Source organism: Actinomadura sp. KC06, from assembly GCF_004348735.1.
Lineage (GTDB): Bacteria > Actinomycetota > Actinomycetes > Streptosporangiales > Streptosporangiaceae > Spirillospora.
Map to the genome: position 1 here is coordinate 1 of NZ_SMKT01000025.1, position 57,671 is coordinate 57,671.

A 57,671-nucleotide genomic window follows, 5' to 3' on the forward strand; every position below is an offset into this window, starting at 1 on the left:
GCAGCAGGGCCGCCGACATGCCGAGCTGGCCGAGGAGGGTGGCGAACTCGGGCCGGGGGGCGAGCAGCCCCAGCGCCGCGATCGACACGGCCATCGGGACGGCCGTGTCCGTCCCGGCGATCCCGGCCAGCGGCGCTGCGGCCCCGCCCAGCGCGAACTGCGACACGCCGAGCAGCGCCGAGGCGCTCCCGGCGACGTGCGGCGCGCGTCCCGACAGGGCCAGCGCGGTCGCGTTCGGCCCGATGAGACCCTCCCCGCAGGCGAGCAGGAACAGCCCCGCCAGCACCCCGTGCAGGCCCCCGCCGGCGAGCACCGCGACGACCAGCACGATCCCGCCGGCGACGACGATGGCGAGCCCGGCCGCGAGCAGCCTGCGCAGCGCGACCCGTCCGGCGAGCATGCCGCTGACCTGCCCGGCGGCCACGATCCCGATGGAGTTCACGCCGAACACGAGGCTGAACGCCTGCGGCGACAGGTCGTAGACGCCCTGCAGCACGAACGGCGACCCGGAGATGTAGGTGAACAGGGCGGCGAACCCCAGGCCGCTCGCCAGCCCGTATCCGACGAACGACCGGTCGGCCGCGAGCGTGCGGAACGTCGCCGCCGTGGCCCGCAGGCCGCCCGTCTCGCGGCGCCCTGGCGGCAGCGTCTCCTTGAGCCCGAGCAGCGAGCCGAGGAACAGCGCCACGCCGATCCCCGCGAGGACGGCGAACACCCCCGGCCACGGCACGAGCCGCAGCAGCTGCCCGCCGAAGACGGGCGCGAGGATCGGCGCCGCCCCGTTCACCAGCATCAGCAGCGCGAAGAACTTGGCGGCGGCGACGCCGTCGTAGAGGTCCTGGACGATCGCGCGGGCGATCACGATCCCGGCGGCCCCGGCGGCGCCCTGCACCAGCCGCAGCGCGATGAGCGCCTCCACGGTGGGCGCGGCCGCGCACAGCAGGGACGCGACGGCGTACGCGGCGAGCCCGATCAGGAGCGGGCGGCGGCGTCCGAACGCGTCGCTGAGCGGCCCCGCGACGGCCTGCCCCACGGCGAGCCCGACGATGCAGGCCGTCAGCGTGAGCTGCGTCTGCATCGCCTCGGTCGACAGGTCCTCGGCGAGCGTCGGCAGGGCCGGCAGGTACATGTCGATCGACAGCGGCGCGAGGGCGGTCAGCGCCCCGAGCACCATGATCAGCCAGAGCCGCCGGTCGGCCGGACGGGCCTGCGTGGTCTCGGCTGCCGATCCGGCCGTCTGCGTCATGGGGGCTCCGTACGTGGGGGTACCGATCCCTTAAATCAGATGACGGTCCGTTATCTTCCGCGTCAGGAAGTGGGGTATGTCACATTCGGTCCGGACGCCCGGAAACGGCTAGAACGGGAAGCGTTCGGCGGCGGCCACGACCGCGCCCGTCAAGGTGCCAGCGGTGAGGACGGAGAGGCCGCACAGGACCGCCCAGCGCCCCACCGTGTAGCCGACGGGGACGCGGGTCGAGCCGCGTCCGCGCACGGGCCACGGGGCGCGGAGCGGCGCCGTTCCGGGAAGCTCCGGCGACGGGTCGCCGGGTGCGGCTTCGGCGGGCGGGTGGTCGCCGTTGGACGAGGCGGCCAGCCCGGTCACCCAGCCGAGCAGCTCGGCGACGTCCGCGGGCTCGGTCGCGAGCCCGGACGCGAAGTACCGCACCTGCCCGGCGACCTGGTCGAGCGTCCGGACGGTGTTGCCGAGCCCGACGCGCCCGAGCCAGTCGCGCAGGTCGGCGTCCCCGGCGAGGCAGCGGCCGATCTCCGTGCGGGCCAGCAGGTCGGTCTTGGTGACGACGACCGCGACGCGCTTCTGCCGCCCCTGGTCGGGGCGCGAGCGCAGCTCGTTCAGCACCCGCTGCAGGGTGTCGGCGGGATCCTCCTCCGACGACACGGCGGCGTCGTCGACGAACTCCCGCTCGTCCCCGGTCAGGGCCCGGCGGAGCTGGGGGAGGGCGAACGGGTCGACCACGAACAGCAGCGCCTCGCTGTGGTCGAGGTAGCGCAGCGACTCGACCTCGGTGGCGCCCGTGTAGTGCTCGCCGGCGGGGTCGAACAGGTAGAGGATGCGGCGCGCGCGTCCGGGCAGCTCGATGTCCACCATCGTGGCCAGGGGCAGCTCCGGGCCGGTCTTGGCGAGGCGTCCGCCGCGCTGGAACTCGTGGATCGCGCCCGCGTACGCCTGCGCGTGCCGCTGCTCGACGAACGCGAGCCGCCCGTGGACGGCACGCGCGCGGGCGTGCAGGGCCCGGATGCCGAGCACCATGAACGTCGTCTTGCCCGCGGCCGGGCCGCCGACGAACGGCAGCGGTTCGACGCGGACGCGTCCGATCCGCTCGGGCAGGCGTCCGCCGCAGTGCGGGCAGTACGCGGCCAGGCGGAACCGTCCGAGCGGCACCGTCGTGGGCAGCCGCGCCCCGCAGCGGCACACGTGCCGGAACGCTCCGCCCGAGCCCGGCGCGAGATGCCGGTGCCGCGCGCCGCATCCCGGGCACTCGTACTCGGGCAGGCCGATCCGCTCGTAGCAGAACGGGTGCGGGCAGGTCTGCAGGATCCGCCCGTACGTCATGAACACGCGTTCCACGGCGGCGAGGACGAGCACGCACACCAGCCAGACCGCGAGCCCGGCCGCGGCGACGACCCCGTACAGGACGGTCAGCGCGAGCACGAACCCCGACGCCGGAACGGCCGCGGCGACGATGCCCGTGCACAGCGCCAGCCAGACGGGGAAGACGAAGAACCCCCAGAGCCCGCCGAGCAGGACGCGGGTGAGCCGGACGATGGTGCCCCTGGCCGTCCGGTACACCTGCGGGACGACGGTCCGGCTGATCGTCCACCAGTCGCGCCACACCTGGCCGAGCAGGTAGTGCCGGTAGGACACCTTCGGCTCGGCGACCGGCGACGGCCCTTCGAGGGTGGACGGCGCGAGCGTCCGGCACGCGTGCAGGTAGTACAGGCCGAGAGCGGCGACCCCGGCGACGACGAGCGTCCCGGCGAACAGCACGGGGAACACGTACATGAACCCGAGCCACATCGCGGCCCCCCACACGGCGATCAGCAGCAGCACGAGAATGGGATGCACGGGTTCACCTCCCTCTGCGGACGGATGCGTCCTCGGCGAGGAGGTCCCGCAGGACGGGCCGGAGCTCGGGGCTGCGCGCCAGGTGCGAGTCGAGCTGCTTGGCCGCGAGCCAGCGCCCGGCGGCGGCCCGCGCCCACGCCTCCAGAGCCGGTTCGGCCCGCCCCCGCGCCCTCAGCCGCAGGACGACCTCGACCAGCTCGTTGCGCTGCTCGATCTCGGCGCCGCGCAGCGGGGCGCGCCCGGCGCGGGCGCGTGCGGGCAGCCCGGCGGTCCACTGCGCGCCGAGCCGGGCGCGGGCGGCGGCGGGCAGCTCGGCCAGCAGCTCCGCCCGGAACGCCGGCGGGCGCCGGGCCAGCCGCCGCGCCGCCCCGACGAACGCCTCCCCGGCGAGCTGCGACGTCGCCCCCTCCGCGGCCGTGATCTCGTGCAGCGCCCGCGCGGCGCGTGCCGGGCCCGCGGTGATCGCCTTCCCGTACGCCTGGACGAGCGCCGCGTCGCGCCCGGACCGCCCGTCCGGCATGAGCTCGCGGACCCGGTCCGCGAGCCGCAGCGCCGCCGGTTCGGCCAGGCGCTCGCCGCCGGGGAACGCGAGCCGCGTGAACGTCCGGGACGGCAGCCCGGCCAGCGCGGGACGCTCCGCCACCGCCTTCCCGTGCGCGTCCAGCAGATCGGTGCATTCGCCGGTGGACGGAGGCGTGCCCCAGACCTCGCGCAGCGCCGCGTCGACGTCGGCGGGCGCCGCGTCGGCGTCGGCGTCGGCGTCGCCGGGCTCGTCGCCGTCGAGGCGGAGCAGCTCGCCGGTGACCGCGATGCGGCGTCCGGGGCTTCTCCGCCCGACCGATGCCAGCACGGCGCACGCGACGGCGGGCGCGGCGCGCAGCCGCTCTGCATGCCTGTAGAGGAGATCGCAGTTCCCGGACGTGAGGGCCGCCGCCCTTTCCGGTTCACCGGCATCGGCCAGGCCGGAGACGACGCCGTCCAGCAGAGCGCCGCGGAGCGCGGCGGGGCAGTCGGAGAGCGCCTTGCCCAGGTCAACGGCCCCGCCCCGCACGCAGCGCGCCGCGGACGCCTTGATCTCGGCGGGATCGAGCGGCGCCCCGGCGCGCTCGGCCATCCCGGCCGCCGCCACCACCGCCGCCAGGCCGGACGCCTCCGCCAGCGCGTCCAGGACCCGGCCCGTGACGCGGAGCGAGCACTGCCGCGCGACCTCGTCCGCGCCCGCCGCACGCGCCCGCTCGTGGACGGCGAGCGCCAGGTCCAGCCCCATGGACGGCACGCCGGGCACCAGGTCGCGCCACACCCACTCGGGAATCCGGGAGCCGTGCCGCGACATCAGCTCCGCCGCCGCGGCCTCCTCGTCCGCCGTGACCGTCGCGTCCCCCCGGCACAGGGCGAGCAGGGCGGCGGCGCCCTCCTGCGCGGGGTCGTTCAGCGGGGCCAGCTCGCCGAGCGCGTCCAGGCCGCCGAAGTCGGAGTCGCGCCAGCAGCCCGCGACCGTCCGCGCGAACCGGCTCGCCGTCCCCTCGGGGACGCCGTCGCGGAGGTCGAACGCGGACGCGTGCGAGGCGTGGTGCTGCGCGGCGGCCCAGATCGCGGGGGTCGTGCCGACCAGGCGCTGGGCCGCGCCGTCCGGGTCGGCGGTGTAGGTGACGAACGAGAGCCGCGCCGCCGCCGCGACCGGCAGCGAGTACGACACGACCGCGATCCAGCGCGCGATCAGCTCCACGTCGTCGGCGACCAGGACGACACGGCCGTGGCCCCGGCCCAGGACGTCCGCGACGGCGTCGACCAGATGGCCGAGCAGCGCGTACGGGTCGGCGGGGCCGGACACCGCGAGCCACGCGGCGAGCGCCTCGGGGTCGAGCGCCGCGCCGGGGGTCAGCTCGTCCAGCCGGTCGAGGACGGTCTCCGGCGCGGGATCGTGCGTCCAGTGCGGGGCGTGCCACAGTTCGGCGGGGCGCAGGCCCTCCAGCTCGTCCGGCTCGGCCACGACGGCGTGCGCGAAGAAGTTGCCGTAGCGGCCCGAGTAGTCGCGGCCGAGGTAGCGGCAGCGCAGCAGCAGCGGCCGCCCGTCCACCTGGTCGTACAGCAGCGACACGGGGAACCCGCCCAGCTCGGCGTCGTCCGGCGACAGCGGCGCGTCGGGCGGCGGACGGTACGACAGGTACGGCGTCACGCCCGCCCGCACCCCGTGCGGCAGGCCGGGCGTCTCCGCGACGAACTGGAACCCGGCGCGGCCGGTGGGCCCGCGCCGCGCGGAGGTGTAGTGCAACTGCCAGGCCACGCCTAACCACCTCCGGGGCGGACGCCTTCGAGCATCCCGAACCGGTACAGCAGCCACAGCAGCGGATCCTCGGCCCGGTACGGCCGGACCCCTCCCGCGCCGACCCGGCCCTCGTCGGGGACGCCGCCGAGCGCCGACAGCCCGAACAGCGCGTGATCGGCGTACTGCTGCCCGAGGTAGGTGTCGAGCTGCCCCGCCTGCCAGTCGTGCAGCAGGGCCCTGACCTGCTCGTTCACCGCGTCCCTGTCGTCCAGGTCGAGGACGCCCGACCCCGACCGGGACCGGTGCAGCGCCGACTGCCGCAGCAGCCCCGGCCGCAGCACGTCGATCTTGGTGAGCGCGACCGCGACCGGGACGGGCAGCGGCTCACCCGGACGGGTGCCGTGCCGCTGCCGCAGCGTGTCGGTGACGCGGGCGATGACGTTCAGGGGCTCGCTGTCGGGATCGTCCCCCGCGCCGCGCGGCGGCGCCACGGCGTCGCGCACGCCCGTCCGCGCGCCGGGCAGCTCCAGCGGGTCGACCAGGAAGACGATCGCGTCCGCCGCCTCCAGGTACCGCAGGTGCAGGTCGGTGACCTCGCGGCTGCGCAGGTCCTCGCCCGCGGTATCGAACAGCACGAGCGCGAGCGAGTCGTTGCGGGGCCGCGCGAAACGCCCCCGGCGCGTCCGGGTGAGCAGGTACACGAGCGGTTCGCGGGGACCGGTCGCCGCGCTGGCCGTCGTCGGCAGCAGCCGCCGCTCCTCCAGCAGCGGGCGCGCGAAGTCGCGCTTGTACCGCTCGATCGTGCGGTCGTCGCAGGCCACGAGCGACGCGTCCAGCTCCGTCCCGACCCGGTTCATCAGCTCGTGCAGCAGGACGGCGATGTAGGTGCTCTTGCCCGCGTTCTTCGCGCCGACCAGCGCGACGATCCGGCCGGGGGAGTCGCAGTACGCGGACGGCAGCGGGTTGTGACACTCCGGGCAGGCCCGGTTGCCGGTCGCGAGGCCGCACTCGGGGCAATCGGCGCGCCCTTTGCGCCCGGACGCGGCGAATACGGGCGGCAGCGACGCGCCGGCCGTCGATCCCGTGTACTTGGCGAGCGCCTCGTCCAGGACGGGCGCGCAGCCCTGCCGCCGCCCCGCCTGCCCCCGGCACCGGAACAGGATCCGCTGCGGCGCGACCGACTCGAAGCAGTACGGGCAGGTGACGCCGTTCTTGGGAGCGCGCTGCCTGGACGGCACTCCGGGGATGCCCACGCGGGCGAGCGGCCTGGTCATCTCGTGACCTGGAGCCGGCGGACGGGCGGATCGCTCAGCTCGACGACGTCGTCGTCGGCGAAGCAGCGCAGCCAGTACGGCCCGGACGCGTCCGGCGCGGCCAGGGACAGCTCCCCGGGGACCGGCACCTGCTCCCACGCGCCGAGCGTCTCGCCGTCGGCGGCGCGGTGCGGCATGACCCGGCCGGTGCGCAGCACCAGCGACAGCCGCGCCACCCGCAGCGGGCGCGACGACGTCAGCCTGATCGTCAGCGACCGCCGCCACGGCGGGCCCGACCGCAGCACGTCGTACCGGACGATCGCGCGCGCCGCGACGGCCGCCGTCACCGGCGTTCCCGTCACCCGGGAGCCGCCGACGGTCCCGGCCGCGGCGACCGACAGCTCGACGGGCTCGTCCTCGGGGACGGGCAGCCGGATCCCGCCCTGGGTGTCGTAGGCGGCGCGGGTCACGGTCTCCGCCGGCGGCGGATCGGCCGCCTGCGGCGCGTCCCGGCCGATCCGGTAGGCGACGTCGACCTCCGCGACGTCCGGCGGCCAGTCGAACCCGACGTGCACGTGGTCGCCGCGCCGCTCGGCGACCAGGCGGCGCGGCGGCGGCAGGTTCACGTGCCGGTGGTACGCGCCGATCGCGGCGCCGCCCTCCGCCACCGACACCGCGAGCAGCCACCCGCTCGCCCCCGGCCGCACCGAGAGCCCGCCGGGCACCGGCGTGCACGCGAGCCGCCGCGTCTCCCGCCGCACCTCCTCCAGCGGGACGAGCGCGCTGCGCGGCCACGGCGGCGGACCCTCCGACAGCACCAGCTCGACCGTCCCGCTCCCCGGCGGGTCGAACCGGACCGTGACCAGCCCCGGATCGGACGGATCGGTCCCGGCGGCCAGCTCGTACACCGGCTCGGGCGCCGCGCTCGGCGTGACCGACGCGCGCACCCCGTCCGTCACGACCTCGCGGCCGGACGGGTCGAGGTAGACGGCGGCGATCCGGTAGTGGTGCGTCCGGCCGTTGGGCACGCGTTCGCGGAACCCGTCGCGTCCCGCCGGGACGGCCGTCCCGTCCCGGACGACGACGACCCGCGCCGCCTCCGCCGGGCACCGCCACCGCCCGGTGACCTGGCCGTCCCCGGCGAGCAGCTCGACCTCGCCCGGCTCGGGCCGCACGACCACCGGGCCCGCCACCGCCGGCGCGGCGACGGCGTCCCCGCGCAGGGCGAACACCGCGTAGTACACGGGCGCGTTGACCGGCGGCCGCTCGTCCAGCGCCCCTTCCATAGGCTGCCCGTCCCGCACGTCGCGGGGCGCGCGGCCCGCTCGCCGCACGACCTGGTAGGCCACCTCGCCCGCGGTGGACGCGGACGGCTCCCACGAGAGCCGGACCACGGCCCCGCCGTCCCCGGCGACGTCCACGTCCGCTTGGACGCCGGGAACCGGACGCGGCGGCAGGCGGCGCTGCTGGCCCTGCGCGCCCGGGAGGTCGCGGACGAGCCGGAGCGCGTCGTCGAGGAGGCGGTGCGCGCGGTCCGGGTCGGGCTCGGCGGCGGCGGTCTCGCGGAGGCGCAGCGCCGTGTCGAGCCGGTGCCGGGCCTCGGCGGCGAGGACCTCCTCCTCCGACGGCCCGCCGCCGGACGCGGGCGGGACGTTCGCGGCGTCCGCCAGCTCCGCCGCCGCGAACACCTCCCCGGCGTCGAGCAGCGCGCGGAGCCGTCCCGCGAGACCGCCGCCCGGGCCCGTCTCGCGGACGACGGCGAACACCATCCGGCGGGCGTCGCCCGGGTCGATGCCGAGATCGTCGACGGCGTAGCGCAGCAGCGCCCGCTCGGACGCCCGCTGCCGCAGCCGCTCGCGGAGCCGGTCCACGACGTCGTACAGCACCAGCTCGGGGAGCGGGGCGTCCGACCGGAGCGCGGCGAGGATCGTGTCGGCGTGCGTGGTGCTGGTGTCGCGGCTGCGGCGCGCCCATTCGGCGGCGACCGCCGCGACGGCGTCCTGGTCGAGCCGGAGGTTCCTGCCGGGCGCGGCGAACCCGTCCAGCGGCCGGATCGGGCCGGTGAGCCGGGCGCCGAACACGAAGTCGGCGAGGTGCCGGGCGCCGAGGACGTCCAGGGACTCCTGCACCTTCCGGTACGCCGGGTAGGGCGCGGCGGACGGCAGCGCGTCCGGCTCGCGGATCTCGATCCCGTCGGCGGCGGCGTCCCGCTCCAGCTCGGCGCGGGTGACGCCGGCGGTGCGGGCGATGCCCTCGACCTCGGCGGGCGTGGCCATCTTCAGCGTCCCGGCCGCGTCGGCGAGGCGGGCGCGGGCCTCGGCGCGGCGCCGCTCGGTGCGCTCCCGCCCGCCGCGCAGCCGCGCCTCCAGCGGGCGCAGGTCGCCGCGCTCGGCGGCGGCGAACAGCGGCGCCAGCTCGCGGTGGTCGGCCTCCAGCCGGTCGATCAGCTTGCGGTACTTCAGCTGCCCCCGCGCCCGCCGCCAGCACTGCCGGACCTGCTTCACTTGCGCCGCGACCACCGGCCCTGTGAGGGTGTCGGGCAGCGCGTAGCGGACGCGCAGGTCCTCGGGAGGCTGGTCGCCCGCCGCCCGGGCGGGCTCCAGGACCTCCCGCCGGTAGTCGTCGTCGAACGCCACGGGCGCCTCCCGGCTCAGCTCACCTGGACCCGGGAGAGGGCCTTCCGGGAGCGCTCGACCTCCTCCTCGGACATGCCGCCGACGTCCACCTTCAGCTCCAGCCGCTCCCCGGTCTCCTTCTCCACGGCCGTGACGTTCAGCAGCCCGGACGAGTCGAGCGCGAACGTCACGCCGATCGGCCAGCCCGCCTTCTTGCCCGGCGGGACGCGGATCTCCCCGGTCGCGATCTCGGCGTTGTCGATCAGGTCGCCGGACTCGACCACGCCCGCCTGCTCCATCACCCGGATGTCGGCGGACGCCTGGTCGTCGTACACGGTGAAGAAGTCCTCGGTCTTCGCGGCGGGCAGCTCGTCGTTGGCGTGCACGAGGTGCGCGACGCTCTCCGCGCCGGTCTCCCGGTCGACCACCACGATCCCGAACGCGTGCGACGCGACCGTCTTGATCTGCCGTCCGGCGATCTGCTTCTGCTGCTCGGCGGACAGGCCGGCCCGGTTCGCCATCTCCTCGGCGCGCTCGGCGGCGCCCTCCCGGACGAGCCGCCGGTACGTCTCCTCGAACGCGTACAGCGCGGCGCCCTTGGCGACGGCGAGGTCGGGGTCCTGCAGGCGCGGCGGCAGGCCCAGCTCGGTCTCCAGCCGCGCCGCGACGACCGGCATCTTCGTGGACCCGCCGACGAGGACGAGGTCGTCGTAGTCGTCCACGCCCTTCTCGGCGGCGGTCGACAGCGTCCGCCCGGTGATCTCGACGGTGCGGTCGAGGAGGTCCTTGGTCAGCTCCTCCAGCTTCTCCCGCGTCACCTCGACCGACGCGACCCGCCCGCCGTGCATGACGCGGACGGTGTGCGCGGTGCGGGTGGTGAGCGCCTTCTTGGCGTCCTCGGCGTCGCGGCGGAGCTGCTGCTCGGTCTGCTTGTCGTCGAGCGGGTCGCCGGCGTCGGGGTGCTCGGCGCGGAACCGCTCGGCGAGGTGCTCGACGAGCCGCGCGTCCCAGTCGGCGCCGCCGAGCTCGTGGTCGCCGTCGGTGCACACCACCTCGATGTGCCCGCCGCGCAGCGCGATGACGGTGGTGTCGAACGTCCCGCCGCCGAGGTCGTACACCAGGATCGTGCGGTCCTGCTCGGGGTTGAGGACGCCGTAGGTGATCGCGGCGGCGATCGGCTCGGACACGATGTCGATGACGTTCAGCCCGGCGATCCGGCCCGCCTTGCGGGTGGCGTCGCGCTCGGCGACGCCGAAGTACGCCGGGACGGTGATGACGACGTCGCGGGTCTCCTCGCCGGTCGTGGTGCGCGCGTCCGTCGCCAGCTTCAGCAGGATGAACGCCGACAGCTCCTCGGGCGTGAAGTCGATCCCGTGGATGGGGCGGGTCACGTCGCGGCCCATGTCGCGCTTGATCAGGCTGACGACGTTGTCGGGCTCCAGGACGGCGGTGTCCTTCGCGGTGGCGCCGACGACGACGTTCTCGCCGCTCTCGAAGTAGACGACGGACGGGGTGGTGTCGGTGCCCTCCAGGTTCCGCAGGACCGCCGGGCGCCCCACGTCGTCGATGGAGGCTATGCAGGAGTACGTGGTTCCCAGGTCGATCCCGTAGACGGCCATGTCCCTCTCACCCATCGGTCTTCTGCGTGTCCGCTGTCTGCTGCGAGTCCGGTGTCTGCTGCTCGTCCGGTGTCTTCTGCGTGTCCGGTGTCAGCGTCTCGCCGTTCGCGGCGCCGTTGCGGTGACTTGAGCCGGATTTGACGGCGCGTCCGGCCCCGTTCGCCCCGGTCTCCGCCTTCGTTTCGGGCTTGTCGTGCTTCGTGGTGAGCTTCCCGACGCGCACCGCCGCCTTCCGCAGCACCTTGCCGCTCTGCTCGAACCCGTCGGACTCCGCGGCCGTGACGGTGCCGTCCCGCATCGGGTCGTCGACGGGCGTGACCGCGACCGGACGGTGCCGCGCCGCGTCGTAGGGCGCGCCCGGCTCGACCGTGAACCGCTCCACGCCGAGCCGCGCCAGCGCGTCCGCGACGTCGTCGGCCACGGCCGCCAGCAGCAGCGCCGTCTCGCGCGGGTCGGGCGGCTCGGCCAGGTCGGGCGCGGCGAGCCGGCCGGACTCGCGGCGCGCCTGGTCGTGCAGCCGGTACAGCGCGGCGCGGACCGGCTCCAGCATGGCCTGCAGCTCGCCGCGCCGCAGCCGCTGGTTCTCCTCGTGCAGCCGGTCGATGACGGCCTCGCGGTGCTTGGCGCGCTCGTGCTCGCGGTCGAGGCGGGCGGCGAGCCCGGTGAGGGCGTCCGTGACCCCGGCGCGGAACGCCTCGCCGTCCGGGTCGCCCGGAGCGGCGGGGACCGGCCCCGGCTCCGCATCCGGCCCGGTTCCGGATTCCGCGCTGACTTGGGGTTCCCCGTCCCTCGACACGTGCAGTTACCTTAATGGTGGGCGACATGAGGCGATAGGCCCGCTGGTGACCTTCACTGGACTCTAGTTTGACCCGTGCCCGCCATTCCAGCACCGGCCACGGCGCCGTTTTCCCGCGTCGTCACTTCTGGGTAACACCAGGGAAACGGGTTTCGCGGAGGCTGGGGACCGCGGAGGGGGAGACTGGAGGTGGCGATGTTGCTGCGGATACGCATCCGCCTGCCGGACCGTCCCGGATCGTTGGGGCAGGTCGCGCGCACGCTGGGGGCCGCGGGCGCGGACGTCGTGCAGATGGCGGTGCTGGAGCGCGACAACGGCAGGGCGATGGACGACTTCACGGTCGCGTGGCCCGCGGGCGTGGACACCGCCCGGCTGAGCGAGGGGCTCGGCACGGTGCCGGGCGTGGAGGTCGTCGGGGTCTGGCCGACGGCCGAGCCGCAGGGCGCGTTCCCGGACGCCGCCGTGATCGGGCAGGTCGCGGCCGTCCCGGAGCGTGGGGCGGAGATCCTCGCGGACGCCGTCCCGGCCATCCTGAGCGCCGACTGGGCCGGGCTCGCCGAGCTGACGGCCGAGGGCGGCGCGGTCATGACGCACGCCAGCGTGGGCGGCAAGTCAGGGGCCGATCTGCCGGAGCTGCTGCCGCTGCGTCCGCGTGCCTTCACGGCGCCGGACGGCACGCAGTTCGCGGTGTGCCCGCTCGCCAAGGGCACGCTCGCGCTGGTCGTGGCCCGGACGGGCGCGCCGCCGTTCCACCGGACGGAGGTGTTCCGCCTGGAGCAGCTCGCGGGCGCGGCGGACGCGGTGCTCACCGGCGACAGATCGGGGAGATCTCCCGTGTGACCTGGTCAGCGGGGTGCGGGCGTTCTAGAGTCGCGTTCTAGGGACTCCCCGCGTCCAGGAGGTGGCCGATGGCCGTACTGCTCCGCCCGCACGCCGAAGCCAGGCCCGGAGAACCGGCGATCACCGACGAACGCGGAAGCACGACGTGGCGGGACCTCGACGCCAGGACCGACCGGCTCGCGAACGCGCTGCGCGGCCTCGGCCTCGGCACGCGCGACGTCATCGCGCTCCACTCCGGCAACCGGCGCGAGTACTTCGAGCTGATGGCCGCCGCCGGGCACGTCGGGCTGCGGTACGTCCTGGTCAACTGGCACTGGACGGCCGACGAGCTGCGGTACGTCCTGGAGGACGCGGGCGCGCGGGCGCTGTTCTCCGAGGACGCGTTCGGCGACGTCGCGCTGGCGGCGTCCGGCGGGCTCGACCTGGCCGCCCGCGTCGCGTTCGGCGCGGAGACAGCGGGCTTCACCCCGTACGAGGAGTTCCTCGCGGCGGGCGCGCAGGAGGAGATCGCCGACCCGGTGATGGGCTTCCCGATGTTCTACACGTCGGGCACCACCGGACGGCCGAAGGGCGTCAGCCGCAAGCTGCTGGACGCGGGCGCGCCGATCGAGACGGCCGCGCTGATCGGCGACGTGTTCGCCGACATCCTGAAGATCCCGGCGGGCGGGCGGTCGCTGCTCGTCGGCCCGGCCTACCACTCGGCGCAGTGGCTGTGGTCGTTCGTGTTCATGCTGGTCGGGCGGTCGCTGGTGATGCGGCAGAGCTTCGACGCGGCCGAGACGCTGCGGCTCATCGACGAGCACCGCGTCACGAACGTCCATCTGGTGCCGACGCAGTTCGTCCGGCTGCTGCGCCTGGACGCGGAGACCCGCGCGGCGTTCGACGGGTCCAGCCTGGAGGTCGTCTGGCACGGCGCCGCGCCCTGCTCGCCCGAGGTCAAGCGGCGGATGATCGACTGGCTCGGGCCGATCGTCCACGAGTACTACGGCTCGACCGAGGCGGCGGTGAACAGCGTCATCACCGCGCCGGAATGGCTGGAGCGGCCCGGCAGCGTCGGCCGCCCGCTGCCGACGACGGAGGTGCACGTCCTGCGCGACGACGGCGGGCCCGCGGCGCCGGGGGAGCGCGGCCAGATCTACTTCCGCTACACCAGCGGCGACGACGTCGAGTACTGGGGCGACGAGGACAAGACCCGCTCGATGCACCGCGGCGACGGCCTGTTCACCACCGGGGACGTCGGCCATCTGGACGAGGACGGCTACCTGTTCCTGTCCGACCGCGCCATCGACATGATCATCAGCGGCGGGGTGAACATCTACCCGGCGGAGATCGAGGGCGTCCTGATCACCCATCCGGCCGTCCGGGACGTGGCCGTGTTCGGCGTCCCGGACGAGGAGTTCGGCGAGCAGGTGAAGGCCGCGGTCGAGCTCGACGGCGGGGCGGAGCCGTCCGAGGCGCTGGCCGCGGAGCTGATCGGGCACGTCCGCGCCTCGCTCGCCGGGTACAAGGCGCCCCGCTCGGTCGACTTCGTGGACCGGATGCCGAGGACGCCGACCGGCAAGCTCTACAAGCGCCTCCTGCGCGACCCGTACTGGGAGGACGAGACGCAGAAGATCTGAGGAGCCGGCCTAATTCAGCATGCGGAGCACGTCGTCCAGGCCGGTGAGGCAGGCGTCGGAGCCGAGCCCCTGCGCGACGGTCGCGGCGGCGGCGGTGCCCCAGCGCGCCGATTCCAGGACGTCCCGCCCGTGCGCGAGGCCGGTGATGAACCCGGCGCAGTAGGCGTCGCCGCAGCCGGTCGTGTCGACGACCTCGACGGGCAGGGCGGGCAGCCGGTGGACGGCGGGTGCGTCGGCGGGGCCGGCCGCGACGAGGCTGCCGCCGCCGCCGAGCGTGACGACCACCGTCGCCGGGCCCTGGGCGAGCAGCGTCCTGGCGGCCTTCTCGGGGTCGTCCTCTCCGGTCATCGCCGCGGCCTGCTCCTCGTCCGGCAGGAAGTGGTCGACGTGGGGGAGGAACGCGGCGGCGCCGGCGAGGAGGTCGGGCACGGCCGACAGCGGGTCCATCGTCACGACGGTGCCGGTCTCGCGGGCGGCGGCGAGCATCGCGAAGAACGCCGGATCGTTGAGCCCTGACGTGACGTCCGGGCCGCCGAGGTGCACGAAACTCGCCGCGCCGAGCAGCCCGGGGCCGACCGCGCCGGCGGTGAGCGTCAGGTTGGCGCCGGGGGCGTGCAGGACCGGGCGGCCGCCGTCCGCCCGCCGCCCTCCGGCGGGGACGGGCAGGATCGACGCGGCGGTCTGCGCAGCCGTCCGCCGGACGAGCCCGCGCACGTCCACCCCGTTCCGGGTCATGATCGTGACCAGCAGGTCGCCGAGGTCGTCGTCGCCGATCGCGCCGACCGAGACGACGTCGTTGCCGAGCCTGGCGAGGGCCACCGCGGTGCCCGCCGCCGCGCCCGCGGCGGTCGCCCTGATCTCGTCGACGACGACGGCGCCCTGCCCGGCGGCGAGGTCGGGCACCGGCCGGGCGAGCACGTCCAGGATGTGCGCGCCCAGTGTCACAACCGCCATGACCAGACCCCTTAAAGATCGTCAGGGCCGTAGCGTAACCGTGGAGGACCTGGAACGTGAAAGGTGTTCGCATGTTGTTGTCGGACGAAAGGGACGAACTTGCTGCGATCGGTCGGCGGCTGGCCGAAACCGGTCTGGTCATCGGCTCGTCCGGCAACGCCAGCGTCCGGTCCGGCGACCTGGTCGCGGTCACGCCGGGCGGGATGATGCTCGACCGGACGGAGCCCGCCGACTGCCCGGTCGTCACCCTGTCGGGCCGGGTGGCCGAGGGCGAGCGGGCGCCGTCGTCCGAGACGCCGATGCACCTCGCGCTCTACGAGGCCACCCCGGCGGCGGCGATCGTGCACACCCACTCCACCTACGCGGTCGTCGTCGCGACGACCATGTCCGAGCTGCCGCCGATCCACTACAACACTCTTCTGCTCGGCGGCGTGGTGCAGGTCGCCCAGTACGCCACCTACGGGACGCCCGAGCTCGCGGACAACGTCCGCGCCGCGATGACCGGAGGCAAGCGCGCCGCGCTGATGGCCAACCACGGCGGCGTCGCCATCGGTCGCGACCTGGACGAGGCGTTCGAGAACGCGCGGCTCCTCGAATGGCTCTGCGGCGTGTACGTCCGGGCCAGGACGATCGGCGAGCCGCGCGTCCTGACCGACGAGGAACTGGCGAAGGTGGTCGAGCGGGGCCTCGCTCCTCCTGGGTTCCCGCCCGTGTAGGCGGCCGTGGCAGGCTGAGGGGGTGCCGAAGCTTTCGCCGGACGAGGCGCGCCGGCTGCTGACCACGGTCCCGGTCGTGCGGCTGGCGACCGTCGGGGAGGACGCGCGGCCGCATCTGGTCCCGGTGGCGTTCGCCGTCCACCGGGGCGCGGTCTACACGGCCGTCGACCACAAGCCGAAGAGCACCAGGGATCTGCGGCGGCTCGCGAACATCCGCGCCAACCCGCGTGTCGCTCTCCTGGCCGACCACTACGAGGACGACTGGGACAAGCTGTGGTGGGTCCGCGTGGACGGCCACGCCTACATCGTCGAGGATCCCGCGCGTATGGCCGCGCCCGTCCGGCTCCTGGCCGAACGCTACGCGCAGTACCGCGAGCGCCCGCCCGAGGGGCCGGTCATCGTCGTCACCATCCAGGCATGGACGGGATGGACGGCATCCTGACCCGCGCGCAGGGGGCTTAGAGCGAACGCTCGAAGGTCAGGACGGCGTCGGCGACCGTCTGGGGGAAGTCCACGTGCGGCTGGTGCCCGGCGCCGTCCACCAGGACGAGCTCGCCGTTCAGCCTGTCCTTGACCCACTCGGCCTCCGCGACCGGGTCGGGCCAGTCGATGTCGGCCGTCCCCATGACGACCAGCGTCGGCGCGGTGACCTGGTCGAGCCGCGCCTCGGACTCGGCGTGCGACATGTCCAGGTACTCGGCGATGACCTTGGCGCGGCCCGGCCGCTTGAAGCTCTCCTTCAGCTTGGCCTTGTGCTCGGCGAAGTCCGCGGGCGGCGTGGGCACCCACTTCGGGTAGTACGACATGTAGAGCGGCACCGCCAGCCCCGGGACCCGCATGAGCGCGACGGTCAGCTTCTGCGAGAACCCGGCCTTGCCGTCCCGGACGAACGGGCCCGCCAGCACCAGGCCCCTGATCAGCTCGGGCGCCTCCGCGGCGACCCACACCCCGGCAGCGGCGCCGTTCGAGCAGCCGTAGACGAGCGCGGGCCCGGCGTCCAGGTGCCGCAGCAGCGCGAGCAGGTCGCGGGCCAGCGGCGTGCTCCCGTACTCGGGCCAGTCCGCGCTGGTGTCGCCCATCCCGCGCTGGTCGACGGTCACGACGCGGTGCCCGGCGTCGAGCAGCAGCGGCTTGAGGAACCTGAACTGCGACCGCAGGTCGAGCATGGACGGCAGGCAGACGACGAGCGGCCCCTCGCCTTCGTCGTCATAGGCGAGTCGTCCGCCGGGAAGGTCGAGGTATCGGGTCTGCTCGCTCATCCTGCACTCCTTGCGCTTCCTTGTAGCCCTATGGCTAATGATATTAGCCTCAATGCTAGGTGCAGGTCAAGGATCAGTCCCAGGCCTCGCCGATCCTGGTCAATTGATCGGCGTACTCGATGCGGCCCGCCCACTCGCCGGGCCAGGCGCCCATCCCGAGGTGCGCGCCCGCGAAGGCGCCCGCCAGGCAGGCGATCGAGTCGGAGTCGCCGGAGCTGGCCGCCCCGCGCCAGATCGCCTCGACGGGCTCGTCCGGGAAGAGCAGGAAGCACAGCAGGCCGGTCGCCAGGGCCTCCTCGGCCGTCCAGCCCGGCCCGGTGATCTCGCAGGGGTCGGACGCGCGGTCGCCGCGGGCGAGGGCCTCGTCCAGCGCGTCGAGCCGTGCGAGGCACTCGTCCCAGCCGCGGGCGATGAACGTCTCGGGGGCGTCGATGCCGGGGTGCTGCCACAAGGTGCCGAGCCACCGTTCGTGGTACACCGCGCGCTGGTCGTGGCACCGGGCCCGGAGCGCGGCGGGCAGGTCGGACGGGTCCATGCCGTCCGCCAGCCACCGGACGGCGAACGCGGTCAGCTCGCTGGCGGCCAGCCCGGTCGGATGGCCGTGGGTGAGGGCCGCCTGGAGCTGGGACGCGCCGGCGCGCGTCTCGTCCGGCAGGCCGGGCGCCAGCCCGACCGGCGCGACCCGCATGTTCGCGCCGCAGCCCTTCGAGCCCGCCACGGTGGCCTCCAGCCACGGCTTCCCGGCGGCTAGGCCCCTGCACGCCCGCAAGCACGTGTTTCCGGGCGCTCGATTGTTGTCGGGGCTGTTGAGCCACTCGATGAAACGCCGACGCCACATCGGCGTTATCAAATCCGCTGTGAAAGGAGGGTTTTCCAGGGCGTCCAGCATGGCGAGCCCGACCGCGATCGCCATCTGCGTGTCGTCGGTGACCAGCGCAGGGTCGCCGTTGAGCTGCGTAGGCCCGTGGTCACCGAAACGCCGGTGAATCTGCTTCATGGTGAGGAATTCCGTCGGCGCGCCCAGAGAATCCCCGTACGCCAGACCGAACATCGCCCCGCTCGCCCGTCTCATGGGCGGCATTCTCCCTCAATTCGTGCACGCCCCGCGGTAGCCGCCGGGCGTCATGCCGTAGCAGCGGACGAACCAGCGCGTCAGATGGCTCTGGTCCGCGAACCCCGTCGCCGCCGCCACGTCCCCGATCGCGTCGCCCCGCGCCAGCAGGCGGCGCGCGGCGCGGAGCCGGAGCTGCCGCTGGTAGTCGCTCGGCGCCATCCCGTACACCCGCCGGAACCCCCGGTAGAGCGCGAACCTGCTGCACCCCGCCGCCGCGGCCAGCTCGTCGGCGCCGATGTCGTCCAGGTACGCGTCCTGAAGCCGCCGCCGGGCCCGCTCCACCGCGCCCGGGACGGACGCCGCGCGCACCCTTCGCGTGGCGGCGCGGTGCACCATCGCGCCGACCGTCGCGGTGAGCAGCTCGTCCCGCCGCAGCGCGGACGCCCCGCCGAGCAGCGCCGCGTGCAGGCCGCGCAGGTTCCGCGCCAGGACGGGATCGGCCACGACGGGGGAGCCGAACAGCGGAAGCCCCGCCGGACGGTCCGCGATGTCGGCCAGCACGCCGGACACCAGCTCCGGTCCGATGTGCACGATCCGGTACGTGAAGCCCAGCTCGTCGGCGGCGTGGCCGTCGTGCGGATCGTCCGGGTTGAACGCGATGACCATCCCGGCCGCGCTGGTGTGCGCGCCGCCCCGGCACCGGAACGCCTGATAGCCGTCCTCGGTGACGCCGAACGAGTACGTCTCGTGGCTGTGCCGGTGGTAGACGTGCCGCTCGAAATGCGCGTGCATCGCCTCCAGCGGACGGTCGGACGACCGCCAGTACCTGCTCCAGTCCACGTTTCCAGTGTGGCGCACGAGCGTTCAAGACGGCCCCGCCCCCGGTCGCGGAAGCTGGACGGCATGCGTTTCGACACCAAGATCGGGATCGTGGTCCGGGACGACCTGGCCGCGTGGCAGCGGCTCAACGTGACCGCGTTCCTGGCCAGCGCCGTCGCCGGCGGCGTCCCCGGCGTCATCGGCCTGCCGTACGAGGACGCGTCCGGCAACGAGTACCTGCCGATGTTCCGGCAGCCCGTCCTCGTCTACGAGGGCGGCGCAGCGGCGATCCTCACCGCCCACGGGCGCGCCCTCGCCCGCGAGATGGACCTCGCCGTCTACATCGAGGACATGTTCAAGACGGGCCACGACGAGGCCAACCGCGAGACCGTCCGCGCGGTGACCGCCGACGAGATGCCGCTCGTCGGGTTCGCCGTGCACGGGCCGAGGAACGGCGTGGACAAGGTCCTCAAGGGGCTGCGGCTGCACCCGTGAGCCCGGCCAGCTCGGCGAGGCGCTCCCGGTGCAGGCCGGGGGCGCCGAAGAGCTGCCGCGACCCCTGCGCCCGCTTGAAATAAAGATGCGCGTCGTGCTCCCACGTGAACCCGATGCCGCCGTGCAGCTGGATCGCCTCGCCCGCCGTGTGGAAGAACGCGTCCGAGCAGTACGCCTTGGCGAGCGCGGCGGCTTCGGGCAACTCGTCAGGGCTCTCGTCCGCGACGGCCGCCGCGTTCAGCACCGCCGACCGCGCCGACTCCACCAGCACGAACATGTCCGCGCACCGGTGCTTGACCGCCTGGAACGACCCGATCGGACGCCCGAACTGGCGCCGCACCTTCAGGTACTCGACCGTCATGTCCAGGGTCTTCTGCGCCCCGCCGAGCTGCTCGGCCGCCAGCGCCACGGCCGCCACGTCGAGCGCCCTCTCCACGGCCTCCGCCCCGCCCACCCGGCGCGTGGGAACCCCGCCGAACCCGACCCGCGCCAGCTTCCGCGTCTGATCGAGCGTCGGCAGCAGCTCCCGGACGACCCCGTCCGCGTCGCCCGCCACCGCGTACAGGCCGACGCCGTCGCCGTCCCTGGCCGCGACGAGGATCACGTCGGCGACATGCCCGTCCAGGACGAAGCTCTTGCTTCCGCGCAGCACACCGCCCTCGAACACGGTCTGCACCGCGCCGAGGTCCCAGCGGCCGTCCTCCTCCGCCACCGCGAGCGTCGCGATCGTCGACCCGTCCGCGATGCCCGGCAGCAGGTCGTGTCCGCCGTCCCCGGCCTCCAGCGCCGCCGCGGCCGTGATCGCGGCGAGGAACGGCGCGCACACCACGGCCCGTCCCATCTCCTCGAACACGACGGCCAGCTCGCGCATCCCGAACCCCGCGCCGCCGTGCTCCTCCGGAATCGCGAGGCCCTGCAGCCCGAGCTGCCCCGCCATCTGCGCCCACATGTCAGGGTCGTAGCCCGTGGCCGTCCTCATCAGCCGCCGCACCTCACCGGCGGGGGACCGGTCGGCGAAGAAGCGCCGCAGCGCGTCCCGCAGCTCCCGCTGTTCCTCGGTGACGACGAGCTTCATCCGGGCGGCCTCCCCACGCTGGTACCGGGGCCATCCTGCCGCACGCCGCCCGCCCGCCTCACCGGCGGTTCCCGGCCAGCGGGACGTGGTCAGGGCGCCCAGTCGTGCGGCCCCAGCACGTACCCCTTCGGGGTGGAGTGCACGTGGTTGATCGACACCAGATGCCCGAGCGCGGCCCACAGATCCTCCTCGGGCCCGCCCACCAGCCGCCCGATCGTGTCGAAGTCCGCCGCCCCGCCCTCCTTGTCGATCTCCGCCACGGTCTCGTACACGGTCAGCTCGAAGTCCGTCAGCTCCTGAACGTCCCCACGCCGTGCATCTCGCTCATCCATGACCAAACCGTGCCCACTCTGGGTCGTCTTATCTGCACGGCGTCTCCGACCGGCCGTAGGCTGGGACCGTAGAGTTCGATGACTACGATCTGTGTGCGAAGGGTGGCGCTCTGCTATAACCTCGCTCGCGAGGAAAGGAGCAGGGCATGCCTGTCATGGTTGAAGAGCCTCTGTCGCAGGGAGACGACGCTCTCCTGGAAGGTTTCCTCGCCCTCGATACCCCCGAAGGCTTCCGGGCCGAGCTGATCGACGGAGAGGTCGTCGTGACCCCACCCTTCCTGGGCGACCACGAGCATTGCGTCGCGGAAATTTCCTACCAGGTCGTCCGTGACTCCCCGAACGCCTTCCACTGGGCCGGTCAGAAGGGTTTGATCGTCCCCGGTGGCGCGGGCGGCCAAGGCAACCGCGTCATCCCGGACATGGTCTTCGCCCCCCGGGATCTCCATCTCTTCGGCGGCGCCAGCGAATGGATGCCGGTCGAGCCAAACGGTATCGCCATGGTCGTCGAGGTGACGTCCTCCAAGCCGGAACCCGACCGCACCAGCAAGAGGTACGGGTACGCGCGCGCTGGGATCCAGCTCTATCTCCTCGTTGATCGTGGTGAGGAGCGGGTGTTCCTGTTCAGCGGTCCGGACGGCGAGGACTACGGGCACATCGACCAGGTGCCGTTCGGGAAGGGTCTTCCGCTGCCGGAGCCGTTCGAGATCGAGCTGGACACGTCCAAGTTCGGCTGAGCTGTCACGCGGGTGGGTGGTGTGTCGTCTTCCTGGTGAGGAAATCTTCGAGCTAGGGAGCGGACGCTATGCGAGCAGTGCGGATTCATGAGCGGGGCGGTGGCGACGGGCTTGTCGTGGAGGACGTGCCGTTGCCGCAGGCGGCCACCGGGGACGTGGTGGTGCGGGTGCGGGCGGCCGGGATCGTTCCGGACGAGCTCGACTGGCCCGGCACCTGGGTCGACCGGGCCGGGCGCGACCGGACGCCGTCCATTCCGGCGCACGACGTCGCCGGGGAGGTCGCCGAGGTCAGGTACGGGACCAGCGGGTTCGCCGTGGGCGACCGCGTCTTCGGCCTGACCGACTGGCACCGCGACGGTGCGGCGGCCGAATACGTGGCGGTGGAGGCGCGGAACCTTGCGCCGATGCCGTCCTCCCTCTCTTTCACCGACGCGGCCGCGCTGCCGCTGTCGGGGCTGACGGCCTGGCAGGGACTCTTCGTGCACGGTGGGCTGGAGGCCGGGCAGACGGTCGTGGTCCACGGCGCGGGCGGCGGCACCGGTGTTCTGGCGGTGCAGCTCGCTCGGCAGGCGGGGGCGCATGTGATCGCCACGGGGCGGGGGCGGGCCGCCGATCTCGCGACGAAGATGGGCGCGCACGGCTTCGTCGACCTGGAGAAGCAGAGCTTCGCCGAAGCCGTCGGCCCGGTCGATCTGGTCTTCGACACCATTGGCGGTGACCTGCTCGTTGAGTCTGCGGGGAAGGTCAAGGCCGGGGGTGCTCTTGTCTCGATCACGGCGCCGCCGCCGGTTCGGCCCGAGGGCGGACGTGCCGCGTTCTTCATCGTCGAGCCGAACCGCGACCAGCTCGCGGAATTGGCCGGACGGGCCGAGTCGGGCGAACTACGTCCGCACGTCGGGGCCGTTTATCCCTTGGCCGAGGCCCGCGAAGCGTTCAGGGCCAAGAGCGAAGGTGTGCCTGGGAAGGTCGTCCTGCGGGTGTGAGCTATGCCACATTGGCACGGTCCCGATCGAGGATAGAGTGATCTTGTAATCCGGGACGGAACTCCCCGCAGGTGGTCCTTCCGAGGATTTTCCCATCCGGTTCTGCGCCCACTCACGACCTCTGTCCATGCACAGAAGGGAATTACAGTGAGGCGCTGGAGAACAGCCCTGATCAGTGTTGCCGCGCTCGCGGCTTTACTCGTCCCCGTACAGACGGCCGCGGCCGACGGCCCCAAGGAATCGCAGGCCCGCGGTCCTCTGGCGGGACCCTCCTACAAACTCGGACACAGCAAGATCAAGGCTCCCGCGCGGGCAAGCGCGGCGGCCGACCACACGATCACGCTCCGCGCCATCGACCTGGACGGTGTGGCGAAGGCGCCCCTGGCGAGCCTGGTCGATCTGGCGACCGGCACGGAGTACGTGCTCACCGAGTCCGGCACCACGCTCACCGGCGTCGTCCCGGCCGGAGACTACAACCTGAACGGGATCGTCCTCACGGGCAATCCCTTCTCGCCGAGCGACCTGGCCCTCTACGGCAACCCCACGCTCACCGTGGCCGGTGACGTCGATCTCACGATGGACGCCCGGACGGCCACGGAGATCCACTCGGTCAGCCCGTCCGCGACCGCGACCGAGATCCACAGCCACGCCCAGATCATCCAGACGATCGCCGGGCAGGAGATCTCCGCGACCGTGAGCGGCAACCCCGGGGCGACCCTGCGCACCTGGCCGTCGGCCAGCACCACGCGGCCGTACCACTTCATCTACGCGGAGAGCAAGACCGAGCCGCTGAACACGCTGCCGTCGCCGCGCGCCTACAAGCTGGCGTTCACGACGGCCGGCCGCGTCCCCGCGAACCTGACGTTCACCGCCGCCCAGAGCAGTCTGGCGCTGGTGAACACCACGTACGCGTCTCAGGGCGTGCCGTCCGCCGGGGCCGGCGCCCACTCCACGATCGTCGACTTCGACGGCATCGGCGGGACCCCGATCGGGCTCTCGAACACCCCCACCGCGGGCAGCACCCAGCGGGTCTACTACACCGCGAACGGCGTGAAGTGGATCGCGGGGACCTACGTCTACGACGTGGGCAGCGTCCAGGTGGCGGAGAACCGGCTCGGGGTCCGCACCTACACCGCGGGGAGCACGTCCGCCGAGGTGTGGAACAAGGCCGCGTTCGGGCCCACCACGAGCGTCGGGCACGGTCAGGGGATGCTCGTCTTCCGCCCGCGGGTGACCGACACGGGGCAGGTCGGCCACGACAACTACAGCGGCAACAACTCCACGGGAACCACCGGCACGATCACCCTCTACCGCAACGGGGTGCAGGTCGGCGTGAGCACCAACCCGCTCGCCGGCGACTGGACCGTGCCGCCCGCCTCAGCCACCTACCAGCTGCGCATGGTCACGCAGCGCACCGTCGCCTGGTCGCAGTACGCCAAGAGCATCAACGCGCGCTGGACGTTCACGTCCGCCGAGCAGCCGGGCGACCCGTTCGACAACCAGTTCCGCCTGCTCCAGCCGCGGATCACCGGCGCCTACGACAGCAGCGGGCGCGCGCCGGACGGCACCACGTTCCCGCTGGACGTCGCCGTCGAACGCGCCACGAGCGGGAGCGCGGTCACCTCGCTGTCGCTGCAGGCGTCGTTCAACGACGGCTCCACCTGGGTCAACGTGCCGCTGACCGCCAACGGCACCGACCGCTGGACGGCCAACGTCGCCCACCCCCTCACCCACAACGGCTTTGTGGCCCTGCGCTTCAACGCCTCCGACGGCTCCGGGAACTCGGTGCAGCAGACCGTGACCCGCGCCTACGGCCTGAGCTGACGCCAGGCTTCCGCGGCCCCGGACGCCCTCGCGGGCGTCCGGGGCCGCTCTGCGGTCAGGGGTCTGTTGTGCGGGGCTTTAGGGTGGCGGCGGGGGACAGGCGCGTCCCGCCGCCATGAGGAGGAGTGATCACGTGACCTGGTTCCGCTGCGCCGAGAGCCGTCCCTGGGCGTCGCTGCGGCTGTTCTGCCTGCCGCACGCGGGCGGGTCCGCGGTGTTCTACCGGCCGTGGGCCAAGGAGATCAATCCGGCCGTCGAGGTGCACGCCGTCCAGTACCCGGGACGCGCCGACCGGATGGCGGACGCGCTCGTCCCCGACGCGCACCAGCTCGCCCGGCTCGTCGCCGGGGCGATGGCGCCGCTGGCCGACCGCCCGGTCGCGCTGTTCGGGCACAGCATGGGCGCCGTCCTGGCGTACGAGGTGGCGCGGCTGCTGCAGGAGCGGGGCAGCGCGCCGGTGCACCTGTTCGCGTCCGGCTCGCGCCCGCCGCACGACCGCGGCGACGACCGCGTCTCCGACCGGGACGACGACGGCGTGGTCGAGGAGATGCTGAGGCTCGGCGGCACCGACGCGGAGGCGCTGCGCGAGCCGGAGCTGCGGGAGCTGGTGCTGCCGTACGTCCGGAACGACTTCGCGCTGATCGAGGACTACGCGCACCGGGAGGGCGTCCGGCTGGCCGTCCCGGTCACCGCGATCGTCGGGGACGCCGACCCGCACGTGACCGAGGAGCAGGCCGCCGGCTGGTCCGACGTCACCGACGGGCGGTTCGCGCTCACCGTCATGCCCGGCGACCACTTCTACCTGCTGGACCGGCAGCGGGACGTCATCGCGGAGATCCTCCGCACGCTCGAGGTTCCCGCCGCTCCCTGAGAGCCGGAAAAGCGGCGGGCCGCCTCCACGGGAGTCCGTGTGGAGGCGGCCCGCCTACTCGGGTGCCGTTCGATCAGCGGATCAGTAGATCTCGACGCCGTACACCTGCATCGGCTCGGTGACGGGCTGGAAGAACGTCGTCCCGCCGGACGAGCAGTTGCCGCTGCCGCCGGAGGTGAGGCCGAGCGCGGTCGTCCCGGCGAACAGCGAGCCGCCGCTGTCGCCCGGCTCGGCGCACACGTTGGTGCGGATCAGGCCGCTGACGCTGCCCTCCTGGTAGTTCACCGTCTGGTTGAGCGCGTTGACGCTGCCGCTGTGCACCTGGGTGGTGCTGCCGCTGCGCGTCACCCGCTGCCCGACCGTCGCGTTGGCGGCGCTGGTGATGTCCTGGGTCCCCTGGCCGTAGAGGTGGACGGCGCCCTGGCTGTCCGAGGGAGTGGACGAGTACTTCACGATGCCGTAGTCGTTGCCGGGGAAGCTGCTGCCCGTGACGGTGCCGAGCGTCTGCCCGGAGCTGTCCGTCCACGTCGAGCCGATGTTCGTGCAGTGCCCGGCGGTGATGAAGAAGTACTCACTGCCCTTCTTGACGTTGAAGCCCAGCGAGCAGCGGGATCCGCCGGTGCGGATTGCCTCGCCGCCCATGATGAACTTCTGGAACTTCCCGGCGACCTGCTCGGTCCGGACGGCCGCGCCGTGCTTGGCCGCGGCGGCCTTGACCTTCTGCAGCTTCGCGCCGGTGACGGTGCTGTCCATGGTGAGCAGCACCTGGTTGGCTGCCGGGTCGACGGCCCAGGCGGTGCCCGGGATCGTCGCGTCCCGCTTGAGCGCGGACATGACCTTCTTCAGGTACGAGCCGTTGCGCGCGACGGTCTGCGGGACGGCGCCCGCGTCGCGCACGGTCTGCGCGGCCTTGGCGTCCGTGACCGTGACGACGAGCTTGCCGCCCTTCAGGTAGGAGCCCGCGGACCGGGCGCCGAGCTGCTTGGCGAGCGCCGTCGACGTCTCGCCGGGGCCTGCGGGAGCGGCGGCGGCCACGGGAGCTGCGGCCGACGTCGTGGACATGGTGGGAGCGACGGCGAGCACGCCCGCCACGAGACCGGCCGTCGCCGTTGGCACGGCGACGGTGAGCACACGCCTCTTGGTGATCTTCAACTATGCCTCCACGGGGGGTTGGGCGCACCCTGCTGGTGCACCGGAGGTCCTGGGACATGGTGGTGGAAATGTCAAGGCAGACGTAAGACGCAGAAAGTGACCAATTCAGGACAGAGCGCTTGTCACCCCTGACGTTGGCTCCGTGGTCAGCGCAGGAAAACGCGGTCTGCACCGGACCAAAGGAACCGATTCGGCAGCTGTCAGTAGACCTCCAATCCGTAGGCGTCGAGCGGCTCCCCGATCGGCTGGACGAACGACGTCCCGCCGGGGCAGCGGCCTTCGGCGCCCACGATGATCCCGATGGCGAGGTGGTCGGCGAAGACCGGTGCGCCGCTGTCGCCGGGCTCGGCGCACACCGAGATGCGGATCAGGCCGGTGACGGCGCCCTCCGCGTGGTTCACCGTCTGGTTCAGCGCCCTGACCTGGCCGGTCCGGGTGCCGATGGGGGACGTGACGGTCACGTGCTGGCCCACCTGGGGAGTCGCGACGCCGATGATGTCGTAGAACTCGCCGTTGACTCTGACGCCGCCCTTCGTGTCCCCCGGAGTGGAGGCGTAGCGGACGATGCCGTAGTCGTTGCCGGGGAAGCTGCTGCCGCCGGTGATGCCGAGCGTCTGGCCGGAGCCGTCCGTCCAGGTGCTGCCGTTTCTGGCGCAGTGGCCCGCCGTCAGGAAGAAGTACGCGTCTTTCCCCTTGAGGTTGAACCCCAGCACGCAGCGGGATCCGGCGGTGTAGATGGCATCGCCTCCCAGGGCCGGGGCGGCGCTGGAGGCGGTGGCCGGGACGGTGGCGGTGGCCGGGACGGTGGCGGTGGCCGGGACGGTGGTGGACGCGTGCGCGGCGGGAGCGGCCGGAGCGGTGGCGATCGACGCCGCCAGCAGCCCCGCCATCGCCGCGGCGGTGGTGCCGCGCGCAGGCGCGGGTAGGGACTTCACGGTGCCTCCAAGGGAGCGGGCGCGCCCTGATGGCGCGTCGGAGGTCACGGTCATGCTGAAAGAATGCTGAACATGGCGTAAGGCAAGAAAGTGACAAATCGGTGAGGTCAGGATTGTCACAATGGGTGCCTGGCCGTATACCCGAGCGTCACGGCGGCCGTTGTACGGGAGGCGGGCGGGCCGCGGAAGCGGCGTCCCGGCCCCTGCCGGCCCGACCGATTGGGACTCTGCGAACGCCGAAAAAGAGGCTCGCACAATGGACCAATTATGCCGCCGGGCGCATTCGTCCCGAAGGCCGGGCCGGGCGGTAGTGACGCCGCGATGGGCGGGACGGGAGAATGGTCCGGTGACGCTCCTTTTGACCCGTTCCGACCTTGAAGCGCTCCTCGACCCCGCCGGCTGCCTGGACGCGCTGCGCCGCGGCTTCACGGCCGGGGAGGGCGAGGCCGTGGCGCGCCGGGTGGTGGGGAAGCTGCCGGGGCAGGGCACCGCGACGGCGCTGCTGCCGGGCCTGGTCGAGGAGATCCCCGCCTACACGGTGAAGGTCAACGCCAAGTTCCCGGGGAGCCGTCCGGCGCTGCGCGGCGTCGTCTGCCTGCACGACCTCGGCACCGGCGAGCTGCTGGCGCAGCTCGACTCGGCCACCGTCACCGCGTGGCGGACCGGCCTCGCCGCCGCGCTCGGCACGCACGCGCTGGCCCGTCCCGACGCGGACGCGGTCGCGGTGATCGGCGCCGGGGCGCAGGCGGAGCTGGTCATGCGGGGGTTGCCCGAGCTGCGCGCGGTGCGCCGCCTCATCGTCTGCGACCTGGACGCCGGCCGGGCCGCCGCGTTCGCCGGGCGGCACGGCGAGCGGCTCGGCCTGGCCGGGGATGACGCGGTTTCCGTCGCGGCGGATCCGCGCGCCGCCGTCGCGGACGCCGGGATCGTCGTCATGGCGACCTGGGCGCGCCGCCCGATCCTGCACGCCGCGGACGTCGCGAGCGGGACGCACATCACCTCCCTCGGGGCGGACGAGCCCGGCAAGGCGGAGCTGTCCGCCGACCTGCTGGAGGGCGCCCGCGTGGTCGTCGACGACGTGCCGCTCGCCGTGGAGATGGGCGTGCTGGCCGGTGCCGGACTCGACGTCAAGCACGCCGCCGGGACGCTCCGCGACCTGCTGTGCGGCCAGGTGCCCGGACGGGTGAAGGGCAGCGAGATCACGGTCTACGCCCCGGTCGGGCTTCCCTGGCAGGATCTCGCGGTGAGCTGGGCCGCCTACCGCGCGGCTCGCGCGGCGGGCGCGGGGACAGAGTTCGACTTTCTTTCTTGATCATGTGTAGCGCGGGCTTTTCGCGGTATATGTGCGTCCGGAATGGTCGTTTGTGCCGCTCTTTACAATGACGCCGTGATTAGTGTTGACTCCGGGCGGTAGGTCATCCCCCTGACTATTGCTCCCGTCAAGGTGGCCCCCCTATGGAAGATCGTCTTTGTCCGGCCCAGCCCGGTCTTCCCACCCGTTCTCCGCCTGGCACTCCTGGCCAGAATGCGATTCGGAAAAGTATTCCCGCAGGCTGCGGTGGTTATGCGGCATACCGCTGTGCGTCAAAGCTAGGAGACGAAAATGATTCGGATTTTGCTCGCCGAGGGGGCCCCCCTCCTCCGCGGCGGGTTAGTCGCGTTGTTCGATGATGTGAAAGACCTCGATGTCGTCGCGGCGGTCGGCTCCGGTGATCAGGTGCTCGCGACCGCGCGCAGACGGCGGCCCGACGTCGCGCTGATCGACGTCGGGCTGCCCGGCCTGGACGGCTTCGCCGCGGCGTGCGCGATCCGCGAGGCCGTGCCCGAATGCCGCACAGTCCTGCTGTCGGCCCGGCGGCGGACCGGCGACCTGCGCCGCGCGGTGGCCGCGCGGGCCGCCGGCCTGGTGCTGAAGGACACCTCGCCCGGCGACCTGGTGGACGCGATCCGGCGCGCCGCGAACGGGTCGCGTGTGATCGACCCCGACATGGCCTTCACCGAGCTCGGCTCGGTGCAGAGCCCGCTCACCGAGCGGGAGGTCGAGGTGCTCGCCCTCGCGTCACGGGGTGCGTCCGCGGCGCAGATCGCCGAGGACCTCGTCCTGACGATCGGCACCGTTCGCAACCATCTGTCCCGCATCAACCGGAAGGTCGGCGCGCAGAACCGGATCCACGCCGTCCGGATCGCCGAGGAGGCCGGCTGGCTCTGAGTTCCAGCGGCCGATGAGGTCGCGGTAGAGAGGGGACACCGCGGGCAGGTCGGCGTGCCGTCCGATCTGCGCGCGGGTCCCGTCCAGCACCAGGACGCGCCGCGCCCGCACCGCGGAGCTGATCCGGTGCGCGATGACGATCAGCGTGCCCGGGCGCCGCGCGAACGCCTCCTCCGCCCGCGCCTCGGCGGCAGCGCCGAGCCGGTAGGCCGCCTCGTCCAGGACGACGACCGGCTGCGGCGCGAGGTAGGCGCGGCACAGCGCGATGAGCTGCCGGTCGGCCTCCGACAGGTCCGCCGGGACGACCGGCGCGCCGTACCCGCCGAGCTCATCGACGAGCCGCGCCAGCCCGACCTCGTCCACGGCCCGCTCCACCTGCTCCGGCGCGGCGTCCGGCGCGTAGTAGGCGAGGTTGTCGCGCAGGGAGCCGCTGAACACGTACGCCTCCTGCGGGATGAGCACCCGCCGGTCCGGGTCGCCGGGCGGGAGGCCGTCCACCAGCACCTCGCCGGCGGTGGGGGAGACCAGGCCCGCGATCAGGGCGGCCAGCGTCGACTTCCCGATCCCGCTGGGGCCGACCACGGCGAGGTGGTCGCCGCGCGGGACGACGAGGTCGAGGTCCTCGATCACCGGCCGCGCGCCCTCCCCGTACGCGAACGACACCCCGCGCAGCTCGACGGCCGGCGCGTCCGCGGCGGGGGCCGCCGCCTCCGGCCGGGCGGGCGGCGCGGGCGCGCTCGTCTCCAGGATGCGGGCGAGCGTCACCGCCAGCCGCAGCCCGCTGCCGCCCATGCCGTGCACGAGCGTCCGCAGCGCGGGCTGCAGCCCGTGCAGGACGTAGGTCAGCGCGCCGATCAGGACCCCCGGCGTGGCGCCGCGCCGCATCAGCCACGGCGCCGCCGCCAGGACGAGCAGCAGCGGCAGCCATCCGCTCACGGCGAGCGACACGGCGCGCAGCGCCGCGAACCGCGCCACCGCGCGCCCCGCCGCGGCCTGCGCCTCCACCGACGCGCCCATCTCGGCGCGCAGGATGTCCTCGCCGCCGCAGGCGACGGCGTCGCGCAGGCCCTCGGCGAGCGCCGTGGTGCGCTCGGCGATGTCCTCCTCGCCGACGACCAGGGCCCGCTGCCGGACGGCCGCCGCGCCGAACACCGCGCCGAACAGCAGCAGCCCGAGCACCAGCGGCGGCACCACCAGCAGTGCCACCTCGGGCATCAGGGTCGCCAGGCCGATCAGGGCCGCACCGGTCGCGAACAGGAACCCCCGCACGACGACGAGGAGCCCGCCGAAGGTGTCCCGGACGATCTCCACCTGGTGCGTGAGCCGCGCGACCGCCCCCGTGTCGGGCCGCCCGCCCATCGACCGGCGCAGCGCCCCGTCCGCGACGCGGCGGACGAGGTCGTCGCGGAACGGCTCCACGATCGCGGCGAGCGCCGGATAGAGGCGGCGGCTGCCGAATGCCCCGACAGCCGCCGCCAGGGCAAGGACGCCGAGCCAGATGACCGCCTCTTTCGTGCGCCCGGTCCGGAACGCGTCGACGGCCTCGCCGACGGCGCGTCCGAACACCGCCGTCGGCACCGCCTCGACCGCCGACCACGCGGCGGCGCGCGCCACCGCGCGCGGCTGGGCCCGGACCGCGCCGCCGACCGTCTGCCGCAGTACCCGCGCGGCCTCCCGCCTGCTCCTCACGCGGCACCCCCGAAGAGCGCGCGGTAGCCGGGGTCGCGCCAGAGTTTCGCGTGCGGGGCCAGGGAGCGGACGCGGCCGTCCTCCAGCCACGCGACCAGGTCGGCGCGGGCCGCCGTCGACGCCCGGTGCGTGATGATCAGGCGGGTGCGGCCCGCGAGCCGGTCCAGCAGCGCGTCGGTGATCTGCAGCTCGGTGACTGTGTCGAGGCTGGACGTCGCGTCGTCCAGCACGAGGACGCGCCCGGCGTGCGCGAACGCCCGCGCGAGGCCCATCCGCTGCAGCTCGCCGCCCGACATCGGCGCGTCGGCGAGCGGGGTGGCGTACCCGCGCGGGAGGCGGCGGATGAAGTCGTCGGCGCGGGCGGCCCGCGCGGACTCGCGCACCCACGCGTCCGGCGGCCGCGACGGCCCGAACGCGAGCGCGTCCTGGACGGTGCCGCCGAACAGCGCGGGCCGGGCGAACGCGTAGCCGATCTCGCGGCGCAGCGCCTCCCGGGTGAGATCGGGGAGGGGCGTCCCGTCGACCAGGACCTCCCCCTGGTCGGGGTCGGCGAGGCGCCCGGCGAGCGCGGCGAGCTCCGACGTGCCGGACCGCCCGGTGACGGCGACGGCGAGGCCGCCGGGGACGGTCAGGTCCAGGCCGTCCAGCGCGCCGCCGGCGGCGGTGACGCCGCGGAAGTCCAGCCGGCCGGGGCCCGCCGGGAGGGTCTCGGCGCCGTGGCCGGGCGCCGGGAGCGCGAGGACCTCGGCGGCGCGGGCGGCGCCGGCGCGGGCGCGGGCGAGGCGCAGCAGCTGGGTCAGGACGGGCCCGAACCCGGCGGCGAGCCCCGCGTACTGGACGGTCGCGACCAGCTCGCCCGGCGTGAGCCGTCCGGCGGCCAGCTCCGCGCCCGCGACCCCGACGGCCGCGATCTGCAGGAGCAGCAGCGCCAGCAGCCCCCGCGCCGCGATGCCGCCCTGGACCCGCCACATCGTCTCGCCCTCGGCGCGCAGCCCGGGCAGCGGCTCCAGGACGCGTCCGGTCTCGCGGTCGACCGTTCCGGCCGCGGCGATCGTCCGGCATCCGGCGAGGGCCTCGGCGAGCCGGCCCGCGATCGTCCCCTGGACGGTGAGGTAGCGGTGCGCGGTCGCGCTGATGTCGCGGACGAACGCGCGCATCAGCAGCGCGATCACCGGCAGCGCCACCGCGATCGCCGCCGCGACCCGCCAGTCGATCAGGAACAGCGCGACCAGCGCCCCGGCGGCGGGCACCAGGCCCACGGCCGCCTCCGGCGCGGCGGCGGGCGCCACCCCGGCCTCGGCCGCGCCGCCGACGACGCGTCCGGCGACGTCGCCCGGCGGGACGCGCAGCGAGGGACCGACCGCGAGGACGTGCCTGACCAGCGTGTGCCGCAGCCACGCCGTCGAGCGTGCCGCCGCGCAGCCGGTCGCGAGCTCCGACAGAACCTCCGCCACGGCGGACGCCACGACGAGCGCGACGCACGGCCACACCGCGGCGGCGGCCGGGGCCCCGCCCGGCGGCACCGCGTCGATCGCGCGGGCCAGCGCGTACGGGAGCAGCACGGCCGCGGCCGCGTCCGCCAGCGCGGCGGCGGCCACGAGCGCGGTCCAGCCGCGGGCGCGCCCGGCGGCGCGCAGCAGCAGCCGGTTCGCCCCGGCCGTGGGGTTCGCGGCGGGAAGGGTGGTCATGAGGTCTCCAGAACGGGGGGCGGCCATGGCCCCGCGGAGGGGACCATGGCCGCCTGCTGCCGTTACAGGCAGATGGTGACACTGTGGGAGCTGTGGCAGAGAATGCTCAGGCTGCTGTTACCGCCGCCGCCGCCGTTCTCGCTCACCATCCCCTGAAGGTCGAGAAGCGCCATGTTCTTCACCTCCTTTCGGGCTGGATAGAGGTGGCCGCCGTGAGGGTTCCCACGGGGAGCTCATCGGACTGAGTGGAGCGAACAGGGGGGTCGTCCCCCCACTGGAGCCCGGTCGGCCGGAAGAACGGGAGGCCGGGGGCCGGGTCGTGGAGCGCCGCGCCCAGGGCCAGCAGGACGCCGGCGGTGCCGGTCGCCAGGTCCATCGACAGGCGGTACATGTGCTCGCCCGGGAACGCGAGCCCGTCGCCGTACGGCAGCGCGTGCCAGGCCAGGTCGCGGACGTGCCCCGCGACCCGCGGGTCGTCGCGGCCGTGGCGGGCCAGGTAGAGCAGCATCCCGGCGCGCCCGCCGAACAGGCTCGGCTGCGCGTAGTACCGCGACATCGCGGCGACGCGGATCGCGCGACGCGCCTCCTCGAACTCCTCGTCGGAGCGGAGCGCGAGGTACTCGTCCAGGACGAGGCCGATCCCGACGCTGCCGCGGCCGAGGTACGGGAACACCCGGTTGCCCTGGTCGACGTGCAGCGCGCCGTTGTGGTCGGTGACGCAGGCGGCGAGGTCGCGGCGCAGCGCGGCCGCGGCGTGGTCGAGCAGGGCCGCGTCGCCGGTCCGCTCGTAGGACCGGATGAACATCAGCGCCGCGCCCGCGCCGCCGTGCATCAGGCCGGGGCGGGCGCTCGGGCCGTCCGCGGCGTGCGACAGGCGCTCGGCCACGATCTCGGCGGCGCGGCGCGCGTCGTCGTGCAGGGACGTCTCGCCGGTGGTGTCGGCGAGGTCGTCCAGGGCGAGCGCCATGCCGGGCAGCCCGCCGTACAGGTCGTCGCCGAGCCGCTCCCACCGCTCGTTCAGGCAGTGGCCCGCCGCGGTGAGCGCGTCCTCGCTCCGGCCGAGGCGGGCGAGGACGTACGCGGCTCCGAGCAGCCCGTCGTACAGGCCGATGCCGGTGCCGCGCTTCGGGTCGGCGGCCCGCGCGGCCAGCCACTCCTCGTGCGCGGGGAGGCGGCCGGCGCCCGTCGCGCCCAGCGCGTACAGGACGCCCGCGGCGCCGTGCGCGAGCCCGAGCGACGCGCCGTCGAACTGCTCCGGGTCGCCCGGGAACAGCCGGTCGGCGCGGTCCAGGGTCGCGCTCGCGCGGATCGACCGCGACAGCGACTCCCTGGCGCGTTCCCAGCCCCGCGCGTCCGGGACGAACCCGGGCGCGGCCACCGGCTCGGCGCCCCGCGTGATCCGCTCCACCGCCTCGTCGAGGAACGGCCGCGGCACCGGGAAGTTGGCGGCGATCAGGTCGGCGAGCTGCGGCGCCTTGCCCCGGTCGATGACGAACAGCGTGGTCAGCGGGACGAACAGCGCCAGCCGCAGGCACGCCAGGCTGTAGAGGTCGACCTCGGCGCCGCGCCGGTCGGGCGGGGCGAGGAACGCCGGGTTGGCGAGGGTCTGCCGGCCGCCGTCGGACGCGGGCGCCGCCGTCTCGAAGTCGATCAGCGCGGCGGAGTCGTCCGGGCGGACCATGACGTTGAACATGTGCAGGTCGTTGAACACGACGCCGCGCTCGTGGATCGCGGCGACCACCCGCTCGACGCCCTCGTGGACGCGCAGCGCCCATTCGGTGTAGGCGGCGGTCTTTTCCGGGTCAGGGTCGGGATCGAGCATCGGATGCCGTTCCGCGAAGAACGTGTTGAGCGTCCGCCCCTCGATGAACTCCTGCACGAGGAAATGGTGCTCGCCGAGCGTGAACCAGTCGAGTGCGGCGGGCACGCCGTCGATTCCGTCGAGTTTCCGGAGAACGTCGCGTTCCCGTTCGATGCGCGTTACCGCGTCCGCTCCGTCGGCGGCGAGGCCGGCGTGGGGGCGTCCCTCTTTCAGGACGACCTTCCGTCCGGAACGGGTATCGGTCGCCTCATAAACGCCCCCGCCGTTGGAGAAATGCAGGGCCTTGGTGATCTGGTACGGCAGATCGGTCGTCGTCGTCGCGCCGCGCGCCTTGAGATGCGGCTCCAGGCAGGCCGGGACGGTCACCCATCCGGGGACGGAGAAGACCGGCTCGCGGCGGTCGGGCACCAGTTCCCCGTCGCCGTTCTCCAGCGCGGGGACGAGCTTGCCCTTCTCGTCCAGGCAGCGCCGCTCGGCGAAGCCGCCGTACCTGACGTGCAGCGGCCCGTCGCCTATGCGCAGGTCACTGAGGATGTAGGGGCCGGGCAGGCCGTTCAGCCGGGCGCCGAGCTCGGCCAGGACGCGCTCCAGCTCGCGCTCGTCCTCGGGGTAGATCGTGACGAGCTTCCCGCTCGCCCCGCGCGGCGCGTACTTGGCGTTCCGCATCCGGAGCGTGCCCGGGCCGCGCAGGTGCTTGAACTCGATGTCGTTGTCGACGCAGTACTCCCAGGCGCCGGAAAGGATCTCCGCGGCGCTTTCCGCACACCCGGAGACATGCACTTTCCAGCCCTGGAGGGGAGCGCGGCTCTGCGGCGGATCGTAGACGACCCACTCGTCGCCGAAAATCTGCTCCCAGCCCGCCGGAAGGTCACGTTGAGTGATTTCGAAGTCCGTGCGGCGGGTGACGGGTGGCGCATCGTAGAACAGCTTGTCCGCGAGGCAGTAAAGCTCATACCCCTTGTCCACGGCGGCATTCCCTTCTGCGCGCGCCGACCCGTTTGGCGCTCACAAAGGAAAGGTTTCCAGTCCGAACAGGTATAGGCCAGTAGCGGGAATAACGAATGACCCGTGAAGAACTACCGTCCGGCGTGTGCGCGCGTCACGGTACCGGCGCGCCACCGGCGGCGGGACGGGCGGGAAGGGGGAGGAGGGCGCTCAGCCGAGGCCTTCGCGGTGCGCGACGGCGGCGGCCTGGGTGCGGCTGGCGACGTTCAGCTTGGCGAGGATGTTGGAGACGTGGACGCTCGCCGTCTTCGGGGAGATGAACAGCCGCGCCGCGATCTCCCGGTTGCCGAGCCCGTCCGCGACCAGCTTCAGGACCTCGCGCTCCCGCCCGGTCAGGGAGCCGAGCGGCCCGGACGAGGCCGGGCCGGACGAGCCCGGGGCGGGCGCCCCGCCGGCGGGCCCGAGCCGGGCGCGGGTCCCGAGGTCGCGCAGCGCGGCCAGCAGCGGCTCCGCGCCGAGCCGCGCGGCGGTCTCGGCGGCCGACCGCCACTCCGCCGCGGCCGCGTCCCGGTCGCCGTTCTCGGCGAGCGCCTCGGCCAGCCGCCACCGCGACCGCGCCACCTCGTAGACGAACCCGCCGCCCGGGTCGCCGTAGGTGAACAGGTCGGTCGCCTTCCGCCACAGGTCCACGTCGTGGACGCCGTCCACGCGGCGCCGCTCGGCCTCCGCGCGGGCCAGCCAGGCGTGCCCTTCGAGCCCGAGCCAGGCGCGGGGCAGCCCGTCGGTGTTGACCGTGAAGACCGTCTTGGCGCGGCGCAGCAGCTCGTCGGCCGCCTCCGCCGCCGCCCGCACCGCGCCGTCGTCCCCGGCGGCGCGAGCGCGGGCGGCGATCTCGGCGTGCGCCCACAGCCCCGTCGCCGCGAGCCGGATCGCGCCGTCCGTCTCGCCGTAGATGGTGCCGAGGACGTGCCCGACGTGCTCGACCGCCGCGTGCGGATCGCCGCACCACACGGCGTGCTCGGCCGCGAGGCCCCGCGCGAGGTAGTTGAGGAAGAGGTCCTCGCCCCACTGCGGCTCGATCCACCGCAGCCGCTCGTCCGCGCGCGGCGTGCCCTGCGCGACCTCGACGAACAGCGCGTACGCGGAGATCTGCGCCTCCGCCGGCCGGACGACCTGGACGGCGAACTCGTCGGCGAGCCGGTTCGCCTCGGCCCAGTTCCCGGTCGTGTAGTGGATCAGGTACCGCAGGGACCGCATGATGATGCCGTACGTGCTCCACCGCAGGCCCTTGTCCAGGACGAACCGCACGCCCGCGTCGGCGGCCCGCGCCGCGCCCGCGAGGTCGCCGCGGTCGAACATCGTCCGGGCGTGGTGGTACCTGGCGCGCACCGCCGCCTGCGGGCTGTCGCCGGCCGCGTCCGCCAGGTCGCGGGCCCGCGCGAACACCTCCGCCACCCCCGAGTCGGCCTCCCGCGACTCCCGCCACAGCCCGAGCGTGACCAGCAGCGCCGCCTCGGCGCCGGAGATCCCGGCGGCGCGGGCCTCCGCGACGGACTTCTCCGCGAACTCCGGCATCTCGCCGTCCGGGTCCCGGTAGAGCAGCGAGCGGGCGTAGGTCGCGAGCGCCCAGGCGCGCTCGGGCGCGGCCGGGTCGTCCGCCAGCATCGCCACCGCCTCCCGCGCGGTCGCCTGCGACTCCTCGTCCTCGTCGATGTTGCCCAGATGGGTCGCCAGCTGCTCGCGGATCTCGGCGCCGAGCCGCAGGTCCGCCGGGTCGGCGGCGTCCAGCAGGCGGCGGAGCCGGTGCACCGCGCGCCGCGGCTCCCCGGCCCGCGCCGACTCCCTCGCCGCCGTCAGGGACAGCCGCATCCGGGTGGCCCCCGCCGCGGCCTCCGGGTCGGGGACCGCGTCCCACAGCTCCAGCGCCCGCTCGTAGTGCTCGAACGCTTCGGCCGGCGCGCCGAGCCGCCCCGCCTCCCGTCCCGCCCGGACGGACGCGGCGAACGCGGCGGGCAGGTCGTGCGCGGCGAGGCTGTGGTGGGCCAGCTCCGCCGCGGACCCGCGCGTCCCGTCGGGGAGATCGGCGAGCAGCCGCGCGAAGTCGGCGTGCAGCCGGGTCCGCTCGCCGGGCAGCAGGTCGGCGTAGACGGCCTCGCGGAGCAGCGCGTGCCGGAACGTGTACCCGGTCCCGGACGGGACGAGCAGCTGGTGCGACACGACCTCGCGGAGCGCCTCGCCGACCTCGGCCTCGTCCAGGCCGGACACGCGGCGGGCCAGCTCGTCGTCGATGCGGCGCCCGGCGACCGCCGCGACCCGCACGACGCGCTGCCCGGCGTCCGACAGCCGCTCCATCCGCGACAGCAGCAGGTCAGCGAGCCCGGACGGCAGCTCCGCCGGCTCGCCGGGGGCGTCGAGCCCGGCCGAGTACAGCTCGGCGGCGTAGAACGGGTTCCCCTCCGACCGGCGGTGCACCCGCTCGACGGCCTCCGCCGTCACCGGCGCGGCCCCGCGGGACAGCTCGGCGAGGTACTCCGCGGTCTCGCCCGGCCCGAACGGGGCGACCGGGACGCCGGTCACGTTCGGCAGCCGCAGCAGCTCCGCCACCACCGGCCGCAGCGGATGCCGCCGGTGCAGGTCGTCCGACCGGTACGTGCCGACGAGGCACACCCGCTCGCGCTGCAGGACGCGGCAGAGGAACGTCAGCAGATGCCGGGTGGAGCGGTCGGCCCAGTGCAGGTCTTCCAGGACGAGCAGGACGGGCCGCTCCTGCCCCAGCTCGCCGAGCAGCCCGAGCGCCGCCCCGAACAGCTGCTGCTGGCCGAGCTCCGCCACCGATCCGGGGTCGGCGCCGCTGTCGGGCAGCAGGCGTCCGAGCACCGGGCGGGCGTCGAGGGCGGCGCGGACCGCGTCCGACTCGGGGGCGCCGGCGTGGGCGGCCGTCCAGAGCGCGTCCGCGAGCGGCAGGTACGGCATGCTCTCGCCCAGCTCGGCGCACTGCCCCACGAGCACGGCGAAGCCGTCGTCGCGGGCGGCGCGGGTCAGCGCGGACACCAGATGCGACTTCCCCACGCCCGCGTCCCCGCTGACCAGCACGGCCCCGGCGCCGCCCGCGGCCGCCCGCGCCAGCGCGGCCCTCAGCTCCGCGAACTCGGCCGCCCTGCCGATCAGCACAAATATGCCCCTTCCGGTCACCAGCCAGTATCCCACCTGGCGGGACGTGACCAGGCCGGGCGCTGGAGCGGGTCAGACGTGAACGGGCCCCGGATCCGGGGAGGGATCCAGGGCCCGCAAGGCGGGGCGGTCAGCCGGCCAGGGCGGGGGTTCGGCCGGTGTCGTGCTCCGCCTCGTCCTCCTCGACCGCCTCCGTCTCCGGTTCGGGCTCGGCGGGCAGGACGCGCTGGTACGCGCGGAGCGTCTCGGCGGCGATCCGCTCCAGGGAGTACCGGGAGCGGGCGCGGTCGGCGGCGGCGATCGAGTAGCCGTGGAGGGTGGTCTCCTCGGTGAGCAGGTGCCGGATGGTGCGGCCGATCACGACGGGCCGTCCCGCCGGGACGTGCACGCCGGTGATGTGGTCGAGCACCTCGTCGGCGTTCCCGCCCGCGGGGGTCGCGACGACGGGGACGCCGCAGGCCATCGCCTCCAGCGGCACCGCCGGGCACGGCTGGTGCGGGGTCAGGCACAGCGCGAGGCTCGCCGTCCGCAGCAGCTTCGGCAGCGCCTTGCGGGGCAGCCGGCCCAGGAAGATCACCCGGTCGTTGACGTGCAGCTCCTTCGCGAGCAGCACCAGCCGGTGCACGACGGGGTCGTTCTCCAGCTCCTCGCGCGCCGGGCCGCCGGCGACGGCGAGCTCTGCGTTCGGGACGTGCACCAGCGCGCGCAGCGCGGTGGCGACGTCCCCGGCCTCCAGATCGCTGCAGATCATCACGAGCCGGCGCCGGTCGCCGCGCGGCATGGCCGGGCCGACCTGCGCGAACTGCTCGCCGTCCACCCCGTAGGGGACGACGGACACGCTCGGCCGCGGCACGCCCATCCGGACGAGCGCGCCGGCCTCCTCCGCATGCCCGGCCAGCACGACGTCGGCGTCCCGCGCGATGGCCTTCTCCAGCCGGTCGCGGTGCGGGTGCACCCGGTTCCCGGCGCGGCGCTCGGCGGCGGCCACGCCGTGGTAGCTCTGCGCGAACGGGATGCCGAGCTCGCGGGCGACGGCGCAGGCGGCGAGCCCGCCGACCCAGCCGTGCGCGTGGACGATGTCGGGGCGCCCGGCCCCGGACCAGCGGCGGCGCAGCCCGTCGGCGAAGTCGCGGACGTGCTTCAGCAGCTCGTCGTCGGAGAGCGGGCGGGCGGGCCCGGCGTCGAGATGGACGAGCGCGGCGCCCGGCGCGAGCCTGACCCGGGCGCGGGCGGCCTTGTCCTGACGCCGGGCGTAGACCGTGACCTGGTTCGGCTTCCCGTCGGCGGAAAGGGGACGGGTGAGCGAACGAGCGAGATCCCGGACGTGGACTGACTCCAGGTGTTCGCCGTCAAGGTCGGAGGCGGACACGAGAGCGATGTTCAACGGGCGGTGCATGGCGGATCCTCCGGGACAACACAGGGGAAGCACGGAGGTATCTGCGTCGTAGACACCTGCTTGGCCAGTTTCCTATCCGGCCGCAGCTCCCGTCAAACCTCGCGAATCGGATCTCCCGCCCCGTCCGGCCCGCCGCACCGCCCCCGACCAGGGTGGATACTGGAAGTGATGGACGACGAACCGCTCTGGTACGTGGCCTACGGATCGAACCTCTACCGGGAGAGGTTCCGCTGCTACCTGTCCGGCGGCCGTCCGCGCGGCGGCGCCCGCCACTACCCGGGCTGCCGCGACCCCCGTCCCGCCCGCGCCGAGGCGTCGATCACGGTGCCCGGCGGGATCTACTTCGGGTACACGTCCCTGGTCTGGGGCGGCGGGATGGCGTTCTACGACCCCGCCCTCCCCGGCCGCGCCGCCGCGAGGGCCTACCTCCTGACCCGGCGCCAGTTCTGCGACGTCCTGTCTCAGGAGATGCGCCGCGACGCCGGCGCCGACCACGACCTGTCCGAGGCGATCGCCCGCGGCCGCCAGCGCCTCGGCCCGGGGCGCTACGAGACCGTCCTCAAGGTCGGGGAGCGCGCCGGGCACCCCATGCTCACGTTCACCTCCCCCGAACCGCACCCGCCGAACGCGCCGACGGCCGCGTACCTCACGATGCTCGGCAACGGCCTGCGCGAGGCGCACGGCTGGTCCGCCGAACGCGCCGCCGCCTACCTGGCCGCCCGCCCCGGCGCCCACGGAACCTGGACGTCCACGGACATCACCGCCCTTCTCGGCTAAGTTCGGGCCCATGAACGCCGGTGACGTCGTCGACGACTTCGAACTGCCCGACGAGACGGGCGAGCCCCGCACGCTGACCGCTCTGCTGGAGAAGGGCCCGGTCGTCCTGTTCTTCTACCCGGCCGCGATGACCCCCGGCTGCACCGCCGAGGCCTGCCATTTCCGCGACCTGGTCGCCGAGCTCGCCGCCGCCGGCGCCCACCCGGTCGGCATCAGCGCCGACCCGGTCGCCAAGCAGAAGGAGTTCGCCGACAAGCACTCCCTCGGCTACCCGCTGCTGTCCGACCCGTCCGGCGAGGTCCGCGCCCGCTTCGGCGTCAAGCGCGGCATCGCCCTCATGCCGACCAAGCGCCAGACCTTCGTCATCGGCACCGACCGCCGCGTCCTCACCGTCGTCAAGAGCGAGATCCGCATGAACGCCCACGCCGACAAGGCGCTGGAGGCCCTGCGTCAGCGCACGTCCTGAAGCACCGGCGGTCTCCGCTCACTGCGTCCGAGTGCCCTGTCCGGCGGGCGGCCTTCGTGGTGCCCGGCACCCGTTTCGGGGGCTAGCGGGGGACGACGGGGAGGTTGATGGTGGACGGGTGGGCGGGGGAGTGGAAGATCTCCTGGTCGGCGGTGAGCATCTCCGTCGCGGTGCCGATGGGGGCGCCGGTGCCGGGGTTGCGGGCGACGCGGGGGTAGGCGCCGCTGGCGACCTGGACGCGGACGCGGTGGCCGCGGCGGAACCGGTGACCGGCCGGCCACAGCTCGACGGCGACGTGCTGGACGCCGTCCTCGCCGGGCTCCGGGGTGCCGGGGACGAGCCGCCGCATCCCCTCGCACAGGTTCAGCGACTCGCCGTCCGGGGTGACGTCGCAGAGCCGGACGACGAAGTCGGTGTGCTCGCGGTTCGACCGGACGTGCAGGTCGGCGGTGACCGGGCCGATGATCTCCAGGTCGTCGTCGAGGACGTCGGAGGTGTAGACGAGGACGTCCCGCCGCCGCTCCAGCCGCCTCTGGTCGGTGGACGGGCGGGTCTCGCCGAGCAGCGTCGGGCCGCCGAGGAACGGCGTCGGATGGTCCGGGTCGTAGCGGTAGGCGTCGGGCTCCGACTCGGGCGGCTCGCCCGGGGAGAGGGCGCCGCCCGGATGCAGATGCCAGCGCTCCTCCCGCATCCCGGGGACGGGCCAGTCGGGGAACTCGCGCCACTCGTCCGCGCCCGTGATGTACAGCCGGACGGCCTGTTCCCGCAGCTCGGACGGGTCGTCCAGCAGGTGGGCGCGGAACCAGGCGATCGACTCGCCGATCGAGCCGCGCATCATCCGCTGGTCGGCGTGGAACCACGGGCCGATCGTCAGGTACGGGCGGCGCCCGGCGGCGCGGAGCGCGGCGTAGTCCTTGATCTGCCAGGGCAGGAAGATGTCGTACCAGCCGCCCGTCATGTTCACCGGGGCCGTGACCTTCGACACGGTCGGGGAGAAGTCGCGCTTGTCCCAGAACGGGGTGTCGGGGCCGTTGACGAGGAGGTCCTGGAAGAAGCGCTGCTGCTCGCCGGTCGCGAGCCGGTCGAGCTCGGCGAGGGGGCGTCCGGACAGCGTGGCCCGGCGGGCGCGGCGCGGCGACAGGACCGCGGTGGTGATGCCGGACAGGGAGTTCTTCATCCGCGCGGTCATGTCGACCCAGATGAGCGCGGACTCCAGCGCGAACGTCCCGCCGACGTTCACCGCGTCCCGGAACGTGGACGCCGTGACCTGCATCGACAGCGCCTTCAGCGCGGGCCCGGCGTCGGCGGCGACCGCCCACTGGACGTAGCCGAGGTAGCTCGGGCCGTGCATGGCGAACGTCCCGCCGAACCAGGGCTGTGATGTCAGCCACTCGACGGTGGCGAGGCCGTCCTCCCGCTCGTCCAGCGCCTCGAACACGCCGCCGGACCCGAAGCCGCCGCGGACGCTCTGCACCACCACCTGGAACCCGTGCGACGCGAACCCCTGCCCGCACAGCAGCCCGAACGGCCCGCGCCGCCCGTACGGGGACCGGACGAGCACCGTCGGCGCCCGTTCCACCCCGGCGGGCGCGTAGTGGTCGGCCAGCAGCGTGACGCCGTCGGCGGCCGGGACCTCCAGGTCGCGCTCGACCGTGACGCGGTGGGGGCCGTTCCGCAGTCCCAGCGCCGTGACCCCGAGCCGGCGCATCATTCCCACGCCTACCACTTGATCGATCGTAATCGCCCCGCAGGTAGATCCCTGTCCCCGGAGCCCGTGATGTGCCTCGCACGCTCCGGGTCTTCACTACCATCGGGGACGCACAACATGGCAAAACGGACGTCAGGGGCGGCCCGCGGGTGGTCCTGGCAGAGGGAGAGATGCGCGCGTCATGGACGACCTGAGCTGGGAGCGGATCATCGCCGCCGCGATCGTGCTGGCGGGCGCCCTGGCGATCGCGGTCATCCTGCGGTTGCTGACCGGACGGCTGTCCAAGCGGGCCGGCGACACCCGGTGGGCCTGGGACGACATGGCCGCCCGGCTGGTCAAGGACCTGGCCGTGCCGGTGTCGGTGATCCTCGGCCTGTGGTTCGCGGCGAAGGTGCTGGAGCTGCCGCGCGGCACCCTGGACGTGATCGCCAAGGTGCTCCTCGCCGTGACGATCTTCGTGGTGTCGGTGGCGCTGGCCCGGCTGATCGCGAGCTCGGTCGGCTCGTACGCGCTGGCCAAGCAGGGCGTCGCCGCCAATGTGACGATCTTCGCCAACATCGCCAAGGTGGTGGTGATCGGCGTCGGCGTCCTGGTGATGCTGCAGAGCCTCGGCGTCTCGATCTCGCCGCTGCTCGGCGCGCTGGGCGTCGGCGGCCTCGCGGTCGCGCTGGCCTTGCAGGACACGCTGGCGAACCTGTTCGCGGGCGTGCACGTCCTGGCGTCCAAGACGATCGAGCCCGGCGACTACATCAAGCTGGCCACCGGCCAGGAGGGGTACGTCGTCGACATCAACTGGCGCAACACCTCCATCCGGACGCTGTCGGACAACATCGAGGTCATCCCGAACCAGCGGTTCTCCGACACGATCCTCACCAACTACCACCGGCCAGCCCAGGACATGTCGATCATGGTCTACGCGAAGGTGGCGTACGAGGTCGACCTGGACCGGGTGGAGCGGCTCATCACCGAGGTCGGCGAGGACGTGATGAAGGACGTGCAGGGCGGCGTCGAGGACACGAGCGTCCTGGTCCGGTTCGACGACTTCAACGACGCGACGGTCGGCTTCCACGCCATCCTGCGGTCGACGGAGTTCGGCGACCAGTTCCTCATCAAGCACGAGTTCCTGAAGCGCCTGCACCGGGCGCTCCGCGAGGAGGGCGTCGCGCCGCCGTACTGGCACCACCGTGTGGTCCTCAGCGACGCGACCGCCGATAGCGACGCGCCTCCGGCGCCGCGCCAAGGCGAACTGTCCCAGAAGGACGGCCTTTCCCTCTGAGCCTCTGGCGCCGTCAGTCGAGCGGCGGGGGAGGCGTCTCGTCGAACCAGGCGAGGAACTCGGCGGCGCCGAACATCCTCGCCGTGTCGAGGGCGGACGGCGACCCCGCCCGCGGGTCGGCGCCCGCGTCGAGGAGGGCCCGCACCACGTCCGCCTCCCTCTTGAACACCGCGCCGGCGAGCGGCCGCTGGCCCCGGTCGTTGGCGCGTTCCGGGTCGGCGCCGCGCGCCGCCAGCGCCCGGACGGTCTCGGCGCGGCCGTGGTAGGCGGCGAGCATCAGCAGCGTGTCGCCCTTGTCGTTGGACAGGTTCACCGGCACCCCGGCGTCGACGTACTCGGCGAGCTCCGCCGTCCGGCCGGCGCGCGCCATCTCGAACAGCCGGGTCGCGAGCTCTTCCATCTCCGGGTCGGCCTCGGTCATGAGCGGAACACTACTGTCCGCCGTGAGCAGCCCGCCGAAGCTGTCCTCCCCGTAGTGCAGCTGCTTCTCCAGCGCGACGAGCGCGCCGTTCTCGGGCAGCGAGCGGAAGCGGACGTCGTCCGCGAGCGTCCTCATGATCAGCAGCCCGCGGCCCCGCTCCGCGCCCGGACCGGGGTCCGGGACGTCCCCGGGGTCGAACCCGTGCCCCGCGTCGATCACCTTGATCACGCAGTGGCGGTCGTGGATCGTGGCCCGCACCGTGTAGCCGGCGCCGTCCTCGGCGTGCCGGATCACGTTCGTGCAGGCCTCGGTCAGCATCACCTCGATGTCGTCGCGGATCTCGGCATCCACCCCGAGGGCGGTCAGCGCCGCGTTCAGCAGCCTCCGTGTCGCCGGGACGCTCGCGGCCTCCCGGGGGAGCAGGAGGTCGAGGCTGATCTCCACGTGCTCTCCGTCCGTTTTCCGTCACTATGTTCGTGCCCTTCCGGGCACCCTCAAACATCGGACGGCCTCGGACGCCGGGCGGGCGCCTCAGCGGCCGGACGGGCGGGGCGCGTAGTCGTCCACGTACTCCTGGCCGGACAGCCGCTGGATCGCCTCCATGATCTCGTCGGTGACCTGCCGCGCCGCCTTCCCGCGCGGGACGCCGTCGTCGCGTCCGGCGAAGGCCATCGGCGCGCCGATGCGCAGCCCGATCCGCCCCGGCCTGGGGACGGCCCGCCCCGGCGGCTGCAGCCGGCCGGTGCCCTCGATCGCCACCGGGACGACGGGCGCGCCGGTCCGCATGGCCAGCCGCGCGACGCCCGTCCGGCCGCGGTACAGCCGCCCGTCCGGCGACCGGGTGCCCTCCGGGTGGATCGCGAACACCCCGCCGCGCTCCAGGACCGCCGCCGACGTGTCGAGCGCGGCGGCCGCCGACCGCCCGCCGGACCGGTCGACCGCGATCATGCCGAGGCCGCTGAAGAGGGCGGCGACGGTCCGGCCCTTCACGCCCGTCCCGATGAGGTACTCGTGCTTGCCGAGGAAGTGGACGCGCCGCGGGACCATCAGCGGCAGGACGAACGAGTCCAGGAACGCCAGGTGGTTCGCCGCCAGGATCACCGGCCCGATCCGTGGGACGTGCGCGAGGCCGCTCACCCGGGGCAGGAAGGCGACGCGCATCGCGGGTCCCATGAGGACGTGCTTCAGCAGGGGATAAATCAGGCGATCGGGCTCCATATGCGTCGAGGCTATGGTCCGCGCGATCCCCGCCGCCGCTGGGGTCCGGTACAAGTTCGACCCGGCCGGGCTTGTAGGACCGCGCACTTGCGGGCCCGGGCCGGGCCCGGGGCCGGTGCTCAGCCGCGGCCGGCGCCGCCCGGCGGTGCTCAGCCGGCGCTCTCGGCGGCCTGCTGCTGGCGGATCACCCGGCGGACCGCCGGCGCGGCGGGCCCCGTCCGCGCGGTCAGCTCCTCGATCCGCCGCCTGTGCCGCCGCCGGTCCTTGCCCGGCAGGACGGTCTTCAGCTCGCCCGCCGCCGCCAGCGCGACCGCCGCCGCGTCGTAGCTGTTCACGTGCGCGACCGGGCGTCCCCGCAGCGCGGACGACGCCCCGCCCCACAGCGCCTTCACCACCCGCGGGTCCTTGACCGTGACCTCCTGGTACGGGAACAGGCCGAGGGCCTTGCGCGTCCGCACCCGGATCCAGCCGCCGCGGACGAGCTCGTCCCGGACCGCCGCCACGATCGCCTTGCTGTCCTTGCGCACCCAGTGCTGCCATGACCGGGGCCGCGACGCCGTGATCTGCGCCAGCACCCCGTACGGGTCGTCGCCGGGCGTCCCGGGGACGGGCCTGCGCCGGTCCTCGCCGAGCCTGCCGTCGAGGTAGAGCTCGGTGAGCGCGGCGGCGCGGAGCACGTAGCCGAGCCGCGCGCCGTGCTTGGTCATCTTGTGCTTGGTGGTGTCGTACGCCAGCAGGTACATCCGCGCCGGCAGCGATTCCGGTACTTCGACCATCGGCTAGTCCTCGCTCCCGCCGCCGTGCGCCCGGCCCGGCGGGTCGTGCTCGTCGTCCTGTCCGGGCCCCTCCTTGGGGGGACGGCCCCGGCCGCGCATCCGTTCCGCCGAGCCGGGCATCCGGCCCGCGTCGGCGAGCGCCCGCCGCAGCAGGAACTCGATCTGCGCGTTGGTGCTGCGCAGCTCGTCCCCGGCCCAGCGCGCGAGGGCGTCGTGCACGGCCGGGTCGAGCCGCAGCAGGATCTTCTTCCGCTCAGCCACTGGGCAGGGGGTCACTGGTAGAGGCTGCCGGTGTTGACCACCGGCTGCGCGTCGCGGTCGGCGCAGAGCACGACCAGCAGGTTGCTGACCATCGCCGCCTTGCGCTCCTCGTCCAGGGCGACGACGTTCTCCTCGTCCAGCCGCTCCAGCGCGAGCTGAACCATGCCGACCGCGCCCTCGACGATACGCTGCCGCGCCGCCACGACCGCGCCCGCCTGCTGCCGGCGCAGCATCGCCTGCGCGATCTCGGGCGCGTACGCCAGCCGGGTGATCCGCGACTCGATGATGTCGACGCCCGCGGACGCGACGCGCTGGGACAGCTCGTCCGACAGCTGCGCGGTGATCTCGTCGGCGTTGTCGCGCAGCGAGGTCCGGTCGTGGGCGTCGTAGGGGAAGCTGCCCGCGATGTGCCGGACGGCCGCCTCGGTCTGGAACGCCACGAACTCCACGAAGTCGTCGACCTCGAACACGGCCCGCGCGGTGTCGGCGACCTGCCACACGACCACGGCCGAGATCTCGATCGGGTTGCCGTCGAGGTCGTTGACCTTGGCGTGGCCGGTCTCGTGGTTGCGGATCCGCGTCGACACGCGGCTGCGCTCCGTCAGCGGGTTGACCCAGCGGAGCCCGTCGGTGCGGACCGTCCCGTAGTACCGTCCGAGCAGCTGCAGGACCCGGGCCTCGTTCGGCGCGACCGGGGTCAGCCCGGCCGCGACGACCAGCCCGGCCAGCCCGAGCAGGGACCCTGCCACGATGCCCGCCGCCAGGGCGGCGCCCCCGCCGGCCGCCACGCCCGCCAGCACCGCCACGGCGGCGAGCAGGATCAGCGCCAGGGCGAGCCCGAGCATCGCCCATCCGCCGCGGTCCGCCGCCGCCCGCTCCTCGATCTTCGGACGCGGCATCTCGACCTTGGCCGTCATGTCTGCCATCGCCGTCCCCCTTCGCCTCCATTGTTATCACCAACCTATCAAAGTGATATCACTTTTTCCAGGTCGGGTTCCTCGGCGTCCGGGATCGCCTTCGGGACGTTGCGGAGCGTGACGAGCGCGAACACCGCGACCAGGGCGGCGCACCCGGCGCTGCACACGAGCGCGGCGTGCATGCCGTCCATGAACGCCTCCCGCGCGGCCGCGACGACCTGGGCGGCGAGCGCGTCCGGAAGCCCGGCCGCGGTCTGCCAGGCCGCGCCGAGCGAGTCGGCGGCCGCGGACGCGGCGGGCGCGGGCACGCCCGCCGGAAGGTCCAGCACGTTCCGGTACACCGCGTTCAGGACGCTGCCGAGGACCGCCATGCCGAGCGCGCCGCCCAGCTCGGTCGCGGTCTCCGAGATCGCCGACGCCGCCCCGGACCGCTCCTTCGGGACGGACGCGAGCACGGTGTCGCCGGTGACCGTGAGCCCCATGCCCATCCCGATCCCGGCCAGCAGCATCGCGGGGACCATCGCCCAGTACGAGGTGTCCAGCCCGATCGTCAGGTACATCGTGTAACCGGCGGCGGCGATCAGCATCCCGGCCGTGACGACGCGGGCCCGCCCGAGCACGGCGATCAGCGGCGGGGCCAGCAGCACGCCGCCGAGCACCGCGCCGGCCGCGCCGGGCAGCCCGGCCAGGCCCGCCTTCAGCGGCGACCAGCCGAGCGCCAGCTGGAAGAACAGCGAGAAGATCAGCGACTGCGCGACCAGGGCGAACATCGCGAACATGTTGGTGACGACCGAGCCGGTGAACGCGGCGCGGCGGAACAGCCGGACGTCGATCAGCGGCTCGTCCAGCCGGGTCTGCCGGATCAGGAACGCCGCCAGCGCCAGCACGCCCGCCGCCGCCGACACGTAGATCCGCTGCTGGTCCAGGCCGTGCGCCGCCGCCTCCTTGACCGCGTACACGACGCCGAGGACGCCCGCGACCGACAGCGGCACGCTGGGCAGGTCGATCCGTCCGGGCACCGGGTTGCGCGACTCCGGCAGCACCAGCGCGCCCGCGACCAGCGCCGCCGCCATGATCGGCACGTTGATCAGGAAGACCGAGCCCCACCAGAAGTGGTCGAGCAGCGCGCCGCCGAGGACGGGCCCGAGCCCGACCGCGAGCCCGGCGACGCCCATGAACGCGCCGACCGCCATCGTCCGCTCCTTCGGCTCGGCGAAGGCGCGGCGGATCAGCGACAGGCACGACGGCATCAGCGTCGCGCCCGCGACGCCCAGCACGGCGCGGGCCGCGATCAGCAGCTCCGCGGTCGGCGCGTACGCGGTCACGGCGGACGCGGCGGCGAACAGCGCGGTGCCGATCAGCAGCAGCCTCTTGTGCCCGATGCGGTCGCCGACGCCGCCCATGGTGATCAGCAGTCCGGCGAGCGCGAACCCGTAGGCGTCCGCGATCCACAGGATCTGCGTGGACGAGGGGTGCAGGTCGGCGCTGAGATGCGGGACGGCCTGGTTGAGCGCCGTGAGGTCGATGTTCGGGACGAGCGCGACCAGGAGGCAGATCGCGAGCGTGCCCCATTTGCGGGCCGAGGTGTTCATGCCCGCGAGATTCGCGGCGGGCGCTGACCGTCCCCGCACCGTCCGCTGACCGCGCGGGCCCGGCACCCGCCCGCGCTGTCAGCGGGCGGTGAGCAGGGCGCGCGCCTTCTCCCGCGACAGGGCGGCGCCTCCCGCGAACGCCGCCTCGTACGCGGCGTCGCCGATCAGCTCGCGGGCCCCGGCCGAGACGCGCGCCGTGTCCGGGTCCCCGGCGACCTGGACGCCCTGGAGCGCGGCCGCCGCCCCGAGCAGCGCCGCCGCGCGGCCGCCGTCGCCCTCCGCGACCGCCACGCCCGCCAGCCCGGCGCCCGCGAGCGACTGGTACATGAAGATCGGATGGTCGATCGACTTGTCGAGCGCCTCCAGGAACAGCTCCCGCCCCCGCGCGGGGTCGCCCTCGGCCAGCGCCAGCCAGCCCAGCCCGACCAGCGCCGAGCCCCGGACGGCGGCGGCGATGAACCGCTCGGAGGTGTAGCCGGTCAGCGCGGTCTCGTACAGCCGCTGCGCCCCGGCGAGGTCCCCGCGCAGCCGCGCCACCTCGCCGAGCCCCTGGTATCCGCCGGCGATCTTGTCGGGGGTGCCGGCCCGGTGGGCCATCCCGACGCCGCGCTCGAACTCGGCCCGCGCCGCGTCCAGGTCGCCGCCGAGGATGTGCACGAAGCCGCGCTGGTAGAGCAGGTCGGCCGTGTCCTCCAGCGCGCCGAGCTGCGCCATGAGCTCCAGCGCCTCGTTCAGCAGCGCGAGCGCGCGGCGCCGGTCGCCGCGCCGCCCGGCCGCCTGGGCGAGCGGGTCCAGCGAGTTGGCCGTGCCCCAGCGGTCGCCGCACTCCCGGAACCCGCGCAGGGCCTCCGCGCCCGCCAGCTCCATCTCCGCGACGTCGCCCTGGGCCTGGGAGAGGAACACGTCGCTCATCCGCAGCAGCGCCCGCGACCACGGGTCGTCCCCGACCTGCATGGCGAAGACCTCGTAGTCGGTGCGGTCGGGGCCCGCCGTCAGGGCCCACAGGACGATCGCCACCGGATAGGCCAGCGGGCGCTGGATGCGGCGCAGGAGCGCGTCGGCCCGGTCGAGCCACGCCACCGCGTGCTCGCCCGTGACGCCGCCCGCCACCGCCGTGGTGACGCACAGGACGTACTCCTCGTCGAGGCCGTCCGGCACGTCGTCGCCGATCGCCTCCAGCAGCTCCGACGCCAGCGGCGCGCCCTCGACGCGGCCGCGCAGCCACCAGTACCACGACAGCGACGCCGTCAGCCTCAGCGCGAGCGCCCGGTCCAGCCGGACGGACCGCCGCAGCGCCGCGTGCAGGTTCCCGTGGTCGGCGGCGAGGACCGCGAGCCATTCGAGCTGCTCGAAGCCCCGCAGATGGGGATCGGCGCGCTGGGCGAGCGCGAGGAAGTACGCCGCGTGCGCCCGCTCGAACCGCTCCGCCTCGCCCGCCTCGGCGAGCCGCTCCGCGCAGAACGCGCGGACGGTGTCGAGCATCCGGTACCGGGCGCCGTCGCTCTGCACCAGCGACTTGTCGGCCAGCTCGGCGACCAGCTCGTCCGCGTCGTCCAGATCGCAGACGCCCACCGCCGCCTCCAGCGTGAACCCGCCCGCGAACACCGTCAGCCGCCGCGCGAGCGTCTGCTCCGCCTCGTCCAGCAGGTCCCAGCTCCACTCGACGACGGCGCGCAGCGTCCGGTGCCTCGGCGGGGCGCTCCGGTCGCCGCGCGACAGCAGCCGGAACCGGTCGTCCAGCCGCGTCGCGACCTCGCCGACGGGCAGCGACCGCAGCCGCGCCGCCGCCAGCTCGATCGCCAGCGGAAGCCCGTCGAGCGCCCGGCAGATGCCCACGACGGACGCGACGTTGCCGTCGTCCACCTCGAAATCCGGGCGCACGGCCGCGGCCCGGTCGAGGAACAGCCGGACCGCCGGATAGGCCGCCGCCTCGCCCGCGCCCGCCCCCTCGGGCGGCGGCTCCAGCGGCGGCAGCGGCCGCAGCGCCTCGCCCGTGATGCCGAGCGCCTCCCGGCTGGTCGCGAGGATCCGCAGGTCGGGGCAGGCGGTCAGCAGCCGGTGCGCCAGGTTCGCCACCGGGACGACGACATGCTCGCAGTTGTCGAGGACGAGCAGCATGCGCCGCCCGTCCAGGGCCGTGACCAGCCGTTCCAGCGCGTCCGGGTGCTCGCCGGGGACGGGCCGCATCCCGCCCTCGCGCAGCCCGAGCGCACCGAGCAGCGCCTTCACCACCTCGTCGCGGCCGGCGGGCGCGAGGTCGACGAAGCAGACGTCGCCGCCCTCCCGTCCCGCCGCCTCGACCGCCAGCCGCGTCTTGCCCGCGCCGCCGGGGCCGAGCAGGGTGACGAGCCGTCCGTCCGTGAGCATCTTGCCGACCCGGCGCAGCTCCTCCTCGCGTCCGACGAAGCTGGTGAGCTGCGCCGGAAGGTTCGCCCGGACGGCCTCGGCCCCGCCCATCTCGCCGCGCATCTCCCCGCGCAGGATCGCCAGGTGCACGTCGGCGAGCTCCCGCGACGGGTCGGCGCCCAGCTCCTCGGCCAGGACCCGCCGCCCGTCCTCGAACACCGCGAGCGCCTCCGCCTGCCGCCCGCTGCCGTGCAGCGCCCGCATCAGCAGCGCCCGCGCCCGCTCCCGCAGCGGCTGCGCGTCCACCAGGCCGCGCAGCTCCGCGACCACCGTCCCGGCGTCGCCGGCGGCGAGCCGGGCCGCCGCGAGATCCTCGACGACCGCCGCCCGCTCCTCCTCCAGCCGCGCCGCCTGCGCCTCCGCGAACGGGGCGCCCACGTCGGCCAGCGCGGGGCCGCGCCAGAGCCCGAGCGCCTCCTCGAAGGCCGCGGCCGCCGCGCGGTGCCGCCCGTCCGCCATCGCCCGGCGCCCGTCCCGCGCCAGCCGCTCGAACCGGTGGACGTCGACGTCATCGGCCGCGACCGCGATCCGGTACCCGGCCGGGAGGTTCTCGACCAGGCCCGCGTCGCCCAGCCCGCGCCGGAGCCGCGACACCTGCGACTGCAGCGCGTTGGCGGCCCCGCTCGGCGGCTCCTGCCCGTACAGGCCGTCGATGAGCCGCCCGGACGGGACGACCCGGCCCGCGTCCAGCAGCAGCATCGCCAGCAGAGCCCGCACCGCGGGCCCGCCCACCGGCACGGCAGCCCCGCCGGAACGGGCCTCCACCGGGCCCAACACGCCGAACCGCATGCCCCGATTCTCCCGCATCGCGACCCGCCCGCCGGACGGGCCGGAGGCGGACGGAAAGCGGGGGTTGGTGGGGCCCGGCGGCGATGTCATCCTGATCGTGGGCTTCGAGACGGGCGGTCCGCATGATCTCAGACGGCGTCTCCCGGGCCGGCGCGGACCGGACCGGGGTGCTGCCGAAACTGCTGGACCTCCTGGACGCCGAGATCCCCGCCGCCGTGGAGCTGCGGCGCCGCCTGCACGCCGTCCCCGAGCTGGGCGCCCAGGAACACGCCACGATCGCGCAGGTCGAGACCGGCCTCCCGGTCCCGGGGACGCCCTTCGCCGGCACCGGCCGCCTCGTCTCCGTCGGCCCCGCCGGACGGGACGCCGTGTGGGTGCGCGCCGAACTCGACGGCCTCGCCATGGAGGAACTGACCGGCTCGCCGCACGCCGCCTCCAACGGGCACATGCACGCCTGCGGCCACGACGTGCACCTCGCCGCCCTGACCGCGCTCGTCCGCGCCGCGCACCGCGTCCGGGACGCCCTCCCGGCCCGCCTGGTCGCGGTGTTCCAGCCGAGCGAGGAGCGGTCCCCGTCGGGCGCGCGGGCGCTGGTCGGCGATCCGGGCCTCGGCGCGGGCGTGCGGGCCGCGGTCGCCGCGCACGTCCACCCCGACCTGCCCTGGGACGGCCTCGGGATCGAGCCCGGCGCCGTCAACGCCGCGGCCGCGGCGGCGCACATCGTCATCGAGGGGTCGGGCGGGCACGCCGCCTACCCGCACCTGGCCGCCGATCCCGTGCTGCCGCTGGCGCACCTGGTGGTCGCCCTGCACGGGCTCGTCGGACGCCGCGTCGACCCGGTGCGGGGCGCGACGCTGACGGTCGGGAGCGTCCGGGCGGGATCGGCGGAGAACGTCATCCCCAGAAGGGCCGAGGCGATGGTCACGATCCGCGCCCTCGACGAGTCCGACCAGGACCGGCTCTGCCGCGCCGTGACCGGGATGGCCGAGCACATCGCCGCCGCCCACGGCTGCACGGCGACGCTGGACTTCCCCAAGAGCGAGCCCGCCCTGGTCAACGACGAGCGGCTCGCCCGCACGGCCCGCGCGCTCGCGGAGCGGGCGGGCTTCGGGATCGCGCCGCCGTGGAAGTCGTGCGGCGGCGACGACTTCGCGCACTACCGGGCCGTGTGCCCGGCGCTCATGATCTTCGTGGGCCTGCGGGGCGCGCCGGGCTTCGAGCCCGTCCCGCTGCACCGCCCGACCTTCCTGCCGCCGGACGACGCCGTCCGCGCCGTCGCACGAGCCCTGGCCGTCGGCTACGCGGCGGCCGCGACCGGTTAGGTCGCGGGCGCGCGGGCGGCTGAGCCGCGGGCGCGGTCGGCTAGGTCGCGGGCGCCGCCGCGTCCTGAGCGGGGCGCCGGAACACCAGCACCTTGAACAGCGGCACCGTCCCGATCGAGTGCGCGCCCACCGCGACGAGCCCGCGGCCCTCGGCGGACTCCTTCAGCTCCGCGAAGCTGAACGCGTCGCACATGTCCGGGTTGCCGGTGATGAAGCCGTCGGCGTACTCCTCCGACAGCCCGCTCGCGACCATCGAGTCGCGCCAGAGCCCGACCGCCCCGGCGGCGTCGACGCCCGTCTCCTCGTCCACCCCGAACGCGTCGGAGAAGACCAGGCTGCCGCCCGGACGCAGCCGCTTCACGCACTCGGCGAAGAACGAGTCGGCGCTCGCCCGCCCCGCGCCGTGGTCGAGCATGAAGTGCGCCACCAGCGACCCGAAGATCACGTCGTACTGCAAGTCGTCGCGCAGCCCCTGCCAGGCGATCTGCCGGAGCAGGTAGACGCGGGCGTTGACGTCGTCGCCCAGGTACTCGCGCGCCAGGTCGTGCATCTGCTCGGCCCGGTCGACGGCGTAGTAGTGCCCGACCGGCGGCAGGTCGCCGAGCGCCTCCGACGGCGCCCGCAGGTGCTTGATCCACGGCAGGATGCGGGCGGTCAGGCTGCCGGTGCCGTGCCCGAGTTCCAGCAGGTTCACCGGCTTGCCGGTGCCCTGGCGGATGTGCAGCACCTCCCGCGCGACCGCCGCCGCGCACTCGGAGATCATCTCGTTGTAGGACGGGATCCAGCAGCGGGCGTGCTGGTCGTACCGGTCGAAGTAGACGGGCGGGCGGCGCTCGGTCTGCTGCGTCCAGGACGCGTCCCAGTGGCCGATCCGGTGCTTGGTGAGCCAGGCCCGCTTGAGGCTGACGAAGTCGTCGGTGGGCCCGAACTCGACCGCGCCCTCCAGCACCGCGTTGTAGAACACCTTCGCGTTCTCGCAGCGGTGCTCGTCGTGCTCCATCACGAACAGCTGGTGGCCGGTGGAGTTGCGGCTGCGGCGGTACCCGCCGAAGGTCGCGTCGTCCTCGACGAGCAGCAGGTTCAGGCCGATCGACTCGCTGCTGAACGGATGCCTGGCGCGCCGGTCGATGTCGTCCTTGGTCGTCACGAAGATCTTGTAGTCCTTGTAGCGCTGCAGCTCCTTGCGCCAGGTGTCGATGTAGCGCGACAGCTCCGCCTCGCCCTCGAAGAACAGGCGCCAGTCGATGAGGAAGATCCGCTCGCCGACCGGCGTGCTCAGGTCGGGCTTGTTCGACTTCCAGAACGGCTCGACGTCCTCGGTCAGGTCCGCGATCGCCTTGACCCGGATGTCCTTGTTCTTCTGCAGGGCGTTGAACATGCGCACGTAGTACTCGGAGTGCGCGGTGATGACGGACTGCCCGCCCTCCCGCACCGCCCCGGACAGCGCCCGGACGAGCCCGTCCATCAGGTAGAGGTGGGCGTGGTCGCCGGAGTGGGCGTCGAGGATCTGCTGGACGCCGCGCTGGAACTCGCCGCGGGCGCGGCGCAGCTCCCGGTGCCCCGGGCTGAGGACGCCGCTCTGCAGGCCGTCCAGCAGGCGGCGCAGGTCGGCCTCGAACCGCTTGAAGTTCGGCTCCCAGCTCGCGTCGCTCGGGTACCGCAGGTACTTCGGGGCGCCGAAGTCCTCCGGCAGGTCGCCCGAGTCCTCCTGCTTCAGCACGATCACCGGGATGTCGGCGCAGCGCGCGAAGCCGACCTCGAACGCCAGGTTGGGACGTCCGGACGTGCCCTCCAGGATCATCAGGTCGCAGGCCTGGATCTGCTCCTCGATCTCCTGCCCGATGTTGCGGATGTGCTGCTGCTCGCTCCAGTCGTAGACGGCGCAGTCGCGCTCGCCGAGCTGCCGCTTGACGATGTCGAGGGCCTTGCGCAGGGCCTCGTCCTCTTGAACCTCCTGGGACCAGGCCAGGAACACTCGTGTGCGGTCCAACGTCTGTGCCCTCCGGGGTCGGCGTCCACGGCGCGTCTCAGGACACAGCATCACCGGCGGGGCGGCGTTCTTCTATGGCGTACGCCTCGTTCACCGGCCTGTATCGGCCGGGTTCAGGGGCCGATGTCAGCCGGGCGATCGGGCGTGATGCCGAGCGAGCCGAGCAGTGGCCAGAGCGAGGACATCGCGGCGTCCGGGTCGCGGTGGAAGACGCTGCCGCGGACGCGCCAGAACCGCCAGCCGAGCCGCTCCAGGACGGCCTGGCGGCGCAGATCGCCCTCCCACTGGTCGGGCCCGTGGAACTTGTCGCCGTCGCACTCGATCGCGAGCTTGTGGCCGCCGCCGCGCACGACCAGGTCGATGCGCAGGTTCCCCACGGGATGCTGCGGCGTGACGAGATAGCCGCGCCCCAGCAGCAGGCGCAGGACGCGGCGCTCGAACTCCGAGTCGCAGCGGGCCTCCAGATCGCGGGCGAGGTCCGCGGAGCGCTGCCCGTCCGCGGCGTACCGGATGAGCCGGGCCCGCTGGTCCTCGGGGTGCAGCCGGTGCGGCTGGACGCTGTGGAACACCCACATCTGGTCGCGGGCGCGGCTGGCGGCGACGTTGATCCGCTGCTCGTACCGCCGGGCGGTGAACGGCGCGCCCTCCCCGTCCGAGACGACGCTGATGAAGACCACGTCGCGCTCGTCGCCCTGGAAGCCGTAGGAGTCGCCGCAGCGCAGCAGTCGGCGCTCGTACTCCTCCGGGCCGAGCTTGCCCAGCAGCCGCTCGTCGATGAGCTGCGCCTGGCGCGACGTCCCGAGCAGGGAGATGACGCCCATCGTCCGGCCGTCGTAGGCGGGGTCGGCGCAGCACTGGACGACCTGGTCGACGACCGCGTCCGCCTCCGCCTCGTTGACGTTCCCGATCGCCAGGTCGCGGCGGACGCCGTCCGGAACGTGCACGGCCCGGACGGCGGGCCCCGGCAGCCGGACGGCGGACTCCTCCCGCAGCGGCTGGATCTCCCCGCCGTAGTAGTGCTGCGACGAGAACTCGATGATGCGCGGCAGGCGGCGGAAGTGCTCCCGCAGCCGCACCACGCCCGGGAACAGCCGCGCGGACGCGTCGTACAGGCTCGACTCCATGTCCAGCAGCATCGCGTTGGGGAAACTCGGCAGGTGGGTGCGGATGAGCTCGTCCACGCGGTCGCGGCGGACGCCCACGGCGGACGGGCTGATCTGCTTGTCGTCGCCCACCACCACGACCTTGTGCCCGAGGCCGAGCAGCCCGATGGCGAACACGTCGCACTGGCTGCTCTCGTCCACGATGACGACGTCGAACGGGGGAGCGGCGGCGGGGTCGAACGACTCCGCCACCCGGTAGTACGGCATGATCCACACCGGGACCGCGCCCATCGCCTCCGGCATCAGCCGCCGCGCCTCCGCGCGCCACTTGTTCGCGTTGACGCCCGTGCCCTTGCCGATCTTGCGGAGGGTCTGCAGCCAGCCCACCAGCGCCTGCCGCTGCGTGTGCCCGAGGCCCCGCTTCATCGCGAGC

The 57,671-nt window shown here is 74.0% G+C and carries 45 protein-coding genes and 2 pseudogenes (1 of these 47 running past the window's edge); 15 read left to right on the forward strand and 32 right to left on the reverse strand.

Features of this window, described 5'->3' with window-relative positions:
* The 7 genes from E1287_RS11025 to grpE form a co-directional block, all read right to left on the reverse strand.
* Positions 1-1,246 (reverse strand): multidrug effflux MFS transporter (locus E1287_RS11025; protein WP_131964783.1); only part of this gene is annotated, 1,246 nt, incomplete at its 3' end.
* A 108-nt stretch (positions 1,247-1,354) separates the two neighbouring features.
* A complete protein-coding gene (locus E1287_RS11030) occupies positions 1,355-3,085 on the reverse strand; it encodes a hypothetical protein (RefSeq protein WP_131964784.1) in 1,731 nt (576 codons plus the stop codon).
* 4 nt (positions 3,086-3,089) lie between these two features.
* Positions 3,090-5,369 carry a hypothetical protein gene (locus E1287_RS11035; protein ID WP_131964785.1) on the reverse strand — a complete coding sequence of 760 codons (2,280 nt, stop codon included), beginning with the start codon at positions 5,367-5,369 and terminating at the stop codon, positions 3,090-3,092.
* 2 nt (positions 5,370-5,371) lie between these two features.
* Positions 5,372-6,625 carry a GTPase gene (locus E1287_RS11040; protein WP_243718847.1) on the reverse strand — a complete coding sequence of 418 codons (1,254 nt, stop codon included), beginning with the start codon at positions 6,623-6,625 and terminating at the stop codon, positions 5,372-5,374.
* Complete coding sequence (locus E1287_RS11045) at positions 6,622-9,240, reverse strand: hypothetical protein (protein WP_131964786.1); 2,619 nt, start codon at positions 9,238-9,240, stop codon at positions 6,622-6,624. Before E1287_RS11045 ends, E1287_RS11040 begins: the two co-directional genes overlap by 4 nt.
* A gap of 14 nt (positions 9,241-9,254) precedes the next feature.
* A complete protein-coding gene (locus E1287_RS11050; protein ID WP_243718849.1) occupies positions 9,255-10,853 on the reverse strand; it encodes an Hsp70 family protein in 1,599 nt (532 codons plus the stop codon).
* Complete coding sequence (gene grpE / locus E1287_RS11055; protein WP_131964787.1) at positions 10,846-11,634, reverse strand: nucleotide exchange factor GrpE; 789 nt, start codon at positions 11,632-11,634, stop codon at positions 10,846-10,848. Before grpE ends, E1287_RS11050 begins: the two co-directional genes overlap by 8 nt.
* A 195-nt stretch (positions 11,635-11,829) precedes the next feature.
* Here grpE and E1287_RS11060 point away from each other — a divergent pair, with 195 nt between their 5' ends.
* Complete coding sequence (locus E1287_RS11060) at positions 11,830-12,474, forward strand: ACT domain-containing protein (protein WP_131964820.1); 645 nt, start codon at positions 11,830-11,832, stop codon at positions 12,472-12,474.
* A gap of 68 nt (positions 12,475-12,542) precedes the next feature.
* Positions 12,543-14,093: an AMP-binding protein gene (locus E1287_RS11065; protein WP_131964788.1), complete on the forward strand. Its 1,551-nt coding sequence runs from the start codon at positions 12,543-12,545 to the stop codon at positions 14,091-14,093.
* 9 nt (positions 14,094-14,102) lie between these two features.
* Here the strand turns inward: E1287_RS11065 and E1287_RS11070 are convergent, their stop codons facing one another.
* Positions 14,103-15,047, reverse strand: a complete 945-nt coding sequence (locus E1287_RS11070; protein ID WP_131964789.1) for a carbohydrate kinase family protein — start codon at positions 15,045-15,047, stop codon at positions 14,103-14,105.
* 71 nt (positions 15,048-15,118) lie between these two features.
* Between E1287_RS11070 and E1287_RS11075 the strand changes: the two genes are divergently transcribed.
* Entirely contained in the window at positions 15,119-15,763 is a 645-nt protein-coding gene (locus E1287_RS11075) for a class II aldolase/adducin family protein (protein ID WP_131964790.1), read from the forward strand.
* 22 nt (positions 15,764-15,785) lie between these two features.
* Entirely contained in the window at positions 15,786-16,205 is a 420-nt protein-coding gene (locus E1287_RS11080) for a TIGR03668 family PPOX class F420-dependent oxidoreductase (protein WP_131964791.1), read from the forward strand.
* Between the two features lie 16 nt (positions 16,206-16,221).
* Here the strand turns inward: E1287_RS11080 and E1287_RS11085 are convergent, their stop codons facing one another.
* From E1287_RS11085 to E1287_RS11095, 3 genes are all read right to left on the reverse strand, one after another.
* The gene (locus E1287_RS11085; protein ID WP_131964792.1) at positions 16,222-17,022 is read right to left on the reverse strand and encodes an alpha/beta hydrolase; all 801 of its coding nucleotides are present in this window, start codon (positions 17,020-17,022) and stop codon (positions 16,222-16,224) included.
* 73 nt (positions 17,023-17,095) lie between these two features.
* Positions 17,096-18,094: an ADP-ribosylglycohydrolase family protein gene (locus tag E1287_RS11090; protein ID WP_243718851.1), complete on the reverse strand. Its 999-nt coding sequence runs from the start codon at positions 18,092-18,094 to the stop codon at positions 17,096-17,098.
* A 15-nt stretch (positions 18,095-18,109) separates the two neighbouring features.
* The gene (locus tag E1287_RS11095; protein ID WP_243718853.1) at positions 18,110-18,916 is read right to left on the reverse strand and encodes an AraC family transcriptional regulator; all 807 of its coding nucleotides are present in this window, start codon (positions 18,914-18,916) and stop codon (positions 18,110-18,112) included.
* Positions 18,917-18,979: 63 nt separating this feature from the next.
* On the opposite strand from E1287_RS11095, the gene E1287_RS11100 reads away from it, so the two are divergent.
* Positions 18,980-19,390, forward strand: a complete 411-nt coding sequence (locus tag E1287_RS11100; RefSeq protein ID WP_131964793.1) for a DUF2000 domain-containing protein — start codon at positions 18,980-18,982, stop codon at positions 19,388-19,390.
* Here the strand turns inward: E1287_RS11100 and E1287_RS11105 are convergent.
* Together E1287_RS11105 and E1287_RS11110 are read right to left on the reverse strand one after the other, a co-directional pair.
* Positions 19,365-20,465, reverse strand: coding sequence for an acyl-CoA dehydrogenase family protein (locus tag E1287_RS11105; RefSeq protein WP_131964794.1), 1,101 nt, complete (start codon positions 20,463-20,465; stop codon positions 19,365-19,367). The genes E1287_RS11100 and E1287_RS11105 overlap by 26 nt on opposite strands.
* Before the next feature lie 89 nt (positions 20,466-20,554).
* On the reverse strand, positions 20,555-20,797 hold the full coding sequence (locus E1287_RS11110; protein WP_131964795.1) for a hypothetical protein: 243 nt from the start codon (positions 20,795-20,797) through the stop codon (positions 20,555-20,557).
* A gap of 146 nt (positions 20,798-20,943) precedes the next feature.
* Between E1287_RS11110 and E1287_RS11115 the strand changes: the two genes are divergently transcribed.
* From E1287_RS11115 to E1287_RS11130, 4 genes are all read left to right on the forward strand, one after another.
* Entirely contained in the window at positions 20,944-21,531 is a 588-nt protein-coding gene (locus E1287_RS11115) for a Uma2 family endonuclease (RefSeq protein ID WP_207934137.1), read from the forward strand.
* A 68-nt stretch (positions 21,532-21,599) separates the two neighbouring features.
* Positions 21,600-22,514, forward strand: coding sequence for an NADP-dependent oxidoreductase (locus E1287_RS11120; protein ID WP_131964796.1), 915 nt, complete (start codon positions 21,600-21,602; stop codon positions 22,512-22,514).
* Between the two features lie 147 nt (positions 22,515-22,661).
* Entirely contained in the window at positions 22,662-24,338 is a 1,677-nt protein-coding gene (locus E1287_RS11125) for a hypothetical protein (protein ID WP_131964797.1), read from the forward strand.
* Positions 24,339-24,471: 133 nt separating this feature from the next.
* Complete coding sequence (locus E1287_RS11130; protein ID WP_131964798.1) at positions 24,472-25,209, forward strand: alpha/beta fold hydrolase; 738 nt, start codon at positions 24,472-24,474, stop codon at positions 25,207-25,209.
* A gap of 81 nt (positions 25,210-25,290) precedes the next feature.
* On the opposite strand, the gene E1287_RS11135 is transcribed toward E1287_RS11130, so the two are convergent.
* Together E1287_RS11135 and E1287_RS11140 are read right to left on the reverse strand one after the other, a co-directional pair.
* Positions 25,291-26,361 (reverse strand): S1 family peptidase, encoded by a 1,071-nt coding sequence (locus E1287_RS11135; protein ID WP_243718855.1) that lies wholly within the window; start codon positions 26,359-26,361, stop codon positions 25,291-25,293.
* A 200-nt stretch (positions 26,362-26,561) separates the two neighbouring features.
* The gene (locus E1287_RS11140; protein WP_131964799.1) at positions 26,562-27,296 is read right to left on the reverse strand and encodes a S1 family peptidase; all 735 of its coding nucleotides are present in this window, start codon (positions 27,294-27,296) and stop codon (positions 26,562-26,564) included.
* Between the two features lie 346 nt (positions 27,297-27,642).
* Between E1287_RS11140 and E1287_RS11145 the strand changes: the two genes are divergently transcribed.
* Together E1287_RS11145 and E1287_RS11150 are read left to right on the forward strand one after the other, a co-directional pair.
* Positions 27,643-28,608: an ornithine cyclodeaminase family protein gene (locus E1287_RS11145; RefSeq protein ID WP_131964800.1), complete on the forward strand. Its 966-nt coding sequence runs from the start codon at positions 27,643-27,645 to the stop codon at positions 28,606-28,608.
* Positions 28,609-28,899: 291 nt separating this feature from the next.
* Positions 28,900-29,505: a response regulator transcription factor gene (locus tag E1287_RS11150; protein WP_131964801.1), complete on the forward strand. Its 606-nt coding sequence runs from the start codon at positions 28,900-28,902 to the stop codon at positions 29,503-29,505.
* Positions 29,506-29,727: 222 nt separating this feature from the next.
* On the opposite strand, the pseudogene E1287_RS46595 reads toward E1287_RS11150, so the two are convergent.
* The 6 genes and pseudogenes from E1287_RS46595 to E1287_RS11180 form a co-directional block, all read right to left on the reverse strand.
* Positions 29,728-30,864, reverse strand: a pseudogene (locus E1287_RS46595) (ABC transporter ATP-binding protein); the annotation flags it as partial.
* 326 nt (positions 30,865-31,190) lie between these two features.
* Positions 31,191-32,882 carry an ABC transporter ATP-binding protein gene (locus E1287_RS11160; RefSeq protein WP_131964802.1) on the reverse strand — a complete coding sequence of 564 codons (1,692 nt, stop codon included), beginning with the start codon at positions 32,880-32,882 and terminating at the stop codon, positions 31,191-31,193.
* 62 nt (positions 32,883-32,944) lie between these two features.
* On the reverse strand, positions 32,945-33,055 hold the full coding sequence (locus E1287_RS11165; protein WP_131964803.1) for a SapB/AmfS family lanthipeptide: 111 nt from the start codon (positions 33,053-33,055) through the stop codon (positions 32,945-32,947).
* Positions 33,056-33,060: 5 nt separating this feature from the next.
* Complete coding sequence (lanKC, locus tag E1287_RS11170; RefSeq protein ID WP_131964804.1) at positions 33,061-35,670, reverse strand: class III lanthionine synthetase LanKC; 2,610 nt, start codon at positions 35,668-35,670, stop codon at positions 33,061-33,063.
* 189 nt (positions 35,671-35,859) lie between these two features.
* Positions 35,860-38,820 (reverse strand): helix-turn-helix transcriptional regulator, encoded by a 2,961-nt coding sequence (locus E1287_RS11175; protein WP_243718857.1) that lies wholly within the window; start codon positions 38,818-38,820, stop codon positions 35,860-35,862.
* Positions 38,821-38,950: 130 nt separating this feature from the next.
* A complete protein-coding gene (locus tag E1287_RS11180) occupies positions 38,951-40,216 on the reverse strand; it encodes a glycosyltransferase (protein ID WP_131964805.1) in 1,266 nt (421 codons plus the stop codon).
* Positions 40,217-40,384: 168 nt separating this feature from the next.
* Between E1287_RS11180 and E1287_RS11185 the strand changes: the two genes are divergently transcribed.
* On the forward strand, positions 40,385-40,993 hold the full coding sequence (locus tag E1287_RS11185) for a histone deacetylase (protein WP_131964806.1): 609 nt from the start codon (positions 40,385-40,387) through the stop codon (positions 40,991-40,993).
* A 10-nt stretch (positions 40,994-41,003) separates the two neighbouring features.
* Positions 41,004-41,459, forward strand: coding sequence for a peroxiredoxin (locus tag E1287_RS11190; protein WP_131964807.1), 456 nt, complete (start codon positions 41,004-41,006; stop codon positions 41,457-41,459).
* 82 nt (positions 41,460-41,541) lie between these two features.
* Here the strand turns inward: E1287_RS11190 and E1287_RS11195 are convergent, their stop codons facing one another.
* Positions 41,542-43,185, reverse strand: coding sequence for a CocE/NonD family hydrolase (locus E1287_RS11195; protein WP_347813964.1), 1,644 nt, complete (start codon positions 43,183-43,185; stop codon positions 41,542-41,544).
* 163 nt (positions 43,186-43,348) lie between these two features.
* On the opposite strand from E1287_RS11195, the gene E1287_RS11200 reads away from it, so the two are divergent.
* Positions 43,349-44,443: a mechanosensitive ion channel family protein gene (locus E1287_RS11200; RefSeq protein ID WP_243718859.1), complete on the forward strand. Its 1,095-nt coding sequence runs from the start codon at positions 43,349-43,351 to the stop codon at positions 44,441-44,443.
* 13 nt (positions 44,444-44,456) lie between these two features.
* On the opposite strand, the gene E1287_RS11205 is transcribed toward E1287_RS11200, so the two are convergent.
* The 8 genes and pseudogenes from E1287_RS11205 to E1287_RS11240 all read right to left on the reverse strand — a co-directional run bounded on the left by E1287_RS11205 (position 44,457) and on the right by E1287_RS11240 (position 52,823).
* Positions 44,457-44,864, reverse strand: coding sequence for an ankyrin repeat domain-containing protein (locus E1287_RS11205; protein ID WP_131964828.1), 408 nt, complete (start codon positions 44,862-44,864; stop codon positions 44,457-44,459).
* Between the two features lie 81 nt (positions 44,865-44,945).
* Positions 44,946-45,308: pseudogene (locus E1287_RS11210) on the reverse strand (ATP-binding protein); the annotation flags it as partial.
* A gap of 87 nt (positions 45,309-45,395) precedes the next feature.
* Positions 45,396-46,082: a lysophospholipid acyltransferase family protein gene (locus E1287_RS11215; protein WP_131964808.1), complete on the reverse strand. Its 687-nt coding sequence runs from the start codon at positions 46,080-46,082 to the stop codon at positions 45,396-45,398.
* Between the two features lie 149 nt (positions 46,083-46,231).
* Positions 46,232-46,858: a GPP34 family phosphoprotein gene (locus E1287_RS11220; RefSeq protein WP_131964809.1), complete on the reverse strand. Its 627-nt coding sequence runs from the start codon at positions 46,856-46,858 to the stop codon at positions 46,232-46,234.
* Between the two features lie 3 nt (positions 46,859-46,861).
* A complete protein-coding gene (locus tag E1287_RS11225; protein ID WP_131964810.1) occupies positions 46,862-47,119 on the reverse strand; it encodes a hypothetical protein in 258 nt (85 codons plus the stop codon).
* An 11-nt stretch (positions 47,120-47,130) separates the two neighbouring features.
* Positions 47,131-48,045, reverse strand: a complete 915-nt coding sequence (locus E1287_RS11230; RefSeq protein WP_207934138.1) for an SPFH domain-containing protein — start codon at positions 48,043-48,045, stop codon at positions 47,131-47,133.
* A gap of 38 nt (positions 48,046-48,083) precedes the next feature.
* Entirely contained in the window at positions 48,084-49,628 is a 1,545-nt protein-coding gene (locus E1287_RS11235) for an MFS transporter (protein ID WP_131964811.1), read from the reverse strand.
* A gap of 78 nt (positions 49,629-49,706) precedes the next feature.
* Positions 49,707-52,823 (reverse strand): BTAD domain-containing putative transcriptional regulator, encoded by a 3,117-nt coding sequence (locus E1287_RS11240; RefSeq protein ID WP_207934139.1) that lies wholly within the window; start codon positions 52,821-52,823, stop codon positions 49,707-49,709.
* Between the two features lie 122 nt (positions 52,824-52,945).
* Between E1287_RS11240 and E1287_RS11245 the strand changes: the two genes are divergently transcribed.
* Positions 52,946-54,145: a M20 family metallopeptidase gene (locus E1287_RS11245; protein WP_131964812.1), complete on the forward strand. Its 1,200-nt coding sequence runs from the start codon at positions 52,946-52,948 to the stop codon at positions 54,143-54,145.
* A gap of 40 nt (positions 54,146-54,185) precedes the next feature.
* Here E1287_RS11245 and E1287_RS11250 read toward each other — a convergent pair whose 3' ends face one another.
* Both E1287_RS11250 and E1287_RS11255 read right to left on the reverse strand, forming a co-directional pair.
* Complete coding sequence (locus tag E1287_RS11250) at positions 54,186-56,135, reverse strand: class I SAM-dependent methyltransferase (protein WP_131964813.1); 1,950 nt, start codon at positions 56,133-56,135, stop codon at positions 54,186-54,188.
* Positions 56,136-56,248: 113 nt separating this feature from the next.
* Positions 56,249-57,671 carry the 3' end of an AAA domain-containing protein gene (locus tag E1287_RS11255; protein ID WP_131964814.1) on the reverse strand. It continues 2,765 nt past the right edge of the window, so the window shows 1,423 of its 4,188 coding nt (coding positions 2,766-4,188); its start codon lies off the right edge, out of view; its stop codon occupies positions 56,249-56,251.

What these genes read in the sequence shown, in the direction of transcription:
- E1287_RS11070 (WP_131964789.1), bottom strand. Translation starts at nt 15,047, where the DNA reads ATGGCGGTTGTGACACTGGGCGCGCACATCCTGGACGTGCTCGCCCGG.
- E1287_RS11165 (WP_131964803.1), bottom strand. Translation starts at nt 33,055, where the DNA reads ATGGCGCTTCTCGACCTTCAGGGGATGGTGAGCGAGAACGGCGGCGGC.
- E1287_RS11200 (WP_243718859.1), top strand. Translation starts at nt 43,349, where the DNA reads ATGGACGACCTGAGCTGGGAGCGGATCATCGCCGCCGCGATCGTGCTG.
- E1287_RS11105 (WP_131964794.1), bottom strand. Translation starts at nt 20,465, where the DNA reads ATGAAGCTCGTCGTCACCGAGGAACAGCGGGAGCTGCGGGACGCGCTG.
- E1287_RS11100 (WP_131964793.1), top strand. Translation starts at nt 18,980, where the DNA reads ATGCGTTTCGACACCAAGATCGGGATCGTGGTCCGGGACGACCTGGCC.
- E1287_RS11230 (WP_207934138.1), bottom strand. Translation starts at nt 48,045, where the DNA reads ATGGCAGACATGACGGCCAAGGTCGAGATGCCGCGTCCGAAGATCGAG.
- E1287_RS11085 (WP_131964792.1), bottom strand. Translation starts at nt 17,022, where the DNA reads ATGAGCGAGCAGACCCGATACCTCGACCTTCCCGGCGGACGACTCGCC.
- E1287_RS11115 (WP_207934137.1), top strand. Translation starts at nt 20,944, where the DNA reads ATGCCTGTCATGGTTGAAGAGCCTCTGTCGCAGGGAGACGACGCTCTC.
- E1287_RS11150 (WP_131964801.1), top strand. Translation starts at nt 28,900, where the DNA reads ATGATTCGGATTTTGCTCGCCGAGGGGGCCCCCCTCCTCCGCGGCGGG.
- E1287_RS11235 (WP_131964811.1), bottom strand. Translation starts at nt 49,628, where the DNA reads ATGAACACCTCGGCCCGCAAATGGGGCACGCTCGCGATCTGCCTCCTG.
- E1287_RS11190 (WP_131964807.1), top strand. Translation starts at nt 41,004, where the DNA reads ATGAACGCCGGTGACGTCGTCGACGACTTCGAACTGCCCGACGAGACG.
- E1287_RS11240 (WP_207934139.1), bottom strand. Translation starts at nt 52,823, where the DNA reads ATGCGGTTCGGCGTGTTGGGCCCGGTGGAGGCCCGTTCCGGCGGGGCT.
- E1287_RS11075 (WP_131964790.1), top strand. Translation starts at nt 15,119, where the DNA reads ATGTTGTTGTCGGACGAAAGGGACGAACTTGCTGCGATCGGTCGGCGG.
- E1287_RS11160 (WP_131964802.1), bottom strand. Translation starts at nt 32,882, where the DNA reads ATGACCACCCTTCCCGCCGCGAACCCCACGGCCGGGGCGAACCGGCTG.
- E1287_RS11245 (WP_131964812.1), top strand. Translation starts at nt 52,946, where the DNA reads ATGATCTCAGACGGCGTCTCCCGGGCCGGCGCGGACCGGACCGGGGTG.
- E1287_RS11215 (WP_131964808.1), bottom strand. Translation starts at nt 46,082, where the DNA reads ATGGAGCCCGATCGCCTGATTTATCCCCTGCTGAAGCACGTCCTCATG.
- E1287_RS11060 (WP_131964820.1), top strand. Translation starts at nt 11,830, where the DNA reads ATGTTGCTGCGGATACGCATCCGCCTGCCGGACCGTCCCGGATCGTTG.
- E1287_RS11110 (WP_131964795.1), bottom strand. Translation starts at nt 20,797, where the DNA reads ATGGATGAGCGAGATGCACGGCGTGGGGACGTTCAGGAGCTGACGGAC.
- E1287_RS11120 (WP_131964796.1), top strand. Translation starts at nt 21,600, where the DNA reads ATGCGAGCAGTGCGGATTCATGAGCGGGGCGGTGGCGACGGGCTTGTC.
- E1287_RS11205 (WP_131964828.1), bottom strand. Translation starts at nt 44,864, where the DNA reads ATGACCGAGGCCGACCCGGAGATGGAAGAGCTCGCGACCCGGCTGTTC.
- E1287_RS11185 (WP_131964806.1), top strand. Translation starts at nt 40,385, where the DNA reads ATGGACGACGAACCGCTCTGGTACGTGGCCTACGGATCGAACCTCTAC.
- E1287_RS11065 (WP_131964788.1), top strand. Translation starts at nt 12,543, where the DNA reads ATGGCCGTACTGCTCCGCCCGCACGCCGAAGCCAGGCCCGGAGAACCG.
- E1287_RS11180 (WP_131964805.1), bottom strand. Translation starts at nt 40,216, where the DNA reads ATGCACCGCCCGTTGAACATCGCTCTCGTGTCCGCCTCCGACCTTGAC.
- E1287_RS11090 (WP_243718851.1), bottom strand. Translation starts at nt 18,094, where the DNA reads ATGAGACGGGCGAGCGGGGCGATGTTCGGTCTGGCGTACGGGGATTCT.
- E1287_RS11050 (WP_243718849.1), bottom strand. Translation starts at nt 10,853, where the DNA reads ATGGGTGAGAGGGACATGGCCGTCTACGGGATCGACCTGGGAACCACG.
- E1287_RS11040 (WP_243718847.1), bottom strand. Translation starts at nt 6,625, where the DNA reads ATGACCAGGCCGCTCGCCCGCGTGGGCATCCCCGGAGTGCCGTCCAGG.
- E1287_RS11220 (WP_131964809.1), bottom strand. Translation starts at nt 46,858, where the DNA reads ATGGTCGAAGTACCGGAATCGCTGCCGGCGCGGATGTACCTGCTGGCG.